Below are 57671 nucleotides of genomic sequence, written 5' to 3' on the forward strand. Positions count from 1 at the left end.
ATTCGGAGTTCGTCAGGACTCGATAGGCGGTGAAGCCCTCTTGTCCTATCGGTCGCTCTACCTCTCACGGTGACCATCCGACGCGGCACCTAAATGCCTTTCGGGGAGTACGAGCTATCTCCAAGTTTGATTGGCCTTTCACTCCTACACTCGGCTCATCCAGAAGCTTTTCAACGCTTATTGGTGCGGACCTCCATCCCGTGTTACCGGGACTTCATCCTGGCCAAGTGTAGATCACTTGGTTTCGCGTCTACCCCCACTGACTGTGCGCCCTATTCAGGCTCGCTTTCACTGCGGCTACGTGTCTCGTGACACTCAACCTCGCCAGTGACGGTAACTCGTAGGATCATTATGCAAAAGGCACGCCGTCACATCTTACGATGCTCCGACCGCTTGTAGGCGTATGGTTTCAGGAACTATTTCACTCCCCTGCTCGGGGTTCTTTTCACCTTTCCTTCACAGTACTCGTTCGCTATCGGTCTCACGGGAGTATTTAGCCTTACCGGATGGTCCCGGCAGATTCGCGCAGGATTCCTCGTGTCCCGCGTTACTCAGGATACCGCTATGCTGCATTTCGCTTCACATACTGGACTATCACCGTCTATGGTCACATTTTCCAAAGTGTTCTGTTCACGATTTGCATACAATGTCGCGGTCCTACAACCCCGCTGGCGCCTTGCGACGTCAACGGTTTGGGCTGTTCCCCGTTCGCTCGCCACTACTGGGGGAATCATTATTTATTTTCTCTTCCTGCAGGTACTAAGATGTTTCAGTTCCCTGCGTTAGCTCTCTTACATTGGTAAGAGTAACCGTCCTTCAGACGGCTAGGTTGTCCCATTCGGAAATCTCCGGATCAAGGGTTATTTGCACCTACCCGAAGCTTATCGCAGCTTATCACGTCCTTCATCGCCTCCGTGAGCCTAGGCATCCGCCATACGCCCTTTCTTACTTTCTTTACGACTGTATTTGTCATCTCGTTTATCATTGCTGATTACTCGACAACGAATAAGTAGCTCATACTTTCAGCTGTATTCTAACAAAGTGAAATCTCATCTTGCGATTTGATTTACTTTAGTCTGAACTAAAGTTCATTACTTACAGTTTTGCTTGTGTCAATATGTCAAAGATCTTCTTGCCTTAAAAGGCATGGTGGAGATTGTGGAGTTGAACCATTTTGCTTGAGCCATCCCTATATAATATATAAGGAATCCCAGTCTCCTATTTAATTAAACAGATGGTGCGTACAAGAAGAGAAGCGAACTTTAATCAGTCACTATCTCAACAAATATAGAAGTAAGCAGGAATGAAAACTTAACATTTAACATTCAACACTTAACATTCTCTCGATACTCGTCTCTCCAGAAAGGAGGTGTTCCAGCCGCACCTTCCGGTACGGCTACCTTGTTACGACTTAGCCCCAATTACCAGTTTCGCCCTAGGCCGCTCCTTACGGTCACGGACTTTAGGCGCCCCCGGCTTTCATGGCTTGACGGGCGGTGTGTACAAGGCCCGGGAACGTATTCACCGCGCCATGGCTGATGCGCGATTACTAGCGAATCCAGCTTCGTGGGGTCGGGTTGCAGACCCCAGTCCGAACTGAGACAGGCTTTAAGGATTTGATCCATTTTGCAAGGGACCGTCTCTCTGTACCTGCCATTGTAACACGTGTGTAGCCCCGGACGTAAGGGCCGTGCTGATTTGACGTCATCCCCACCTTCCTCACACCTTACGGTGGCAGTGTCCCCAGAGTGCCCAGCTTGACCTGATGGCAACTAAGGAGAGGGGTTGCGCTCGTTATGGCACTTAAGCCGACACCTCACGGCACGAGCTGACGACAACCATGCAGCACCTTCACAGAGGCCCCGAAGGGCGTCATTGTCTCCAAATCCTTCCTCTGCAATTCAAGCCCGGGTAAGGTTCCTCGCGTATCATCGAATTAAACCACATGTTCCTCCGCTTGTGCGGGCCCCCGTCAATTCCTTTGAGTTTCACCGTTGCCGGCGTACTCCCCAGGTGGGATGCTTAATGCTTTCGCTTGGCCGCTGACCTGTTCAGACCAACAGCGGGCATCCATCGTTTACCGTGCGGACTACCAGGGTATCTAATCCTGTTCGATACCCGCACTTTCGAGCTTCAGCGTCAGTTGCGCTCCAGTGAGCTGCCTTCGCAATCGGAGTTCTTCGTGATATCTAAGCATTTCACCGCTACACCACGAATTCCGCCCACTTTGTGCGTACTCAAGGAAACCAGTTCGCGCTGCAGTGCAGACGTTGAGCGTCTACATTTCACAACACGCTTAATCTCCGGCCTACGCTCCCTTTAAACCCAATAAATCCGGATAACGCCCGGACCTTCCGTATTACCGCGGCTGCTGGCACGGAATTAGCCGGTCCTTATTCATAAGGTACATGCAAAAAGTCTCACGAGACTAACTTTATTCCCTTATAAAAGCAGTTTACAACCCATAGGGCCGTCATCCTGCACGCTACTTGGCTGGTTCAGGCTCTCGCCCATTGACCAATATTCCTCACTGCTGCCTCCCGTAGGAGTTTGGACCGTGTCTCAGTTCCAATGTGGGGGACCTTCCTCTCAGAACCCCTACTGATCGTCGCCTTGGTGGGCCGTTACCCCGCCAACAAGCTAATCAGACGCATCCCCATCCATCACCGATAAATCTTTAATCTCTTTCAGATGTCTTCTAGAGATATCATTGGGTATTAGTCTTACTTTCGCAAGGTTATCCCCAAGTGATGGGCAGGTTGGATACGCGTTACTCACCCGTGCGCCGGTCGACGCCCATCAAAAGCAAGCTTTCGATGTCGTTTCCCCTCGACTTGCATGTGTTAAGCCTGTAGCTAGCGTTCATCCTGAGCCAGGATCAAACTCTCCATTGTAAAATATCATTTCTACCTAGCCTTGCGGCTTGGTTTGTTTGTTGTCTGTACTTAGGACGAATATCCTTTTCGTTTATTGAAGCTTAGTAAACCTGACTTGTCAATTGCTTGACGGTTCGTTTCTTTTACCCAGTCAACTTTCTTATTTCTAAGAAGTTAACCGCTTCTTGTACTACTTGTCTGTTTATGTAAAATCTTTCAAAGAACTCTTTCTTTCGTTGCTAAGAGAAAGCGTATTTCTCAAAAGCGAGTGCAAAAGTACTAACTATTTTCGAAACAGCCAAATCTTGTCGCAAAAAAGTTGAGATTTTAGTACATTTTTAACACTTATAAAGATTTTCTGGAGTGTTTCTTACCACTACACTTTATTTTATACATGCATACGCCTGCCTGCATGTGCGGGCGCACACCCGCAAGCGCATTAATAATATTGTACTCATATTCCAAGATCGAAAAGAAATCAGGATTCAACTAGAAAAGTATTATCCGGAAAATATATCTATCAAAGAAGAATATTACTATACGAAGAAGAATATTATCGAAGAAAAGGGAGAAACTCAGAAAAACATTTTGCCAATTAAAAAAAATATAGTACCTTTGCACACGTTTTAACGGATAACAAGATTAATTACATATATTTTAAAACTTTCAAATGAAGGCATTAGCAATTAAGTCGAGTTTGTTTTCCTGTTTAAAGACATACAACAAGAAAACATTCATGTCTGACCTCATGGCAGGTATCATCGTTGGTATCGTAGCCCTGCCTCTGGCCATCGCATTCGGTATCGCTTCTGGCGTGACCCCTGAAAAGGGTATCATCACCGCCATTGTAGCAGGTCTCATCATCTCCATCTTCGGTGGAAGCAAAGTGCAGATTGGTGGTCCTACGGGAGCATTCATCGTTATCATCTATGGCATTATCCAGAAATATGGCATGGAAGGTTTGACGATAGCGACACTGATGGCTGGTCTGTTCCTGGTTCTCTTCGGACTTCTCCGTCTTGGAACCATCATCAAGTACATCCCTTACCCTATCGTTGTGGGATTTACCAGTGGTATCGCCGTAACCATCTTCACGACCCAGATCAAGGATCTCTTTGGATTGACGTTGACTTCAAATCCTTCTGATTTTCTGGAGAAATGGGGCGTCTACTTCCAAAGCTTTGACACCATAGATCCTTGGTGTGCCCTTATCGGAGTAGTAAGCGTAGTGGTTATCGCCATCACCCCTAAGTTCAGCAAGAAGATTCCGGGCTCTCTTATTGCCATCATCCTGATGACCGTTGTAGCCTTACTGCTCAAGCAGTTTGCCGGCGTTGAGAGTATCGAGACCATTGGTGACCGCTTCTCTATCAGCAACGAACTGCCTGCAGCTCAGGTACCAGTCATGAATTGGGAGACCATCAAGAGTCTTGTATCACCAGCTATTACCATCGCCATCCTGGGAGCCATTGAGAGTTTGCTTTCAGCAACTGTTGCCGATGGTGTAATCAGCGATCATCACGACAGTAACACCGAGTTGGTAGCTCAGGGTTTGGCCAATATCGCCTCTCCCCTCTTTGGCGGTATTCCTGCAACAGGTGCCATTGCCCGCACAATGACCAATATCAATAATGGCGGTAAGACTCCTATCGCAGGCATCATCCACGCCATAGTTCTGCTGCTCATCTTCCTCTTTCTGATGCCTCTTGCCCAGTACATTCCTATGGCATGTCTTGCCGGTGTATTGGTAGTTGTATCTTACGGAATGAGCGGATGGAGAAGTTTCCTGGCATTGATGAAGAATCCGAAGAGCGATGTAACCGTACTTCTGATTACCTTCTTCCTCACCATCATCTTCGATTTGACAGTAGCCATTGAGGTGGGTCTGATTATCGCCTGTCTGCTCTTCATGAAGCGAATGAGCGAAACCACCGACGTGACAGCTATTACCGATGATGAGATTGACTTGAACAAGGAGTTTGACTTCCTTTCTACCAACCTGGAGCACTATACGATTCCGAAGGGCGTAGAGGTATACGAAATCAATGGTCCTTTCTTCTTCGGAGCCGGTAACAAGTTTGAGGAAGTGATGGCAGCTTTCGGTGACCGCCCACTGGTACGCGTCATCCGTATGCGCAAGGTTCCATTTGTTGATTCAACCGGTATCCACAACCTCACCAACCTCTGCGAGATGAGCCAGAAGGAGGACATTCAGGTTGTACTCTCCGGTGTTTGCGAGAAGGTAAACGCCCAGTTGGAAAAGGCTGGTTTCTACAATATTCTTGGCAAGGATAATATCACAGATCACATCAGCAAGGCTCTGAAACGTGCTGAAGAGATTATTGAGAAGAAAACTGTTAATAGTTAATAGTTTACAGTTAACATTTTACTGATTGTAGACCATCAAATAAAAAAGATGCATTGCTGAATATACCAGTAATGCATCTTTTTTTATTGTCATCAAGTAACTGTTAACTATCAACTGTTAACTATCAACTATTACAGAACTGTTAACTATAAACTGTTAACTATCAACTATTACAAAACTTTTCCCAGAAACTCCTGTAATCTTGGCGATTTTGGATGGTTGAATATTTGCTCAGGAGTTCCGTCTTCCGTGATATAGCCGTCACTGAAGAAGAGAACACGGTTGGCCACTTCTCTTGCAAATCCCATCTCGTGGGTCACCACCACCATCGTCATTCCCTCGGCAGCAACATCTTTCATCAGCTGCAGCACCTCGCCTACCATTTCCGGATCAAGAGCCGAAGTCGGCTCATCAAAGAGGATTACCTCAGGATTCATCGCTAAGGCACGGGCGATAGCTACGCGCTGTTTCTGTCCGCCCGACAGACTGTCGGGATAACTATCGGCCTTATCCAGCAATCCGATACGGGTCAGGAGTTCCGTTGCCTTCTCATCAGCCTCTTCCCTTGTCATCTTACCCAATTCTACCGGAGCCAGCATGATGTTGCGGCGTATGGTCATATTAGGGAAGAGATTGAACTGCTGGAATACCATACCCACCCTCTGGCGCATTCGGTTGATATCAACATCGCTTAATGTGATATCCATATCATCGATAAAGATTTTACCCTCGGTAGGTTCTTCCAGAAGGTTGATGGAACGCAGGAAGGTACTCTTGCCACAACCCGACGGACCGATGATGGCAACCACCTCACCTTTCCTCACCGAGGTGGTAATGCCTTTCAGCACCTCGTTGTCGCCGTAGCGTTTACGAAGTCCTTCTATCTTGATTATTTCGTTCATTTTATCCATTGTTTTAAAGCTTTTGCCCTTTCAGGATTCCTCATTTCCTTTCGCTCTTTCTCAGTCTCTTCTCCAGCCTTCTCACTCCTGCGTACAGTCCGAGAACAAGAACGAGATAGAGGCAGGCTACTACGCCCAACGGCATCATCGCTTCGTAAGTAATGCTTCGGATGATGTCGGAACCCTTGGTCAAGTCTACCAGTCCGATATAACCGCTGATAGAGGTTTCCTTGAGCAGAGTGATAAGCTCGTTACCCATAGCCGGAAGCACATTCTTGAAGGCTTGCGGAAGGATGATGAGACGCATCGTCTTGCCATACGAAAGACCGAGACTTCTGCCCGCCTCCATCTGACCATTATCCACCGACATGATGCCCGAGCGGATTACCTCGGCAATATAAGCTGCCGAGTTCAAGCCGAAGGCGATGACAGCCACCAGTATCTTATTGACATCTGCTGATGCAAACACCACATAATAGATGATGAGCAACTGCACCATGGTTGGCGTGCCGCGCATGATGGTAAGGTACAGCTGGCAGAGCATGTTCGGAATCTTCCAGTCGCCCTTACATTCATGACGTGCTCTGACAATAGCTATCAGCGTTCCGAGTATCACGGAAAGGATGATGGCGAAGAAGGTGATGATGAGCGTATTGCCCAAACCCTGCAACAGATACTGATAACGGTTGTCATCTATGAAGCAGGATTTAAACTTATCTATCACTCCCGGCTGGTTACCAGCTGCTTTCACTTCATTGGAATTCACCATGATAACCTGTCGCACATCGGCATAGGAATCTGTAAATCCGATATTCTTCTTCCGTTCAGGAGTAACCGTGATGCCGGCAATACCCGCATCCGCCTTACCAGCCTGTACAGAGGTGATGATGGCATCAAACTCCATATCAAGAATCTCGACATCCACGCCCATCACATCGCCAATGGCATTCGCCACATCCACGTCGATGCCCACAATCTTGCCATTCTGGTAATATTCGAAAGGCTCGAAGGTAGCATTGGTGGCAAAACGGAGACTCGTCTTCAAGCCGAGTTTCTGCAGCGCTTCCGGTCCCACCTTCTTCACGTCAGAAGTCTTTGGCGTATAAGCCACGGCTATGCCCCGTTCCAGATGGCGGTTGACGATGGAATCGATGACGCCATTCTCTTTCAAGATACGGATGGCATGATTGATGGACTTCTGCAACTCAGCATGATCCTTAGCCACGCAGATGGCGAAAGAGGACGCATCGAAGGTTTCGGGCAGGATACGGAGCGATGGGTTCACCCGTTGGAATGCCTTGGCTGGCGCCTCATCGGTCACCATGCAGTCTATCTTACCCTGCAGGAGTGCCTGGATGGCATCGGCTCCCTTGTTGTACCGTTCTACCTTGGTACCGCCACCTTCCTTTTCCAGCTCCGTAGCTAGTCCGTCGCTAGTAGTACCGAGCTGCACACCAATCACAGCCCCCTTCAAATCAGTCTTGCTCTTGATTTGCCTGTCAGCATCTGACGCCCCCGAGCCACACGCCACGAAGAGCACACTCAGGAGTAAAGTCAAGAAGCCCAGCTTAAACTTTCCCGTTTTTCTGTATTTCATCATTCCAGACATTCGTTTATTGTTGTTTCAAATACTCAGCACACATCTCTGCACATCTTTCTCCGTCTACACCTGCCGATACGATTCCGCCTGCATAACCAGCACCTTCGCCACATGGGAAGAGTCCCTGGATGCGAACATGCTGCAGGGTTTCGCGGTCACGGACGATGCGGACAGGCGATGATGTTCTCGTCTCCATCGCTATCAGCGTAGCCTCGTTGGTCAGGAAACCATGGGCATTCTTGCCGAAGGTCTTGAAGCCTTCCTGCAGTCGCTTGCTCACGAAAGACGGCATCCAGAAATGCAACGGACTCGAAATCAAGCCTGGAGCATAGCTGCTCTTTGGCAGATCATAACTCAATCGATTGTTCACGAAGTCAGCCATGCGCTGTGCCGGAGCAGTCTGCTTCATGTTGCCCTGCTGCCAGCATTGCTTTTCCACGATTTCCTGGAAGTACATCATCTGGAGTGAAGAGTGAGGAGTGAAGAGTGAAGCATTCTCCTGCGCCTTCATTTCCTGCTGTTCGATGACAGACTGATGTTCCTTCACAAACTGCGCCACATCCTCGGGATGAGTTTCCACCACCATGCCCGAGTTGCTCCAGGCAGTACCGCGGTTGCTCGGACTCATACCGTTCACCACGAGCTGTTCCGGTCCTGTAGCAGCCGGAATCACAAAACCGCCCGGACACATACAGAAGCTATAGACACCTCTGCCATCTACCTGAGTAACAAAGCTATATTCAGCAGCAGGCAGATATTTTCCTCTACCACTCTTATTGTGATACTGAATCTGGTCGATGAGTTGGGAAGGATGTTCCAGACGCACACCTACGGCGATGCCTTTTGCCTCGATATCTATCTTTGCCGAAGCGAGATAACGGTATACATCGCGGGCACTATGACCTGTTGCCAGGATAACCGGTCCGCGATAAGTTTCCTCAGCACCCGTAGCCAGATTCACGGCTTCTACGCCTATCACCCTATCGCCAGCTGCAGCATCAGGTGCCGTCAGCTTACCTTCACTCTCAAGGATCAGACGAATCATCTTGGTCTGGAAATGTACTTCGCCGCCACACTTGATGATGGTGTTGCGCATGTTTTCAATAACGCGTGGCAACTTGTCGGTACCGATATGCGGATGGGCATCTGCCAGGATATTGGTATTGGCACCATGCTGGCAGAATACGTTCAGAATCTTGTCTACACTTCCCCTTTTCTTGCTTCGGGTATAGAGTTTGCCGTCACTATAAGCACCGGCTCCACCTTCACCGAAACAGTAGTTGCTCTCCCCATCTACCTTCTGAGTCTTGGTAATGTTAGAGAGGTCCTTCTTGCGTTCGCGCACATCCTTGCCTCGCTCCAGCACGATAGGACGGTATCCCAGTTCTATCAGGCGCAGGGAAGCAAAGAGGCCGCCAGGTCCCTCACCCACAACGATAACACGAGGTCTGCTGCTCACATCCGGATATTCGGTATGGACATACTGGTCGTCTTGCGGAAATTCGTTGATATAAGCACGCACCTTCAGGTTGACGAAGATGGTGCGCTGACGGGCATCGATGCTTCTCTTCAAAACCCTCACCTGGTTGAGCGTTCTTACATCCAATCCCTTTTCTTTGGCGAGATAACGCTTGATGCCTTCCTCGCTGGCTGCCTGTTCGGGCAGAATTCTTATCTGGTATTCTTGAATCATTTACTTTGAACTTTGAGCTTTGAACTTTATGATTAGTTTAATGAAAGTGACGAGTGACAAGTGACCGATTCCATATTACGGATTTCGCATTACATTCACAATTCACTTTTCACTTTCACTTTTTCATGCTTCCATTGTAGCCAGCACTTCGAGCGTATCCAGCTGATACATGGTGAACTTACCATCTTCCAATGTTGCAAAGGTTGGCGGATTGCCACCCTTCGGGAAGGTGATGCTGCCGGTATTTACGATGGCCTGTCCCTTCTCGTTATGAGAGAGTTCCCAGAGATGGGAGTGGCCATAGATCATAGCCTCGTAAGGACCCTTCGGCATGTTTTCCTTATTGTATACATGTCCATGGGTCAGAAGATAGCGCTTGCCTCCGTCTACCAGCAAGGCATAGGTCTCCATGATAGGGAAATCGAGAAGCATCTGGTCTACTTCTGCATCGCAGTTGCCACGCACGGCGATAATCTTATCTGCCAGCGCATTCAGTCTTTCTACGATACCCTTAGGATCGATTCCTTCCGGAATGCGGTTGCGGGGACCATAATTGATGATATCCCCCATGATGCACATCATGTCACAATGTTCAGCCTCGAAGAAATCGAGGACCTTTTCCAGGGCTGGCAAACAGCCGTGGATATCTGAGAATAAAAGATATTTCATTACTTGATTCAAAAAGTATTAATACTCACCCTCAACCCATTTTTTACCTGATTCAGTATATTTCATCCAAATAACCAAACCGACACCAATGATTGCTGCTATTGCAAAAAGTATTGTCAACATTTCCATAATTATTTCTTTTTTAATTCTACTTTTAATAAATAATTGCCTGCATAAGCAAAACATGCAGCAGCGATTACTGCGCATCCCATGCAAACATAGTTAGTTACTCCCATTGCCTCACCTGTAAACAGTGGCGACAATGCACCAATTCCAATACCGCTGCATACCATCTTTGAAAGACCAAAGAAATACTCAGCCAGCATCTCATTTCGTTTGAAATTGCGTTCAACGAGTTGATTTTTACTATTTACTTCTGTAACCATATTGCTAATGCTTTGAATTACATCGGCAAAATTAAGCAAATAATCCGAAACACCCAAACATTTCAACGTTTTTTATATATATAATAAGGTATAAGGGAGAGGAAGAGCCTATAATTATCTACTGAAATAGCTTTTTTATCTACAATATGCTACTTTTTTGTTAAAATCCTTGGCAGTTTGACATATTATTCGTACTTTTGCCCTCAAGTTCTGCTTCGGCCCCGGTCGTTTCGGGGGAGGCATTACATTACCAACGTAAAATTCAAGAACATATGAAAGTATTAAAATTCGGCGGAACATCGGTTGGTTCCGTAAAAAGCATCCTCAGCTTGAAACGTATCGTTGAAAACGAGGCTAAGAAACAGAGTGTAGTGGTTGTCGTGAGCGCGCTTGGCGGTATCACGGACAAACTCTTGCAAACCTCTCAACTTGCCCTCCAGGGTGATGAACAGTGGAAAGTAGAATTCGAAGCCATGGTTGATCGCCACCACAAGATGATAGATACCATCATCACCGACACAACAGACAGAGAAAACTTATTCAAATCGGTTGATGCCCTCTTCGAGCAGTTGAAGAGCATCTATTTTGGTGTGTACCTCATCCACGACCTCAGCGAGAAAACGCAGGATGCCATCGTGAGTTATGGTGAAAGACTCAGTTCCAAGATTGTTGCCACATTGATTCGTGGAGCCAAATGGTTCGACTCCCGCAACTTCATCAAGACTGAGCGCAAGAACGGCAAAGGCAAGCATGTACTCGACAGCGAGCTGACCAACGTACTGGTTAAAGAAGCCTTTGCAGAAATTCCACGCATATCTCTCGTTCCGGGTTTTATCAGTCGTGACAAGAACACAGACCGCACCACCAACCTTGGCCGTGGCGGTAGCGACTACACAGCAGCCATCATAGCAGCTGCCCTCGATGCAGAAGTGCTCGAAATCTGGACTGATGTAGACGGTTTCATGACCGCCGACCCACGTGTCATCAGATCAGCTTATACCATCAACGAACTGAGTTACGTTGAGGCGATGGAGCTTTGCAACTTTGGTGCAAAGGTCATCTACCCTCCAACCATCTACCCGGTTTGTGTCAAGAATATTCCTATCAAGGTTAAGAACACCTTCAACCCAGATGCTCCGGGCACCATCATCAAGAACAAGATAGATGGCGACCAGAAGCCTATCAAGGGTATCTCTTCCATCAACGGTACAGCGCTCATCACCGTAACCGGTCTTTCCATGGTCGGTGTGATTGGTGTAAACCGCCGTATCTTCACCGCTCTTGCCAACGAGGGCATCTCTGTGTTCATGGTGTCACAGGCATCATCTGAGAACTCTACCTCTATCGGTGTGCGCGAGCAGGATGTAGAAGAGGCTGTAAAGGTATTGAACAATGAGTTCCACAACGAGATTGCCGATGGTGCCATGTTCCCAATGCACGCAGAGAAGGGCTTGGCTACTATCGCCATCGTGGGTGAAAACATGAAGCATGCTGCCGGTATCGCCGGTAAGCTCTTCGGAACCCTCGGCCGTAGCGGTATTTCCGTCATCGCCTGTGCACAGGGTGCTTCAGAGACCAACATCTCGTTCGTAGTGAAGAGCGATTATCTGAGAAAGTCACTCAACGTGCTCCACGACAGTTTCTTCCTTTCAGAATACAAGGTGCTGAACCTCTTCATCTGCGGTGTGGGTACCGTGGGCGGAAAGCTCATCGAGCAGATCAAGAACCAGTATGCCGACCTCATGGAGCGCAGCAAACTGAAGCTAAACGTGGTGGGTATCGCTTCTTCCAAGAACGCCATCTTCAACCGCGATGGTATTGATCTCGAGAACTACAGCGAGGAACTGAAGAAATCAGACCCAAGCACTCCAGAGGTTCTGCGCGATACCATCCTGGCGATGAACATCTTCAACAGCGTGTTTGTAGACTGTACAGCCAGCAAGGATGTGGCCGCTCTCTACCAGAGTCTGCTGGAGCACAACGTAAGCATTATCGCAGCCAACAAGATAGCTGCATCAAGCGAATATGAGAACTACGAGAAACTGAAGAAGACTGCCATCCAGCGTGGCGTAGTATTCCGTTTCGAGACCAACGTAGGTGCCGGTCTTCCTATCATCGGAACCATCAACGATCTCCGCAACTCCGGAGATAAAATCCTTAAGATTGAGGCAGTTCTCTCAGGTACGCTCAACTTTATCTTCAACGCCATCTCCAGCGTCGTTCCATTCTCTGAGACCGTGAGACTGGCTAAGGAGAAGGGCTACAGCGAGCCAGATCCACGTATCGACCTGAGCGGTATGGACGTGATTCGCAAGCTGGTGATTCTCTCCCGCGAGGCAGGTTACCGCGTAGAGCAGGAAGATGTAGAGAAAAACCTCTTCGTGCCAGACAAATACTTCAAGGGTTCGCTCGACAACTTCTGGAAGAAACTTCCTGAGCTTGATGCCGATTTCGAGGCTAAGCGCAAGGCGCTCGATGTAGAGCACAAACGCTGGCGCTTCGTTGCCACCCTGGATGGCGGCAAGACTAGCGTAGGTTTGCAGGCTGTCGGTCCTGAGCATCCGTTCTACAATCTGGAAGGTTCCAACAACATCGTGCTGCTCACCACCGAGCGCTATAAGGAATACCCTATGATGATTCAGGGCTATGGTGCCGGAGCCAGCGTAACTGCTGCCGGTGTATTCGCCAACATCATGAGTATCGCTAACATTTAACACTTAACATTAAAAGAAGAGATGAAACATATTATCATTCTTGGCGACGGAATGGCTGACCACCCGGTAGAAAGACTGGGTGGAAAGACTCTCCTGCAATACGCCAATAAACCCTATATGGATATGCTTGCCAAGAAGGGCAAGACAGGAAGACTCGTTACCGTGCCAGATGGATTCCATCCGGGTTCTGAGGTAGCCAACAGCTCTATCATGGGCTATGACCAGAACGAGGTTTACGAAGGACGCGGACCGCTGGAGGCTGCCAGCATCGGCTATGAACTGGAGCCTACCGACCTTGCCCTGCGCTGCAACATCATCAATGTGCAGGACGGCAAAATTATCACCCACAACGGTGGTAACCTGGAAACGGAAGATGCGGATGTGCTCATCAAGTATCTCAACGATACCCTCGGCAAGAAATATCCTGATGTCAAGTTTGTTACCGGCATCCAGTATCGCCATCTTCTGGTGGTGAAGCACGGAAACAAGCATATCGACTGTGCCCCACCTCATGACCATCCCAACGAGGAATGGCATAAGCTGATGGTGAAACCTATCTTGCCGGAGATTGGAGGCGATGAGGGTCACATCAGCCGTCGTGATACAGCCGACCTTCTGAACCAGCTGATTCTCGAGAGTCAGGAACTCCTGGAGAACCATCCTTTCAATGTGGCGCGCAAGGAGCGTGGCGAACGAATGGCCAATCTTATCTGGCCTTGGGGCGGCGGTTACCGTCCGCACATGCTCACCCTCTCCCAGATGTATCCACAGATCAAGAAGGGTTCCGTGATTTCTGCCGTAGACCTGATCCGAGGCATCGGCCATTACGCCGGTCTGCGCAACATCATCGTTGAGGGCGCTACCGGTCTTGCCAATACCAACTACGAGGGCAAGGCAGCCGCAGCTATCCAGGCATTGAAGGATGGCGACGACTTCGTTTATGTTCACGTAGAGGCGAGCGACGAGGCAGGTCATGATGGCGATCTGGAGCTGAAGCTGAAGACTATCGAGAACCTCGACCAGCGACTCATCAAGCCTATCTTCGATGAGGTAAGCACCTGGGACGAGCCGGTATGCATCGCAGTTCTCCCAGACCATCCTACTCCGGTTGAGATCCGTACCCACGTCAAGGAGCCTGTGCCTTTCATCATCTATTACCCTGGCATTGAGCCGGATAGCGTAGAGAAGTATGACGAGGTAAGTTGCGTGAGTGGCGGTTACGGCATGCTGCAGCTGCAGGAATTCATGAATGCCTTCATGGCGATCAATTAAAATCAACGGCTTCATGATAGCCCTCAAAGCTAATCATAAAGTTTAATGTTCAAATCTCAAAGTTAAAAGTAAAAAATGAAATATTATTCAACAAATAAGAAAGCACCCATCGCCGACCTTCACAAGGCGGTAGTTAAAGGTCTGGCAGAAGACCGTGGTCTCTATATGCCAGAAATCATCAAGAAGTTGCCACAGGATTTCTTCGACAACATCGAGAAACTGAGTTTCCAGGAGATTGCCTACAAGGTAGCTGATGCCTTCTTTGGCGAGGACGTTGATGCCGAGTCATTGAAGAAGATTGTATACGATACCCTGGCATTCGACTGCCCTGTAGTCGAGGTAGAGCCAAACATCTACTCTCTCGAGCTGTTCCATGGTCCTACTCTCGCCTTCAAGGATGTGGGTGCGCGCTTCATGGCCCGTCTCCTGCAGTACTTCGTACGTCAGGAGGGCAAGGAAGAGGTGAATGTGCTCGTTGCTACATCGGGCGATACCGGTTCGGCTGTTGCCAACGGTTTCCTCGGCGTTGACGGCATCCATGTTTACGTGCTCTATCCTAAGGGCAAGGTGAGCAAAATTCAGGAGAGCCAGTTCACTACCCTCGGCCAGAACATCACAGCCCTTGAGGTAGACGGCGTATTCGACGACTGCCAGGCACTGGTGAAATCTGCGTTCATGGACGAGGAGCTCAACAAGCACATGAAGCTCACTTCAGCCAACTCTATCAACGTAGCCCGCTTCCTGCCTCAGGCATTCTATTATTTCAATGCCTATGCCCGCATGAAGGAGAAGGGTCTCGCCGACAAGCTGGTTATCTGCGTACCTAGCGGCAACTTCGGCAACATCACAGCCGGACTCTTCGGTCATGAGATGGGATTGCCTATCCACCGCTTCATCGCAGCCAACAACGCCAACGATATCTTCTACGAGTATCTGCAGACAGGCAAGTATAATCCACAGCCTAGCAAGCAGACCATCGCCAATGCCATGGACGTAGGAGACCCATCAAACTTTGCCCGCATCTACGACCTCTACAAGGGCGATCACGATGCCATCGCTGCCTACATCGGTGGTGCTACATACAAGGACGAGCAGATTGCAGAAACCATGAAGCAGTGCTACAATGAAACCAAGTATGTACTTGACCCTCACGGAGCTTGCGGCTATCGCGCCCTGAAGGAGCAGTTGAAGCCAGGTGAGGTTGGCGTGTTCCTCGAGACCGCTCATCCAGCCAAGTTCAAGGAGAAGGTAGACAGCATCCTTGACAGCGACATTGAGATTCCTGCACGCCTTGCAGAATTCATGAAGGGTGAGAAGAAGAGCATCCAGATGACCAAGGATTTCGCATCATTCAAGAACTACTTGATGAACGAATAAACCATACATACGGAAAAGCCTTTCTCTTTCTCAGGGGGAAGGCTTTTCCTTTTATACTGAACTTTCGCATGTGGTTCAAGTACGGGCTGAAGGCCCAAAAGCTCCTAGCCCAGGGCGTATGGGACAAAACTTGCGAAACTTTTATTTTATATACAGAAAACGGGAAAAATTTATGAAGATTGTTATTCTAGACGGCTATGCCGCAAACCCGGGAGATTTGGATTATCATCTTCTGGAGAAACTGGGCGAGGTGGTAGTTTATCCTCGCACATCAGATGCTGAGAAAGTGGAACGTGCCAAGGATGCCGACATCATCCTTCTGAACAAGGTGCAGATAGATGCAGAGACGCTGGCGCAGCTTCCTAAACTGAAATATATCGGTATCCAGGCTACCGGTTTTAACGTGGTAGACATCGAGGCTGCCAGAAAACAGGGCATCATCGTAACCAATATTCCTGCCTACAGCACCGACAGCGTGGCGCAGATGACCTTTGCCCTCATCCTTGCTGTAACCAACCGCGTAGAGCATTATACTCAGGAGAACCGCAACGAGCGCTGGGCTTACAATAAGGATTTCTGTTATTGGGATACCCCACTGATGGAGCTTGCCGGCAAGACCCTGGGTATCATGGGACTGGGCAATATCGGCATGAAAGTTGCCAACATCGCCCGCCAGTTTGGCATGAAAATCTGTGCCTGCACCAGCAAGAATTCGAGCAATCTGCCTGAGTGGATCCAGAAGGTGAGCAAGGAGGGTTTGCTTGCCACGAGCGATATTCTCTCGCTCCATTGTCCGCTTTCTGATGACACCTATCATTTCATCAATAAGGAGAGTCTGGAGAAGATGAAGGATACCGCCATCCTGGTTAATACGGGTCGCGGTCCGCTGGTAGATGAGGAGGCCGTAGCTGCCGCCCTTCACGAAGGCAGTCTGGGTGCCTACTGTGCCGATGTAATGGCTCAGGAGCCGCCGTCAAAGGAGAATCCGCTCTTCGGCGAGCCTAATGCTTACCTCACCCCTCATATTGCCTGGGCCACCTACGAGGCTCGCGAGCGTCTGAACAAGCAGGTAGCCGCCAACGTAAAGGCATTTCTCGAGGGCAATCCGATTAATGTCGTGAATAAGTAAGAATGCTACTTTAAAAATCTGCATTTCTTAAATGAAGACAGCCAACCTTCAATATCCCAATTGAAAGTTGGCTGTTTACTTTTTCTTATAGTTTTCTTCTGAACTGCCTAATCAGGTACTTGGGATTTCGTCTTATATTCCATAAGTCAACAAGAATAATTCTATCGTATTCCGCATCATATCGATAGATGATTTTCCTATTTTTATTCAAACAATTGCATGATATCCATACAGAAGAATTCTTCAAATGGAATACCATCGGTGCCAACAACGATTGATTTCAGAGGATGGAATTTCTCTTGAAACATAGGAATACCACTATTCATGCCTCTCTTTCCACTCTTAACCTCTATGGCAACGAAATCTCCTTGTGACTCCAGGATATAATCCACCTCATTATTATGATCTCGCCAATAATAGAGATGACAGTCATTGTCCTCCACAAAATCGAGAAGACAAGTACCCACTGCCGATTCCACCCATCTGCCCCAAATCATTGGGTCAACATAATCTTTGTCAAACCCCTTACCGCGATATGCCGTGAACAAAGCATTGTTAAACACTGTAAACTTTGGGATAGACTGTCTCTTACGAGCCTCATCGCATGCAAACTTTTGAAGTCCGCAAAGCAAGTTGGCTTGCTTCAATATTTCGAGATAAGAAGACAAAGTCGTGACATTGCCTGCATCTTGCAATTGTCCAAGCATTTTGGTGAGTGACAACAACTCACCAGAATAAGAACAACCTACCTCAAAAAGCTGTGACATGAGTGAAGGCTTGTAAATATTCGAAGTCAAGAGAACATCCTTTTCAATGGCAGGTGCCACAAGAGAATCCTTGACATATTTCCTCCAACGCCTAAAATCCCCTATATAATCCACCGAGCCTGGATAACCTCCAAAATAAATCCATTGTTGGAGTGATAACCCGAAGGCAGCTTTCATTTCCGGAAAAGTCCAATGCCCCATACGAATCAACTCGAATCTACCAGCTAAAGACTCGGTTAGCCCTTTGCGCAAAAGCAAGCGAGACGAACCCAGCAATACGACTTTCAGGTTTACATGATTTAGGGTATCGGCATCCCACTCTCTCTTCACATATTCACTCCATCTGCGTATTTTCTGTATCTCGTCTATTACAAGAACAGCTTCTTGCAAATGCTGAATATCCATTCGGCTTCGAACAGACTCCCAAGAACGTCGAATCCAATCCGAATCTTCTTCATTTACAGAATCAGCATTAAATTGAAATACTACCTTATCAATAGTCTCTGCTATTTGCGCCATAACTGTTGATTTGCCAACCTGTCTTGGTCCTGCCAAAACAAATATACACTTACGTCTTTCGCTCAACCTACTCAACATCAAGTTGTAATGTGGTCTTCTATACTCACCCATATTCTTTAATTTGTAATATTAAACAACTCTATTCTTTATAACGAATTACTCAATTCTTCGTCACGAATTACTCAATTCTTCGTCACGAATTACTCAATTCTACTTTGCAAAGATACAAAGAATAGATGAGTAAACACATTACCCATGATTATTTTTTAGCATTCTTAACTCATCATACAGCTTTGCCCTCTCCTTCACGCGCTTAGGATGCACCTGGCCAGATTATACATTTTCTCATAATGCTGACGATACATTCGTTCTATATTCTTTTCCTGTTTCATACACCATCTATACAGTTGAGCCCAGCAAAAAACTAAGCAAAACTCTGGCTTTTTCCCTATCTCCTCTTCACCAAAACATAGATGATGACGGGGGCGCCGAACAGCGGGGTGACGGCATTCAGCGGGATGATGCCACCGTCCGACGGAAGGGTGCAGAAGAGATTGCAGAGAAGGGCTATGGCTGCACCCATCAGCATCGTGACGGGCAACAGACGGCGATGATTCTCCGTGCCGATGATGAGGCGGGCAATATGCGGCGTTGCCAGACCGATGAAGGCGATGGGACCGCAGAAGGCGGTAACCACAGCCGTAAGAAGACCGGTGATGATGAGCAGAACGATGCGCAGACGCCTGATATTGAAGCCCAGATTCTCGGCATACTGTTCGCCTAACAGCATGGCGTTCAGCGGTTTTACAAGGAGCAGAGATGCAGCCAGGGCAATGAGGGCCAACGGGATGAAGAACATCATCTGCTGGCTCGAAACATTGCCAAAACTGCCCATGCCCCAAACCATATACGATTTCACGCCCTCTGCCGTGCTGAAGAAATTGAGCAATGAGATGGCGCTGCTGGCAAGATAACCCACCATCAGTCCGATGATGAGCAGTACCGTATGGCTGCGCACAATGGCAGAAAAGAAGGTGATGATACCCATCACCACCATAGCCCCTATGAAGGCTGCGATGAGGATAGCCAGGAAACCGCCGATGGCATAGTTGCCGGCATCGCCCAGAAAACCTACCCCTAAATCATCCAGGGCAATATTGCCGCCAAAGGCAAGCATCACGATGGCTACCGCCAGTCCGGCTCCGCTGCTGATACCGAACACGTCAGGACCCGCCAGGGGGTTGCGGAAGGCTGTCTGCAGGAGCAAGCCGCTCGTGGCGAGGGCTGCGCCCGAAAGCAAAGCGGCAATCGCCGCCGGCAGTCGCGATTCCAACAGAATATAGCGGTAGGTTTCGTCAGTCTGAGAGCCCGAAATAATCGCCCCCACGTCCTGCCATGGGATGTTTACACTCCCCCATGCCAGGTTGGCGAAAAACAGTATGATAATGGCTATAGCGCCAAAAACGATGGTTTTCATTCACTAAAACTATTTCTTGTAAAATCTCTGATTAAAGCCCTATTTCTTATAGAATCTCAATTTGCCGAACCGCTCGCCATGAGCCAGGGTGATGAACTCTCTGAGCAGCAGTTCGGGATGGAAACTCGTAAGCTCGAAATAAGGTACCGTCGAGGTATCTACCTGATAGATATTACCCCGGCTGAAGGCAGCAAGAGCCTTGTAGCCGTCATATTCCTGAAGCAGTTGAGCCTGCGACAGAGGGGCACCACCGAAATACTTGAACGCCCATACATCCACCTGCTTTCCCTTCGCCAAGATTTGCTCCGGACTCATCGCCAGACTTCCGCTGTGTTCATCGTCCTCGAAGATATAACGGGCGTTGGCATCCTTCAGCAGAATACCGATAGTACTCTGACCACCAGGCACATACCATACATTGCCCGTCTTTCTTTCGGTCAGGATAGAGAGGCCCTTCGGATACCCGGCTGCCTCAGCTTTCAGCTTCAGATATTCCTTTTCTATCTTCGCAAAGAGCGAATCTGCCTTTGGTTCGCAAGAACCCGATATTCCGTTACTTTTTCCCTCTTCATTTCCAAAGAGCATGCCGTAGAATTTCATCCATTCCGCCCTGCCCAGTGGCGAAGACTCCATATAGTCGGCAGCCTCGATGATGGGAACGTGCAGCTTGTCGAGCTTGCCATATCCTCCGCTGTTTTCGAAAGGCGAAAGGAGGATGGCTTCGGGTGTCAGGGCGATGATGCGCTCGATGTCGGGCGCCATGCTCGAACCGCAATCCACGATGGAATTTCCTGCAGAAGTTTTTCCGGCAGCAGCATTTCCAGCAGAAGCTTTTCCGGCAGCAGTATTCCTAGAAAGAGCAGCCCTCTTCTTTACATCCGGAATATTGATGTAATCGAGGTCGCAGACACCACGGATGGCCTGCTGGCAGCCCATTTCGTACATCAGTTGGCAATGGGGAGCGATGAAAACGGCACTTCTCTCCACCGGTGTGCGCACGGTATCGGTAGTGCATCTCGCCCCCGTGCTGTGCCTTCTGGCAAGCATCGCCACCGTCTTATCCCCCTCCTCTCCCTTCGGAATCAGGATGTAGCGATGCAGCATCGTTCCCGCCTTCCAAGGGTTGGCTATGATAGCCTCAGCATACTGATAATCAATGCCTTCTGCAGCATCGGAAGCCTCTTCCCCATCACCATGTTTCACGATGGTGAGCAACTTGGCGTACTTCATCTCCAGGGTATCGCCAGCCTCCGCATCAGCAGCAGCCGTCTTTCCTCCCTGGCATGCCGCCATCAGCAGGGCCGCCGTTGCCCCACACAAAAGAATATACAGTTTTGTCATAATCTTACAAAATATGTGTGCAAAGATACGAAGAAATCTCCATTTTCCGTTTGTTTTCTCGAATATTCTTTGTACTTTTGCCCTCAAATTTAACTAACGCTACAATTTAATAAGTCAAAATGAAGAAGATTATCTGGGGCATAGCCCTTTTATTCAGTACATCGATGGTCGCCGGTGCGCATACCTGCTGTCATAATTCAGCACAGAAATGCGGCTGCAAGAGAGGTTATCCAGACCATCCGCGTTATCGTGATCAAGGTAGATTATAAGGATTAAAGATAATTAAAGAGCATATGAAAATTTATATAGCCAATCCATTATATGATGTTGTGTTCAAGCGCATCATGGAAGAAGAGCGCATCACCAAGACGTTCTTGTCTGCGATTTTGCAAAGAGAAGTCGTCAGCATCAAGATTTGCCAAGATGGATCCCGCAATATCAAAAGCAATAGCATTTCGATATTTAAGATGGGATTTGTTGCCAGCATAAAGAATAACGAGAACAGCAACGAGCTTACAAACATAAGGCTGTATAAAACTTGGGTTGACACGGACGTCTTGGAACCTCGCCAGCATCTGGCATGGCAGCGCTATATAGAAGAGAAAAACTCGGATGGTATGGGAGATGAATCTCTCCCAACGATTACGGTTTTTCTCCTAGCCCACCGTATAGGAGATTTCGAAACTCCTGTTGCATGCCCTGCCCCCGGCAATATTATTGTCCAACTGCCAATAATCAGCAAGACTCAAAACTCGAGTCAAAAGAAGGTATTAAGCATTTTTGACCAAGCAAGAACTTGCAGGGAAGACAAACACTTCTTGAAAGTAGATTATACACCCTATGATGGAGATACGGATATGGAGTATATGATTAAAATGCTTCTTTCAATGGCATCTGACCCAGATATGCAATACCAGATGAATCTCGAAGATGAGTATATCTCCTTACTTGAAAAGAAGGATACCGAAATCCTCCGACTGGATCATTTGATTGAGCAAAGTAAGCTGAAGGAGAAATAAAGATAAAAAGGTCAGGCTCTATCCTACAAGAACCTGACCTTTTATGATTTTATTTAGCTATACGTTTCTTACCTTTTTGGATAATAATACCCTTGTAACTTTCATCTACTCGTTGGCCATTCAAGTTATAAATAGGACAATTGCTCTTATGCTCATCAACTGTAATATTGCCTATACCGCTTGCTGTACTGACAGAAACTTTAAGCCCTGTAGGATAAATGCCATCAAAACTTGTTCCACTGATTTTCATACTTAAGTCATAATCACCCACTTCCTTCAAAGTCACCTCTTGGTTATCTTGATAGAATACTGGCGTGATTTCAAATGGCATATTATTAACACCATCGAAGAGCACATCACCATCAGAAGGTTGCTCGTAAGCGAGCTTGTTCACAGTATACATCTCTGTGGTCTCATCCTTAGGCAGTTGAGAACCTGGGAGCACAAAGACTTTACCACTTGCTGGTTTCCAACAATCACAAGAAGTGAGATCGTGTGAGAGGCAAATGGTTGTGGATGGGATAATACTATTATTTTTATTCCCTATAATTTTAAACTCACGTATATCCCTTAATATTAAAGAATCTACATATAGCTTTTGTTCGTTAACACTATAGTCATCGGTAAAGTCATAAGTAAAATCTCTGTTAACATCCAATTTTCGCAAGCTATTCGTTGCGCTAGAATAATATTCAAAACTTCTTTTTAATAATACGGGCTCATTCTTTTCTCCTCCATCTAAAAAAACTATTGGATTTTTTTCTTTCTTTACGTCGTATACTTGTCTAAAAATATCAAAACCTACACTAGTTACAGAAGATGGCATATGCAACTCTTCTATTTTCGTAGCAGAAAAAGCATCATGATCTATTGTCTTTAGAGTTTTAGGCAAATCAATATTCTCTAAAGATGTGCAATACCAAAATTCATTTTCAGTCAATGAGTTAAGTCCTTCAACAGGCAAAATTATTTTTTTTAAATATCTATTCTCATAAAACGAAGAATTCAAATTACATTTAATACGACTTGCATCAACATACTTAATGCCACTGAAAGAAAAACTTTCATGCAAATATTTGATAGTACTTGGAAGTACTATTGAATCAGTTTGAACATTACTAAAAGCATTATGCCCTATTACCTCTAACCCCTCAGGAAATACAACTTTTTTACATTTAATACCTAAAAATGCAGAAGCACCCATAGTTTTTACGGTCTTAGGTATATAAATATAAGGCAAAGTATTTTTATTGTTAAAAGCAAAAGAACTCGCTTCTATATTTTCCAATCCGTCATTAAGAGTTACCGATTCTAAATTTTCCAGCCCCCAAAAAGCAGAAACATCTACTTTTTTTACATTCGAGGAAAGTTTAAGCGTCCTTAAATTGACAGCACCAGCAAATGCACTCTTACCCACATATGTTATTTTTCCATCTATGTTAAGTGTCTCTAATTTTGTATTGTTATAAGCAAAATAATCACATATTGAATCAACCATCTCACCGATTGTCAATAAAGATAATTCTTTAAAACTACTAAATAATTCACCCTTTTTAGAGGATTTCAAATCACATATATTTCTTCCTAAATAAAGAGATTGTACATGATTGATAGGAAGTGTACCTAAAGATAGTTTTTTGTCAGAATCTAAAAGTTCTAAATTTACTAGATTTTCACTAGACTCGAAACTATTTCCCCATAAAGTTTTGACTTCTTTACCTATGATTAAACTTTCTAATTTTGGCATCCAATTACAACTTGAAGTCAAATTGCGTTTTAAGGTCAGTTTCTTTATAGGAGAACCACTAAATTCACCCAAAGAAAGTTGCCCATCGCCAGTTTGTACAGTAAAAGCTGTCAAACTTTTACAATTTGCACTTCCGCCTACATAATTAACAGAACCCGGGATACTTAAAGATACTAAATTTGTACAATTATCAAACGCTCTATCTCCGATGTACAGCAAGCCGTCATTCAATTTTATGGCTTGAAAATTAAAATTAGCGAAGACTCCATCACATAAACAAGTCACACCTGAAGGTACAGTATATTCCTTATCCTCTATAGTACCGTTATACCTATACATTGCAGAACCAACCATAACAGGACCTTTATCTGTTGCACCATCAAAAAGTTTTGTATCTTTAAAAGCATCAGCATAAACTATTTTTATATTGGAACAGTTCAATAATTCAGACAAAGCAGAACACCCATTGAATGCTCCATTTTCTATAGAATCTGTTGCCTCATTCAATATTACCTTTACCAATGATTGACAGCCATAAAAGCAATAATCCGGTATAACATGAACCATTGTCTTAGAAAAATCTATTTCCTTTAGTTTTGTCATATCGGAGAAAGACATCCTCGAAATTTTGTTTAAAGTTGTTGGAAATTCTATTTCTTCTAATTCAGAACAATCCTTAAAACACCCATTTTCTATTTCTTGTAGTTTTTGAGGTAAAAGAACTTGCTTTAAAGATTCACATCGGTAAAAACCATTAAGAGTCAAAATACTTGATGCAGTTAAATCAACTTTCTTTAAATTTAAACAGCCTTTAAAAGCACCAAAATCAATTTTCTTCAAAGAAACAGGCATGGTCAAATCTACAAACCCAGCATTCTCAAAAGCATGAGATTGAATTGTTTCAACATTGCCCCAAGAAACCTGACTTAAACTATTACATTCTTTAAATGCATCATAACAAATTTTTCTTAATGATAAAGGGAGATCTACTGATTCTAAATTAGAACAACCTATAAAGCAAGATTGTGGAATTTCATATAATTTGCTTTTTATAGTAACATGTTTTAAAGATTCACAATAAGCAAAACTTAAGAAATTCAAATCCTCCAAAGTTTCAGGTAATTCTATTATTTCTACTCCTACACCATAAAAGGCTTCACGATCTATTTCTACAACCTTTTCGATATTAACTTCCTTAAGCATAGCACAGCCCCCAAAAGCACTTTCTCCTATTCGCTTTACATTTTCCAAATTTATAGCAGACAACTTTTTACAACCTGAAAAAGCGTAAGAAGGAATTGTGGTTACATTTTTTGCCAATTTTACAGTAACTAAAGATTCTGAATTACAAAATATGCCTTCCTTCAAATTTCTACCTATCGAAACTTCCTCTATGCCACAATTCTTAAATGCATCACCTACAGCATCGAGACGTTCTTCACCTTCACTCAACACAAGCTGGGTCATATTCACACAATTCTCGAAGGCTCCTTCCCAGATATACTTGATGGTTGAAGGAACAACTAGTTTCTTGAGCTCGGTGCAAGAAAGAAAGGCAGAATTCTGCACCGTTGTGACACGATAGTCCTTTCCACCATAAGATACAGTGGAAGCCAAGGTCAACTCGCCATTTTCCGGGATTGCATCATAGCCTTTGATGATGGCGGTATCAGCATTGGCAACATAAGTGATGCCATCCAACGTGAAAGAGACACCCAAAGACTTTCCCACCAATAAGGAAAGCACCAATGTCAGTAGTAAACTTCTTACTCTCATACAACTTTTCTATTTTTGCCTTCCGTCGCCTCCAAAGGTCGTTCTATAGATGAAAGAAGCGTGGCGCTGACTATGCCACGTCTTAAGTTGGAGGTCCTGAGAAAACCCTTACATACAGATATGGAAATAGCAGCCCACGCTATAGCGTGAGAACCACTATGCCCTCCTTGTATGTAATTGCGAAATTTCTCAGGTTTCCAACTTACAAGATAAGCATAACGCCTCTTTATTTTCTAACATGTCTGGAAATGGCATACACCAATTCCGCTTCAAAAGTACAAAAAGTTTGGGAGAATCCTGCATGATTTCACAAAAAGTTTCTCGCCGAGATGCAATTTTCTTGTTTTTTCTTGCTTATTCGGAGTTTTTTGTGTAAGTTTGCATCATAAAACAAAATCTATATGGACATCAAGAAGTACATAGGTGAAACTACAGAATACGACAAGAAACAGGAAGTGGAACGTCGCAAGGTTAAGAGTTGGCTGAAGAGCGTAAGCGCTTTTGCCAATGGAACTGGTGGATGCCTCATCTTTGGCATTGCCGACAATGACACGGTTGTCGGATTGGAAGATGCGAAGGGGGACTCGGAATTCATCAGCCAGAAGATAAAAGAACGTATCGACCCTTTACCACAAACCTTGATAAAAATAGAAGATATCGACGGCAAGGAAGTCCTCTTGCTACATGTATTAGCTGGAGATGACACACCTTATTATTACATCGGCGATGGTATGCTCGAAACATACGTGAGAATCGGCAATGAATCGGTAGTGGCTGAAGCTACCGAGCACAAGTGATTGGTGCTGCGTGGACGCAACTCATCGTTTGATGCCCGACCTAGCGATGAGAACATAGACGACTATGCCTTCACCAAGCTGCGCAGCCGCTATTATTCCTGGAACGGAACAAGTTTCGACAACAAGTTGTATCGCTCCTTCGGTATGGTTGATGCCAAAGGAATACTCACCTATGCAGGCTTACTCATGGCCGATGAATGCCCATTACGTCAAAGCAGGGTTTTCTGCACCAGATGGAAGGGAAACACCAAAGCATCTGGCACAATGGATGCACTTGACAGCGCAGAGATTAGCGGCAGCCTGATGCTTTTGCTTGAAGATACGATGGCATTCATTCGCCGAAATATGCGTAAAATGTGGTATAAGGAACCGATGCAACGCATAGAAATTCCCGAATATTTGGAACGAAGTGTTTTGGAAGTCGTGACCAATGCCTTGGCGCATAGAGACTACCTCATACAGGGCAGTGAGATTCATGTAGATATGTATGACGACCGCATGGTGATATACTCCCCAGGTGCAATGCCTGAGGGACGTATCATTCAAGAGATGAATTTGGCAGACATTCCTTCTGTACGACGCAACCCTGTGATAGCCGACATCTTTGCACAATTGGGATACATGGAACGTAAGGGATCTGGTATGAGAAAGATTATCGACCCCATCAAGGCACTTCCTTACTACAGCGAGAAGATGCTGCCTAGCTTCTACTCCGACCGAGCTCAATTCACTGTTACATTCCCCAACATCATAATGAAATGGATGGAAGAACACCATGATATTGAAGTGAATTATATCGAAGGAGATGATGTTACTCAAGATGTTACTCAAGATGTTACTCAAGATGTTACTCAAGATGTTACTCAAGATGGTATTCAAGACTCAGATTTGGATAAATGGATTGAGTTTCAAATTGCCAAAAATCCCAATATAACAACTGAAATTTTAGCCCAAATGGCACAAATAACATCAATGACCATCAAGCGTCATATCGCTAAACTTCCTCATATACAATACGTTGGAAGTGGATATAGTGGACATTGGGAAATCAAGAAATAGAGAATACAAAGAAATGCAGCCTCTCGATTATATAAAAGAGAGGCTGCATTTTTCTTATGGTATTCAAGGTATCCCTTACCCCACTTCCACCACCACTTCTCCCTTACGGGCGATGACCTTCTTGATGCGGTCGAAGAGCTGGAGGAAGCGTTCCTGACTCTTGAGTACGAACCCGGGCGCATGGGCCTCGCCCACCAAGATGCCACCCTGACGCAGACGGAACGGACCATTGCCCGGCTGCATCATGGGACAAGGAAGGGCATAAAGTTCTTCCAGACACCCGAACTCATGACTCTTGCGCTCCATGCGGCAACGCTTGCAGGTTTCGGGGAGAGGAAGAGAGGAAGATGAAGAAGAATCATCCCTTATCGGTTCGAGGAAAAGCATCTGGCGGGCAAAACGACTGCATTTTCCTATCACCACCCGGTATTCGCCTGTAGGCAACTGCCCGTTCTTCCGCTCCATCGTATCGCAAATCTTCTCAATGCCCGACAAGCGGCCATACTCATTACGGTGTTCTACACTCAAGGTACCCGTCAGGGCACCATTCATCAACATTCTACGCTGCAAAATCAACTTCATAATATACAGATGTTTAAATTGTTATACTTACAGATTCAACTTCCTTGATGAAGCAAGCTCTAGCCTCCTCCAGCGTTTTCCCATGCTGCCGTACCTTCAGATAATGCTCGCTCAAATCCTTACATCCATCGGGCAACTGATGATACTTCAACTGCGGGAAAGACTTTTTCAACTCAAAATAAAGGTTGAATCCAGCCTCATCCTGATCAGGAAACATATGAAGATTTCGTCCCTCCAGAAGCGGCTGGCAATGACTGTCAAAAAGAGTAGCCGAAGGGATAGCGATGGCATGAAAGCCCAATGTGAGAGCCGTCCAACAGTCAGACGGTCCCTCTGTTATAAGAAGAGGTTCCTGCTTCGGATACTCCTTGAGCCGCTCCAATCCGTACACCATGCGATGGCTCCCTGGAGCAAACTTGAATCTTGACTTCTCCTTTTCCTCACCCAGATACCTGCTCTGCACAGAGACAAGTTTTCCTTCCTGGTTGAAATATGGAAAGATAAGCGAAGGTGCATCAAACGTACCCTGCCCCACCCGGCCCATGCAAACCTTAGTTTCCGTGCTCACAATATGACACCTCTCTACCACCTCTGGGCTGAGCATCCGTTTTTCCAGCAGAAACAGCTCTCCGCTCTCCGTAAGATGCATCTGGGCAAAAAGCCGTTCAAAATACTCCACATCCACCCTGGAACATGTTGCATCAACATGTCCATGTTCTACCATTCGCTGTGCGCAAATAGAGCGAATACTATCCAGTCGTCTTTGCGATGCAGTAACGAGCTGGTTATGAGACTTATACTGCTCTGTATCACCAATATAAACATCAAACTGATTAGCCAGCCATTTGCAGGCATCCAAAAAATTCATCTGAAAGCGCTCCATTACCAGCCCTATAGTATCGGCAGAAAATCCGCAGGAATAGCAATGACAGCTGTTCTTTCTCGGATTAAAAGCGAGGCTCGGATGATGATCATCATGATGAATGCAGAGGGCCCGCTTATTGCGGATGCCCATACCTAGCGCATCAGCCACCTTCATAATGTCGAGCTCGCGCAACTTCTGAATATACATTTTATCTATCATATCCTAATTATTTTTTTCTTATCATAGATTTTCCGTTACATATTATCCAACCTTTGTGTTTCCACCTATAAATAACCATGTTTATAGGAGTACGAAGCCCTTTCCTTTTTAAAAATTCTGCTAAAAAGTCACGAGAGAACTCATTTGGCAACTCGTCAAAATAGTTGGTAGTCTGATATGGCTGTATCTGGGTATCTGCATTGATTTCCTCGAACACAGTTCCCCATTTAGCCAGCATACCGTCTAATATTCTATCAGCACATCCTAAATAAATTTGTTTTACAAGCCGATGTATTGTTTTTTTATTCTTCTTCCCCTCTACCTCATATAAGTATTGCATAAGTGCCGCTATGCGGAATGCGCTCACACTACTTCGCTTATAGAATACATCAAGCGCCTTCGACATGGTTTTTATAACTTGCTGCCGCTGTGATTCACACCAGTTTTTCACCGTACTGTCAAGCCATTTCGTATCGAGAAGCGATTCCTTGGCAAGCGACTTTCCATCTTCGGAATAACAACGCGCCATCAGTTTCTCAAGCATATCATGAATACTTTCCACCTGATTTTCCTGAAGAGAATGAAACATCAGAGGATTCTCACCCAACTGATTATCAATATTACATAATATGGTTCTCGTAACATTTCCTCCCTCAATAGCCGCCTTGTCCATATAGCGATTCACGGCAGCAGGTGTACCGGTATATACATAACAAAGCATCAGATCAACAACGGCAGAATAACTCGCTTCGCTCAAATAATCCTGACCGAACTCAGACCCCAAATCATACCCGGTCTTGATAATCTGCTTGATATCAGAGAATTGGCGCTTACTTGCCTGAACAATAGCCCCTATCTCATCAGCAAACTGGAAGAGCGTCTTTGGGCAACCAAACAACTTCATTGGCGCATCAGCACGCTTAATCAGCATAGAGAGAGACAGATTTTCATGCAAAAGCGTGATATCCGTCTTTGGCTCAGGTGGCAATTTCCCATCTTTCTTGCCCTGCCTACGTTTCAGCTCCGCATACTTCTGCTCTTCAGCTCTCTGCTCGCTATCACGCTTGGTAAACGGCTCCATCAGATAGCGCATCAGATAGCGGGCGAATGATTTGCCCGAACTTTGCTCACCACATATTAATACATGTAGCAAAATAGCAGAAAGAGAATTGTCGTAAACATAATTCAAGCGCACACGAGTAGCATACACAGCAAGCATAGCACTAGCTACGGAAAGAGTAGGAAACTTGAGTTCCTCCGGTGCCGTCATCATCCACTCTCTCACTCCTGCCGGATAATCCTTGTCATTGATGAGAGGATGAAGGGGAACTGTCTCTTCTTCCTGTTCCTCATTATTTAATAATGCAACCTCTGATTGGTTTCCAGCCTGGGTTACATCGTCTGGCTGGGCAACAAAAGATGTCTGTGACTTCGATTGCTGCAGAGAATCATTTTTCTTTTTCATATTCATTTTAATTATTTTGATGATGCGAAGGTAGTAATAAATACGCAGAAAGAGAGGTGGATATCACATGATATCACACCTCTCTTTCTGTTATAACTTATTAATTATCAGTACTTTTTACATCACAAAATCATTATAAGAAAAAAGATTCTATCATACAGCTATCACAATATCACCCTCTCTTTCTCAAACAGATTTCACCAACAACCTGATATCTTGAGCTGCTTCAGGCCATGAAGAAGACTTTGTCGTTAAGTCTAGTTTACTTGCACTATTCCTGACTTGCCTAAAAGTAGAGTCTTCCAATCCCATAAATACCTTCTGAAATGCACTCCATGCTATTACGCCTTTTTTAGTAGGGTCGTAGATATTTAAATGATGAGCAACAATTTTCACCATGAATCCAAACGATTTATTCGTATTTTTCCAGACAAGCATGGAATCCTGTTTCGCACACCATTTTTTCTCTACCAGCTTTCTCCATATTTTCTGAGCTTGAGGTGTATACATTTTAGGGTCATATTCACCATTGGGAGGAAAGATAAAACAGCTCGTATCCTGTAATACCAGTTCCCCCTCTACAGTAGTAATTGGAGTAGCAGATGAGTCTACGTATTGGATGAGCCAATCTTTCAGTTCATCAACAGTTTCCATAAGATTCCATCCCTTGAATACTGTTTTATTGACATCCATCCAAACATAAGAATGGCTCATCATCTGCAAAACCAGTTTTTCTGCACACTTATGATACCACAAATTACCATGAACCTGCTCATCACATAGCAAGACCAGACATTTATGCAACCAGAGTAACATCATGCATGTAGTTTCTTCCAACTCCTGGTCTGAGCATTCGCATCTTGCTCTCTCACCAATATCACTCAAGGTTCTCCATTGTCTGTTCCACGACTGGTCTATCAGTCGTATCATTTTATCATTATCAGGCTCGGTACGGATGCTATCTATCCACCCCATTACAGCCTGAAATATATCTTCGGGATGCATTTTCAAGTGATAAGGTGGAAGTGAGTATTGATCCGCAAGCCGTTCTATCATCCTATATAGTGGGTTTTCGCCATACAAGCTCCTCACTTTATCTCTTTGCGATACTTCTAGTTTGTTCATTTTCTTTCTCCATTTCTATTTTATCAAGTTCTTGGGCGATATGATCAAACCACTCAGTAAGATTCTTCACTTGCCACTTGTAGATTTCCGCTTTCTTCTCATCATTATCATCAGGTTTGTATACCAGTTTCTTATCCAGTTTGAAAATAACTGGAGCCGATACTTCAGAACTTACCCAATTATGCTCATCAGCAAATTTCGCCTTCACAACAAATCCCTTTTTACAGGATAAGGCTACTATCATACCAAGATGATACTTGGCTCTTTGCAATTTCAACGCCTTGTCTGGTTTCGCATTGAATGAAAAAGTTCCGTCGTCCGCTCCCATATCCATAAGCATATCTAACAAAGCTGCAATAACCGTACTTTTTTCAGCATCCAGGCCCTGCAAGAGTTCACCTTCCTGCAATTCATTGATTTCCAGGCGGATTGTTTTCAAAGGTTTACCTTTATTCACCTTTTCTTCCAAACACTTCCAAAATTTCTCTGAAGATGATATTTGTCGCAATGTAACGTCTACAGCAAACAGCTGACCAATTACACTTTGAAAATGTTTTTCAAGCCCCTTACGTACCGTATCTATGTTCACAAAACACTTTCTCTGATATTCTATGGCTAAAACAACATCTCCTTTCTTAACGTTGCGCACATCTACCAGCAGATTAAAATCTGGGTATTCATCAACCAGGTCTTGCTCCTTACAGTCCTTTTTATCATGCTTGCGACTCACTTTTCTCTCTATAGTGACATAGCCCATTTTGCCAAATACGAAATCACCAAATGTAGTGGTATTTTCACCATTACCATCAACAAACGTAATATCCAGCAAATGCTTTAATATATAATCACCTATCTGCTCGAGAACAGATTCAGATACCTGACCCGACATTTCGCTCAAAAAAGACTTTAATGTAAGTCTATAGATATAATAGCTAGTTGTTTCTTCCATTTCTTAATATTTATAATTGAAATCATTAAAATTCACAATACAAAGGTACAAAAAAGAAATGAAATCAAAGAATAAATCTAGAAGATTATTACAAATTTCAGATATAAACCAAACCTCTGCATTCGCTGCTTCGTTTTTTTTAAAATAACAAAAATAACAAAAGTAACAAGTAACTTTTTACGTTTTCCTATTTTATAGTAATAATAATATTAAGAAGTAGTAGCTACGCGCGCGTACCTTATTATATATAGAGAAAATATACTATCAACATCTACTTTCCAGTGAAAGTTACCTGTTATTTTTGTTACTTTTGTTATTTTTGTTATCAGCCTACCTCCCCCAAACTGCGTCCCGACGCAGCCGAGATTACGTCCCGACGCAGCGGGCGATACGTGGCGACGTAGCCCTGGCTGCGTCGCCACGCAGTTTCTGCCCCCACGCTACATATCCGCCATCGAGAGGCCGAGGAGCTTCACATCCTTGTATCCACCGAAATGAGACTGGATAGATTGATACTTCTGCTCAAGCAGGCGGGAATCATATCGGGCTGCATTGCGCTTCACCTCTGCCACAAGAGCCGTCTTGTCTATCTCGTTCAACGCAATGATATCTATCTCGTTCAGACCCTTCCGGTCCCAATATCTGCCCACCCGGGTTACACGGTCTTCCTCACTTATCTTCTGACGGAAATACTGCTCCAGTACGGCTCCCGTATAATCGTTATAATCACGAAGAACGATTTCCAGAAGCAGGTCGTTGCGCTCCATCTCTACCAATGCCTGATTAGGCAGGACAAAGCGGAACCAGAAACGCAGGAAACTGTCCTCGATGCACCATTTCACGTTTCTGCCACCAGGCTTGCTGAACAGAGGATGCAGCTTGCTCACATAGCTGTAGTCTTCATCCAGGTTCTTCAGATACGTACCCGTATTCTTGCCGATAATCGTATCTATCTGGTTTTGGGTAGTCATTCCACCGGCTATCAGCTGCAGGATGCTGAGGTAATTGGCATAGACTTTTCCGAATTCCGACATGATCATCTCCCTCCCCTCCGAGAGGAATGCACGTGATTCGGGACAAGGATGCACGTGATTCGGGACAACTATTGCATTTTGGCGATTTTTTTTGTATCTTTGCACTGTCATTCATAAAGAACGGCAAATGGGAAATTAACCACTAGAAAACGGAGGGGAAAACGACAGGGGTGCACACCTGCCCAATCTCTTTCTAAATGTTGAACCATTAAAAAAAGAAAGGAAAAAAGAAAATGAAAAAGGAAGTTTGGAAAACTATCTTGCAGGTAATTATCGCCATACTTACTGCCGTAGGCACCACGCTCGGCGTTACCAGCTGCATGTAGACTGATTTGTTTAACCATTAAAAAAACGATTTGAATTATGGGTATTAAAGTAAAAGCTATTGAGCGCAACGTAGCGTTCGAAAAAGGTAAGCAAAAGTGGGCATTCGTGATGCAGGCTGAACTCTACAGCCAGCTCAACGCCACGAAAGTGATAGAAGAAGCTGCCGTTCGCAGCGGATTGCCTAAGGCGGTGATCAACGCCGGATGGTCGGCCATCGGCGAAGTGATTGCTGCATGGGCCACCGAGGGCCACAGCGTGGCTGTGCCAGGACTGGGCAGCCTCCGATTCGGTCTTAACTCTACCGCCGTAGAGGATGTGAACAAGGTGAGCGCCAACCTCATCACCCGCCGATACATCATCTTCGTGCCTAACCCCGACATCAAGAAGGAACTCGAAGAGACCTCTGTCAACATCACCTGCTACGACCGAAACGGCAAGGTGGTGAAGCAGGTTACCTCTACCGATACGCCTCCTACTACCCCATCCGACGGCGAGAATCCATCCGGAGGCGAGAATCCATCCGGAGGCGACACCCCATCGGGCGGCGATTCTACTGGCGGAACCGGCGGCGATGGACTTGAATAAAAGGTGCTGAGCCTGAAAAAGTAAAACCCTCCCCAGGTCTTAAAAAGTCCTAGGGAGGGTAAACTTTGTCTGGCAGTTAAATTATTTACGCAATGTACCATACCAGACGTCCAGAACACAACATGCTAACCCACATAACCCCTTACAAAATCAGCATGTCGCTAACAATCCTTTGTGCCTTAAAGAAATAATACTTTTTCTAAATCCAATCCTAGCCTCACGGCTAAAGCATATTTAAAGCTTTTATCTCATTTCAAAACATGATAGTAACATATTCTGCAGCAATATCAACCAGCTTCTTGCGGCGGGCTACACCTATTATATAATGAGCCTCCTTCGCCGAACAGTGGAAGTATTTCTTCACAGCTGTTACCAGTTCTTCCTTGCTTATCGAGCCTACACCCTTAGGATAAGCCTTGCGGATAGCCTTCTCGATGTCTGCCATCTTATATTCATGGTGACGCTTGTGGAAGTACTGCGATACGATGATAGAGAGAACTATCACGAGCAGGATGATAATAAATACTACAGACTTGTTCATTTCCTTATCTCCTTTTAATTGATTAGACATTATCAGGTTCGCTGAATCACCCTTCCGGGTGCTCCAAGTTTTCGGCATCACCGATAGCCGTTATCGGTAAATCCACTGCAAATATAGCATTTTTTCTTGAAACAACAACATTTTTCGGCATTTTTTTCACTATTTCTGCAAAAAAACTTGCTAAATACAAAAAAAACACGTATTTTTGCAAGAAAATAATCCTTAAGACAGAAAGATAATGCAAGAAACTGTAAAGAAAGTATTGAATGGCGATTTTAATCGCAAGAAAGCATTGCTGTTTCTCATAACGGCTCTGCTTACCGTTATCGTCTGGAACCTGCCCATCGACAGCTTCGGCATCGAGGGGCTAACCATCGTGCAGCAGCGCGTCATCGCCATCTTCGTCATGGCCGTGATGCTCTGGCTCACCGAGACCATACCGGCATGGGCAACCAGCGTAGTGATCATCTTCGTGCTGCTGTTCTTCGCCAGCGACTCCGCCTTTAAGATCATGCAAGGCTCGGAGGCTGAGATGGGCAAGCTGCTCGACTATCAGGGTGTGATGGCGTGCTTCGCCGACCCTACCATCATCCTCTTCCTGGGCGGTTTCGTACTCGCCATAGCCGCTACCAAGAGCGGACTCGACGTGATGATGGCGAAGACCCTGATTGCGCCATTCGGCAAGCGTTCTGAGAACGTGCTGCTGGGCTTCATGCTCATCACCGGCATCTTCTCGATGTTCATCTCAAATACAGCCACCGCCGCCATGATGCTCACCTTCCTCACACCGGTGTTCAAATCATTGCCACCTTCGGGCAAGGGCCGCGTGGCGCTCACCATGGCCATACCTATCGGAGCCAACCTGGGCGGTATGGGAACCCCTATCGGAACCCCGCCTAACGCCTTCGCCTTCAAGGTATTGAACGACCCTGCAGGACTCAACCTGGGTCTCAGCTTCGGCGACTGGATGCTGATCATGGCTCCTATGGTGCTCATCATGCTCCTGATAGCATGGGTCATCATACGCAAGATGTTCCCGTTCTCTGCCAAGACCATCGAGCTCAACATCGAGGGCAACATGCAGCACAACTGGCGCACCACGGTAGTGGCCGTCACCTTCCTCGCAACCATCGTGCTCTGGATATTCGGCAAGCAGCTGGGCATCAACGCCAACACCGTGGCCATGCTCCCTATCGCCATATTCGCCCTTACGGGAGTGGTTACAGCCAAGGACCTGAAGGAGATTGACTGGGCTGTCATCTGGATGGTGGCAGGCGGATTCGCCCTCGGATTGGCGATGAACGACACCGGTCTGGCCGAGGCAGCCGTAAAGAGCATTCCGTTTGCAGAATTCAATCCGCTGGTCATCATGACCGTATCCGGACTGGTATGCTTCATCCTGAGTAACTTCATCTCCAACACCGCCACCGCCGCCCTGCTCATCCCTATCCTCACGGTGGTATGTGCCGGCATGGGCGACAAGCTCAACACCATCGGCGGCACCTCTACCATCCTCATCGGAGTAGCGGTATCGGCCAGCTGCGCCATGTCGCTGCCTATCTCAACCCCTCCTAACGCCATCGCCTACTCTACCGGCCTCATCCAGCAGACCGACATGGTGAAGGCAGGACTCACGGTGGGCATCCTGAGCATGATAGTGGGCTACGCCGTGCTCATCACCTTCTGCAAGATGGGCGTGCTCTAGAGGGGCATCATCTGCGAAAATACACATTATTATATATATAAAGGAATGAAAAAGATTGTTATAGGAATCGACGTAGGCATCTCTACGACCAAGATTGTGGGCATCGATGATAGCGGCGTGGTGGTAAGCCCCATCCGCATCAAGGCCACCGACCCTATCACCTCGCTCTACGGAGCCTTCGGCAAGTATCTTCACGACAACAAGATTGCGCTGAGCGATGTAGAACAGGTGATGCTCACAGGCGTAGGTTCTGCCTATATCGACGAGCCCATCTACGGACTGCCTACCTCGAAGAGCGAGGAGTTCGTGGCCGACGGACTGGGCGCCCGATACGAGAGCAAGCTCGACCGCATGATCGTGGTGAGCATGGGAACCGGTACATCGCTCGTAAAATGCGATGACAACGAGATAAGGCACATCGGAGGCATCGGCATAGGCGGCGGAACCCTGGCAGGACTGAGCCGCATCATGCTCAAGACCGATGACATCAAGCAGATCATCAAACTCGCCAAAGACGGCGACGTGAGCAAGATAAACCTGCTGATAGGCGACATCAGCGCCAAGCCTCTGCCCGGACTCCCGATGAACGCCACCGCATCGCTCTTCAGCAACGCCAAGGCCAACGCTTCGCGCGAAGACATCGCCATGGGACTCATCTGGATGGTGCTGCAGTCGATAGGTTCGGCTACCATCCTCTCATCGCTCGAATCGGGCATCAAGGATTTCGTGCTCATCGGCAACCTCACCCTGCTGCCGCAATGCCGCGAGGTGTTCCCAGCCATGGAGAAGCTCTACGGAGTGAGGTTCAGAATACCGAAATACTCGGAATTCTGCACCGCCATCGGAGCTGCGCTCGACTATAAGCGACAAGCAAAATAATCACCCCCGAATCGCCGCAATGCCCTATACATGGGCGTTGCGGCGATTTGCTTTCTCCATTCTGTCACAAAGCACAGACAACAAGGGGAAAACGCACACAAGCGCACAAAATGCGCAACACGCTGATAGATAACAACTTAAACGTTTCGGAAAACAAAAATTTGTCAAAGTTTTCCAAAACTTTTTCGTTTTCGCCTGATTATCAGCGACTTAATATTTTTTAACTATAAAAAAGTTGTCCAAAAGCAATTACTTTCAGAAATATTTTATATCTTTGCAATGTCAAAAGGAGGTATCTATCCACCTCTTCAAGTCATAATGACTTAATACTAAGTAATTTAAACATCAATCGTAAAAGTAATACTAAAATGATCCAGACAGTAGTAAAGCGTGACGGACGCATCGTTGGATTCAACGAACAGAAAATAATGGCAGCCATTCGCAAGGCCATGTTGCATACCGACAAGGGTGAAGATACCACTCTTATCGAGCAGATAACCGACCACATCTCTTATCGCGGCAAGAGCCAGATGAGCGTTGAGGCCATTCAGGACGCCATCGAGCTGGAACTCATGAAGAGTGCCCGCAAAGATGTTGCCCAGAAGTATATCGCATACCGTAACCAGCGTAACATCGCCCGCAAGGCGAAGACACGCGACGTGTTCATGAGCATCGTCAATGCCAAGAACAACGACATCACCCGCGAAAACGCCAACATGAATGCCGACACACCAGCCGGCATGATGATGAAGTTCGCTTCAGAAACCACTAAACCATTCGTCGACGACTACCTCCTCTCTGAGGATGTACGCGACGCTGTCATGCACAACTATATGCATATTCACGATAAGGACTATTACCCAACCAAGAGTCTCACCTGCGTGCAGCATCCGCTCGACGTGATTCTGAACCACGGATTCACAGCCGGTCACGGTTCAAGCCGTCCTGCCAAGCGCATCGAGACCGCAGCCGTGCTGGCTTGTATCTCTCTCGAGACCTGCCAGAACGAGATGCACGGCGGTCAGGCCATCCCAGCCTTCGACTTCTATCTGGCACCATACGTACGCATGTCGTACCAGGAAGAGGTGAAGAACCTGGAGAAGCTGACAGGCGAAGACCTGAGCAACCTCTATGATGCGCCTATCGACGACTACATAGAGAAACCGCTCGACGGACTGCAGGGCCGCGAACGCCTGGAGCAGCACGCCATCAACAAGACCGTGAACCGCGTGCATCAGGCGATGGAGGCATTCATCCACAACATGAACACCATCCACAGCCGCGGCGGTAACCAGGTAGTATTCTCAAGCATCAACTACGGTACCGATACCAGCGCCGAGGGCCGCTGCATCATGCGCGAAATCCTGCAGAGCACCTATCAGGGCGTAGGCAATGGCGAAACAGCCATCTTCCCTATCCAGATATGGAAGAAGAAGAGAGGCGTAAACTATCTGCCTGAGGACAGAAACTACGACCTCTACAAGCTGGCGTGCAAGGTAACAGCCCGCCGTTTCTTCCCTAACTTCCTGAACCTCGACGCCACCTTCAACCAGAACGAGAAGTGGCGTGCTGATGATCCGGAGCGCTACAAGTGGGAGATTGCAACCATGGGCTGCCGTACCCGCGTGTTCGAAGACCGCTGGGGCGAGAAGACCAGCATCGCCCGCGGTAACCTGAGCTTCTCTACCATCAACATCGTGAAGCTCGCCATCGAGTGCATGGGCATCGAAAACGAAAAGCAGCGCATCGACATGTTCTTTGCCAAGCTCGACAATATCCTCGACATCACAGCCAAGCAGCTCGACGAGCGCTTCCAGTTCCAGAAGACGGCGATGGCCAAGCAGTTCCCTCTGCTCATGAAGTATCTCTGGGTAGGCGCAGAAAACCTGAAGCCGGAAGAGACCATCGAGAGCGTCATCAACCACGGAACCCTGGGTATCGGCTTCATCGGATTGGCAGAATGCCTGGTTGCCCTCATCGGCAAGCACCACGGCGAGAGCGAGAAGGCACAGGAGCTGGGACTGAAGATTGTTACCTACATGCGCGACCGTGCCAACGAGTTCAGCGAGCAGTATCATCACAACTACTCTATTCTGGCTACTCCAGCCGAGGGATTGAGCGGTAAGTTCACTAAGAAGGACAGAAAGCAGTTTGGCGTCATCCCTGGCGTTACAGACCGCGACTATTATACCAACTCTAACCACGTGCCTGTATACTATAAGTGTACAGCCCTGAAGAAGGCACAGATCGAGGCTCCATACCACGACCTGACCCGTGGCGGCCACATCTTCTATGTAGAGATTGACGGCGATGCTACCCACAACCCTTCTGTTATCGAGAGCGTGGTAGACATGATGGATAAGTACAACATGGGTTACGGCTCAGTAAACCACAACCGCAACCGCTGTCTCGACTGCGGCTACGAGAATGCTGACGCCCACCTCGAGGTTTGTCCTAAGTGCGGCAGCCACCACATAGACAAGCTGCAGCGCATCACCGGTTATCTGGTAGGTACTACAGACCGCTGGAACAGCGGCAAGCTTGCCGAGCTCCACGACCGAGTAACCCATATCGGAGGAAAAAAGTAGTGATTAGTGATTAGTGATTAATGATTAGCGTATTAAGCATCGTACATGATACGATGGTAGACGGTCCGGGCTTCCGCACATCCATTTATTGTGCGGGATGCCCCAACCATTGTCCGGGCTGCCATAATCCGCAGTCGTGGGACATCAGCCATGGCACGATGACCTCTACCGACGAGCTGATGAAGGAAATCATGAGCGACCCCTTCGCCAACGTCACCTTCTCGGGCGGCGACCCTATGTTTCAGGCAAAGGGCTTTGCCGAGCTGGCGCGCGCCATCAGGGAGCAGAGCAGCAAGAGCATCTGGTGCTTTACGGGCTATCTCTTCGAAAACCTCGTGAAGAATCCCGAGCAGCTGGAACTCCTCCGCCAAATCGATGTATTGGTAGACGGCCCCTTCGTACAGGAATTGCGCGATGAAGACCTCTTCTTCAGGGGCAGCAGCAACCAGCGCATCATCAACGTGCAGAAGTCGCTGAAAGAAGGAAGAGTGATAGAACTCAATCTTACAACAGAAAACCCGAATCCGGTATTGTAAATCTACATACCAGATTCGGGTTTCCCGTTTATTTTTTCATGCACGGATTACACGGATTTTCCTATCTTAAATATTTCCTATCCCTCTTAGCATCCTTCTCTTCGAGGTAGCTGATAGAACTCTGAATATAATCACGCTCCCACTCGCTCTCGTGCAATTTCTCATCGCCATAGAGCAGAAGGTCGAGATCCAGCGGAACATCTACCTTACGATAAGGACCACGGATTCTGCGTCCGCATCTCTGCTCCACACTCCGCAGCGCGGCAAGCACAGACTTCTTAGAGCAGATGGTCTCCCCCAACATCACCTGATTCAGGAACTTGTCTGAATTCTCCAGTCCGATAGGCTCAGTCCACATGCGCGGACCGAAAAGGCTGTTCCTGAACATACAACTCAGATGTTCATGCGCCTTCAACACATTCTCCTCCTGATTTCTGTTAGAGCCGATAGCTATAATTACTTTTGTACGAGTTTTCATTATTAAAATCATTATTTCTACAAAACAAGTCAGTTTCTCTCAGAAGAGACAGATAGCTCCCTGCATTTGTATGTCACTGAACTTTCGCAAGTTTTACCCCCACACGCCCTGAAAGGGCAGAAGCTCTTAGCCCAGGGCATCGCCCTGGGTTATTACGGACGCAAACCTGTCGCCCTGTAAGGGCAAAAGCTTTCAAGTACCAGGCAATTTACAAAGCTTTTGCCCTTACAGGGCGCCTTGCTGATTGCTATTATACCCAGGGCGATGCCCTGGGCTAGGAGCTTCTGCCCTTTCAGGGCGTGCTGCTTCTGGAGCTTTTGGGCCTTCAGCCCGTACTTAAGCCACATGCGAAAGTTCAATATGCAATATTTTGTGCAAAGATATTAAAAATTTTGTAATAAACCGCGATTTATCCGTTTTTTTTTATATTTTTGCAAAATGAATCATCTAAAAGCAAACATTTTAGGGCTCGCTCTGCTCTGCTGCCTCCCGATGGGCGCACAGCTGAAGTGGAACCAGGCCTATCAGACATATATCAACCAGTATAAGGATCTTGCCATCGAGCAGATGCTCCGTTACCGCATTCCAGCCAGCATCACCCTAGCACAGGGACTGTTTGAGAGTGCGGCAGGAAGGAGTGACCTCGTACGTCAGGGCAACAACCACTTCGGCATAAAATGTCACAACTGGACGGGACCAACCCAGTACCATGACGATGATGCCCGGGGCGAATGCTTCCGCGTATACCAGGACGCAAGAGACAGCTACGAAGACCACAGCAAGTTTCTGGCGCGCCAGCCACGCTACGCACGCCTCTTCGAACTCTCGCAGCACGACTACAAGGGATGGGCTCGCGGACTGAAAGCCTGCGGCTACGCCACCAACCCGCAGTATGCCAGCAAGCTGATACAGATTATAGAGCTCTACAAGCTCAACCAGTATGACAAGGCCAAGCGCTACGACCGCTTCATGGCTACCCACAGCGGTACCGACCAGCCTGTAAACGCCGAAGGATTGCTGCACCCTATCCATATCTTCAACAAGAATTACTATCTCCATGCCCGCGAAGGCGACACCTTCAAGAGCATAGGCAAGGAGGTGGGCATCAGCTGGCGCAAACTGGCTCGCTACAACGAGCGTGACAAGCACGCCGTGCTGCACAAGGGCGACATCATCTATCTGAAGAAGAAACGCTCCAAGGCACCTAAGCAGTATAAGAAGCGCCCTCACGTGATACAGCCGGGCGAAAGCATGTACGCCATCTCGCAGAAGTATGGCATCCGACTGGAGAAACTCTACAAGATGAACCATCTCGACCCTAACATCCCGGTAAGCGTAGGAACAAGGCTGAGGGTGAGATAACTGAACTTTCGTATGTGGGGAAGTTAAGGGAAGTTAGAGGGAAGTTAAGGGACAAATGTCCTACGTTTTACGAAAGAAGACTATTGTCTCTTCACTTCCCGAACGACCGTAGGGAGTGATAACTTCTTTAACTTCTATCAATTCCCTCACTTGCGAAACTTGAATGAGATAATTGAAATGTGAATGTGAATGTGAATTTTAAATGAAAATACAATGAAGAGAATGATATTATCCCTCGCCGCCATGGCGATGCTGATGGCGCCCGACACAATAAAGGCGCAAAACTTTGACGACTATTTCACAGACAAGACGCTGCGGATAGACTATACCTTTGCCGGCAACCAGAAGCAGCAGATGATAGCCGTAGACGAACTCAACGTAATGCCACGCTGGTACGGCAAACGGCAGCGACTGGCCGAACTCCCGGTAGAGGGCAACGGACAGATAACCGTACGCGACCACCGCTCGGGCAAAATCATCTACCGCAACTCCTTCTCCACCCTCTTCCAGGAATGGCTCTCCTATCCAGAGGCAGAGAAGAACACGCAGAGCTTCGAGAACGTATTCCTCGTTCCGATGCCGAAAGATACCGTAGACATCACCCTCGACCTGCGCAACAACCGCCGCGAGATAACCACCACGCTCACCCACCAGGTAGCACCGAAAGACATTCTGATTCATCAGAAAGGCAACAAGCCTACACCATACGTCACCCTGCAGCAGGCTGCCGACACCACCCGATGCATCCACATCGCATACGTGGCTGAAGGCTATACCGATGCAGAGATGCCTGTCTTCCTGAAAGATGCGCAGGAGGCTACAGAGGCCATCTTCGCCCACGAACCCTTCAAGAGCATGAGAGACCGCTTCAACATCGTGGCCGTAAAATCGCCATCCAAGCAGAGCGGACCTAGCATCCCAGCCCAGGGCATCTGGCACGAGACCGCCCTCAGCTCTCATTTCGACACCTTCTACAGCGACCGCTACCTTACCACCCTGCATCTCAAAGACCTGCACAACTGGCTGGCAGGTACCCCTTACGAGCACATCATCGTGCTGGTAAATTCGGATAAGTATGGCGGTGGCGGCATCCTCAATTCATACAATCTCACCACCTGCCACCAGAAATGGTTCAAGCCGGTAGTGGTACATGAGTTTGGCCATTCCTTTGCCGGACTTGCCGATGAATACGCCTACGAGCAGGAGCAGATACCGATGTATCCTCACGATGTAGAGCCTTGGGAGAAGAACATCACTACCCTTGCCGATTTCCACGGAAAATGGGAGAACATGATAGACAAGAAGACCAAGATTCCTACTCCGCTCTCAAAGAAAGAGAAGGAGGCGGTGAGCAAGGTGGGTGTCTTCGAAGGTGCCGGATACAGCTTGAAGGGCGTTTACCGCGGTGTGCAGGACTGCCGTATGCGCATCAACGAAACGCCGGAATTCTGTGCTGTATGCAAGAAGGCGCTGCAGGACATCATCGACTTCTACACGAAATAAAGAAATCATAAAAACATTATATCTATGAAAGAGCAAAACCTAAACATCAGATACATGGTGGTTCAGCTCTCAGAGTTGAGCCAGCAGGAGCAGGAGCTCGTAAACAGGGCGAAGGCTGCCACCAGCAATGCGTATGCTAACTACAGCCACTTCTATGTGGGAGCAGCCCTGCTCTTGGGCGACGGCAGAATAGTGATTGGAGCCAACCAGGAGAACGCCGCCTTCCCGTCGGGACTCTGTGCCGAGCGCAGCGCCATCTTCGGTGCCCAGAGCAACTATCCCGACCAGCCTATCCTGACGCTCGCCATAGCAGCGAGAAACGGGAATGGTTTCCTCAAGTCGCCTATCTCGCCATGCGGAGCCTGCCGCCAGGTGATACTGGAGATGGAAGACCGCTACCAGCGCCCCGTACGCATCCTGCTCTATGGCGAGAACGGCATCTACTGCTTCGACAGCATCAAAGACCTTCTCCCCTTCAGCTTCGTAGATTCGAACATGAAGGAATAAGATTCGTAGATTCAAACATGAAGGAATAAGAAAGGTAAAGAACCAAAGTTCAAGAAGCAGCACGCCCTGAAAGGGCAGAAGCTCCTAGCCCAGGGCAACGCCCTGGGTGTAATAGCAATCAGCAAGTCGCCCTGTAAGGGCAAAAGCTTTATTAATTCCGGTATTTTAAAGCTTTTGCCCTTACAGGGCGACAGGTTTGCGTCCGTAATTACCCAGGGCGATGCCCTGGGCTAGGAGCTTCTGCCCTTTCAGGGCGTGTGGCGAAAAAATTCGAAAGTTCAGTCATTATTTCGTCTTATAATCATTATTCCTCCCTATACTCAAAGCATCCTGCGGCAGGCTGCTCTTTCTTTCTCGGCAAACCATCACGGTCGGTTGCAGGCAGGGTTTCGGCATCTGCCTTACCTATTGCTGCCGACTCCTTGCGCAGATGGAAATCATACTTCAGATTGTCGGTGTCGAAAAGGCGGAAATGCTTCTCGGCAAACACCGTCGTATCCTTGATGTCCTCATAAACCACATGGGTGAACTTCAGACTGTCGTCCGTCTCCAGCTTCTCCGTGCGCAACACACAATGGTCGAAGAGGAAATTGAAGGCATCCTCCTCTTTCGGAGCCTCCCAGACCACCTCATCATCATGATAGCCCGTTACGAGCGAATTTCTCACCTCGAAACGAGGCAGCGGAGAGGCAAAACCGATGGCAGACTCGCGGCGCCCGTCAAACGGATAGAACTGGGCTATGGTGCAGCCGTTTACCTCAACATCGCCACCCTCAACATAGAGCGGATGGTTCAGACAGTTGGTTATCTGCGAGTTATAAATCTGCACCTTGGCAGAATCAATCCTCACACCGTAGCCCTGACTGTTATGAATCGTAGCGTTCTCGATGAGCAGCTTCTGCTTCGTAGCATCGCCCGGTTCTACCATCACGGCATCGTAGGCACTATGAATATCAGCAAACGAAATCCTGCAGTCATGAGCCGAAGACATCAGTCTGATTCCCTGCCATTGTCCCGGTGTGCGGTCATAAGGCAGATAATCGAACATGTGGTCAAGCCGGTCGCCCCGCATCACCACTTCCCTGTCCTTCTCGCCCTCAATCTTCAGCGACCCGAACACCTGCAAACCCGCATTCTCGTGGAAATAGAGTTGGGTGCCCGGAGCAATGGTCAGCGTAGCCGCCTCATCAACCCTGATGCCGCCATAAACCACTACCGGCAGCGTGCTCTCCAGCAGCTGGTCCTGCTTCACCTCAAGCGAATTGAGTTTCATCGCATCCCATGAAAACGCCCTCAGGTTCACCTTCTGCTCCACGCCGCTTTCCAGCGCAAACACCAGGTTATCGCTCACCAGCTGCGGTTCTTCGCTGTTCTGCATCGCCGAAGTCAGTTCTACGAACACACGTATGCTGTCACCCTTCCTGATCTCCACATTCTGCGTCTGGAATCCCGCTTCGGTGCCCAGATAAGAGCCGTCAACATTCACCCGGTAGCCCTTCTGGTTACCATTTTCCAGACGCACCGACTGGCAGCGCAGAGCCTTGCCCATATGGTTGTAAACCCAGAAGCTTCGGGTAGGCGTAGGCACATTCGAGAAGGTGGTGTCCATCTTCAGCGTATCTACCGAAAACGAGAGCACATCTCCCCTCGACGTTGAGAAACTCTCATCGTCGGCACAACTGGCAAGCAGGGCGCTCATCGCCATCCCTACACCCATTATATACAAAAATCCCTTTTTCCGTTTCATATCTATAAAAACGGAAAAAGGGAAATATTATTGTATCTGCCTCTACATAAACAGAGCAAAGATGGATGAGCCTACAACCGTCATCACACCGCAAACCACGATGCTCAGACTGCTCATGGCTCCCTCTATGGTACCCATTTCCATCGCCTTTGCCGTACCCAGCGCATGGGCAGAACAGCCGATGGCAATACCTTTGGCAATAGGCTCTTTGATGGAGAGAAGCTTCAGGAACTTCTCGGCAAAGATGTTGCCCAGCACACCCGTTACGATGATGACAACCACCGAAACCGAAACATGACCGCCCAACTCCTCAGAAACACCGATACCGATGGCGGTAGTGATGCTCTTAGGCAGGAAGGTAACGTAGGACGCATGGTCGAAATGGAAGATGAGGGCGAGAATGAGCACGGAGCAGAGACTCGCCAGCACGCCCGAAACAATGCCGATCAGCACAGCCCGATAATTCTTCTTCAGAAGCTCAACCTGCTGATAAAGTGGCACAGCCAGACAGATGGTGGCTGGTGTGAGCAGATAGCTGATGCTGTTGGCGCCCGCCGAATAGGTCTTGTAATCTACGCCCGTCAGCAGGAGCGTGATGATGACGAGGATGATGGAGATGAGCAGCGGGTTCATCAGCGACCATCCCGTCTTCAGCTTCAGCAGCATGCCTATGCCGTAGGCAGCCAGACTGATGAGAACGCCGAAGAAGACAGAATCCTGGAACAACTGGTTCATTTCTTCGCCTCCTTTCCTTTTCTGATTACCAACTGCGTAATCCAGCCCGAAGCACCCATCACGACGAAGGTGCTGACCACCGTAACTACGATATACTGGAACCATGCATTACCGATATCCTGCCAGGAATCAATCAGTCCTACAGCAGCCGGAATAAACATCACGGGCATGATGGCAATGAGGAAACTGCTGGTTTCGCGGATATGCTTCACCTTGATCAGTTTTGTTTCCAGCGCAAGGAAGAGCAGAATGATGCCATAGATGCTTGCCGGAATAGGCAATGGCAGCAAAAAATGGAGCAATTCCCCCGCAAAGGAGAACGCTATGATTATCAAAAATTGAATTAAAAACTTCATGTTGAATTACTTTGAATTTATATCAAGCTAACGTACTGCTCAATGAGACTTGCCGTCTCTTCTACGCCCAGTCGCACAGTATCCAGACAGATGTCGTAATCATCGGCATTTCCCCAGGTAAGGCCTGTATAATACTTATGATAAGCCACTCTGCAATCCTCGGTGTGCTCTACAAACTCCTCAGCCTCATCATACGAAAAGCCCTTCTCCTCCTGAATTTCCTTGATGCGAGCCTCCAGATTGCCGCTCAGGAAAACAGAAATCAGATCTTTGCGCTCGCGGAAGATATAGTTTCCGCAACGGCCGATGATGATACAGTCTTCATCGCTTATCATTTCGGCAAGTGTATGGAGCGGTTTTTCTGTCAGCGCCCTCTGCGTTTCGCCAAGCGACGACATCGAGAAGAGCAGTTCATCTACCGGCCGCTCATCGAAGAAAGCCTCCATCTCGTCGAGCACTCCTCTCTGTTCAGCCATTTCCATCAAATTCTTACGGGTATAAAAAGGAATACCATACTTTTCGGCGAGCAGCTTGCCCACGCGAACAGCGCCACATCCACACTGGCGCGCTATCGTAATAATCATGATTCTATAAAATTTAAATTTTTTATATATATAGCAAAAAAGCTAAGAAGATTTGACTCTTCTTAGCTTTCTTGTGTCGGGGCGACAGGATTCGAACCTGCGACCACCTGTTCCCAAAACAGGCGCGCTACCGGACTGCGCTACACCCCGCTTGTGCTTTGCTAAAGGTTTAAGTGAGAGAAAAAAGAGTCGGGGCGACAGGATTCGAACCTGCGACCACCTGTTCCCAAAACAGGCGCGCTACCGGACTGCGCTACACCCCGCTTACTCATCTCTACGATACCTATTAAGCATTGCTTTAAGCATCATTTCTGAATTGCGAGTGCAAAGGTACTACATTTTTTCGATTCCACCAAATTTTTACCTAACTTTTTTCAAAAAAATATGCATTTAAATGCAAAATCCTTGAAAACCGGGTACAAAATAAGGGCAACCCCTATCCGGAATTGCCCTTATACCTTATTATATATATAGAACTTTCGCAAGTTTTGCACCACACGCCCTGAAAGGGCAGAAGCTCCTAGCCCAGGGCATCGCCCTGGGTTATTACGGGCGCTAGCCTATCGCCCTGTAAGGGCAAAAGCTTTAAAACTCCAGGCAAAACATAAAGCTTTTGCCCTTACAGGGCGCCTTGCTGATTGCCATTATACCCAGGGCGATGCCCTGGGCTAGGAGCTTTTGGGCCTTCAGCCCGTACTTGAACCACATGCAAAAGTTCTGTTATATATAGTAGCGGCAAAGAACCGCAACCATACTTGCTGAACTGTTAAATCAGAAACCGGCTGCCCGAATCCGTAAAAACCGAGAAGACCGGCAAATCTGATTTTACTTGATGATTCCCTCTTCTACGAAAATCTTCTTCAAGATCTGGACAGCCTGCTCAACCTGCTCTCTTGTATGAGTAGCCATGAGTGCGAAACGTACCAATGTATCCTGAGGAGCACAAGCTGGAGGAATAACAGGGTTGATGAACACACCTGCATCGTAAGCCATCTTGGTAACAACGAATGTCTTCTCAGCATCGCGTACGTAGAGAGGAATGATAGGACTCTCTGTCTCGCCAATCTCGAAACCTTCCTCGCGGAAACGCTTCAAGGCATAGTTGGTTACATCCCAGAGATTCTCGAAACGCTCTGGCTCATTCTGAATGATGTGGAGTGCCTCGAGAGCTGCTGCTGTGGCAGCTGGAGTGTTAGAGGCGCTGAAGATGTAAGTACGGCAGTTGTGACGGAGGAAGTTGATGGTATCCTTGTCTGATGCGATGAAACCGCCGATAGAAGCCAGACTCTTAGAGAATGTACCCATGATGAGGTCTACCTCATCGGTCAGACCGAAGTGGTCGCATACACCACGACCCTGCTTGCCGAATACGCCAAGACCATGAGCCTCGTCTACCATGATAGAGCAGTTGTACTTATGCTTGAGCTTAACGATTTCAGGCAAGTTAGCCAGGTCGCCCTCCATAGAGAACACACCGTCAACAACGATGAGCTTGATAGCCTCCTCAGGGAGTTTAGAGAGCACGCGCTCCAAATCTTCCATATCGTTGTGCTTGTAGTGAAGCTGGGTAGCGAATGAGAGGCGGCGGCCATCTACGATACTTGCGTGGTCGCGGTCATCGCAGATAATATAGTCGTTACGACCTACTACGCAAGCCAAAACACCCTGGTTTACAGAGAATCCTGTAGAGAAACACAAAGTTTCATCCTTGCCCATAAACTCAGCAAGCTCCTTTTCGAGCTGCACGTGCAAATCGAGCGTACCATTGAGGAAACGGCTTCCTGCACAACCAGAACCATACTTGTCGAGCGCAGCCTTTGCTGCATCAATAACACGCTGGTCGTTAGTCAAACCCTGATAAGCATTAGAACCGAACATCAGGATTTTATGACCATCGATGTCGGTTACTTCTGTCATCTGCTTACTTGTGATCTCGCGGAAATATGGATACACACCGGCAGCCATATACTTCTGAGGTTCACGATAATTCTTGTATCTTTCTTGTAATTGTCCCATTATTAAAGAGGTGTACTTTATTTTCTTTTTTTATACTTTTCTAACTTTCAGGGTGCAAAGATACAAAAAAGAACTCAATAAACGGCTTTTTTTATAAGAAAGTTTACTTTTATAGTTTTTTTAATCGATATTTCTTGTTATTTTGGGTATTTTTATTACTTTTGCAGCCTAAATTTTACAAACTCTTGACTATATAATGAAGAAAAAGATACTTTTCATCATGAATCCGATTTCAGGAACAGCCAGCAAGGCGGCAGTTCCCAGTCTGATAGATTCTGTTTTGGACAAAGAGCTTTTTGAGTACGAGATAAGAATGACTGAAAGAGCTGGGCACGCTTCGGAAATTGCTACCGAAGCGAAGAACAACCATGTAGATGTGGTTGTGGCGGTTGGTGGCGACGGAACCGTCAACGAGGTGGCCCGCTCACTGGTTCACTCCGATACTGCCCTCGGCATTCTGCCTTGCGGTTCGGGCAACGGATTGGCAAGACATCTGCTGCTCCCGATGAACCTGAAGAAATGCATAGAGGTCATCAACCAATGCCAGATTAGAGATCTGGATTATGGTGTCATCAACGACCACCCGTTCTTCTGCACCTGCGGCATGGGCTTTGACGCTTTCGTCAGCATGAAGTTTGCCGAGAGCGGCAAGCGTGGTCCTATCACTTATGCGGAAAATATCCTGCGCGAGGGATTGAAGTATAAGCCTGAGACTTACACGCTGGAGGACGAGACGGGCACCAAGCAGTATAAGGCGTTCCTCATTTCCTGTGCCAACGCATCTCAGTATGGCAACAATGCCTATATTGCCCCTCAAGCATCCATGAGCGACGGTTTGATGGATGTCGTCATCATGGAACCATTCGATGTAATCGAGGCGCCTCAGGTAAGTTTCGACATGTTCAACAAGACGTTGGACAAGAATTCGAAGATCAAGTCGTTCCGCTGCAAGAAGCTCCATATCACCCGCAGTCAGCCAGGCGTAATCCATTATGATGGCGACCCTGTGATGACGGGGGCAGAGATTGATGTTCACCTGGAAGAAAAAGGCATCAAGATGCTGGTGAACCCGTTTGCCAACAAGAACGACCGCAAGCCGAACATGATTCAGTCTGCCTTTGCCGATTTCTTCAACGACTTCAATGCCGTGCGCGATGATATTCAGAAAGACATCCAGCGCCAGAGCAAAAGAGTAGAAGCTATCAGCAAACTGGTACAGAAGAAGCTGAACCTTTAATACAATGTTGAATGTTGAGTGTTGAATTTAGAGGGAGTGTTCATTCAACACTCAACACTCAACATTCAACACTCCTAGAAAAGATAGAATTCTTCCGTTATTTTCCTATACCATTCCGAGCGGTTTCCCTGCGAATCCATCATCGTTTCAACATGCTCTTCATAAGGCAAAATGCGATGCTTGGCAAAACTCAATATAAAGCGCTTGGGCTGCTTGCGCTCTACCGTCTTTACACCACACTTCCGTATAAGATAAAAACCTAATATGCAAGACTCTGCAACAAACTGCTCCACTACTTCTACGGGAACAATTGCAGAGAAAATACCGTCATCAGAAAGCAGCCGTTTTACACCCGCAAACAAATCGCGGAACGGAAGACTGTCCGTATGTCTCGCCATCGTCCTCTTACTGTCCGGATTTTTTAAGCTATCTACAAAGAACGGAGGATTGCTCACTATCGCATCAAAAACACCGGCAGCCTTCAAACCATCAGCAGTTTCCAAAGCCTCAGCAGCTTCCGAAGTTCCCCCGAAATCCTGCAGTCTGCAGCATTCTATTTCCACCCTGTCGCGAAACGGACTTGCCATCACATTTTCCCTCGCCTGTCCGCAGGCATCAGCATCCATATCAATCCCCACTACCTCAGCCTCAGGAAAACGCTGCGCCATCATGAGCGAAATCAGTCCCGTTCCGGAACCAATGTCCAGAATCCGCCTGCCACCTTGCGCCCATGCACCCAGCAAAACGCCGTCAGTTCCCACTTTCATGGCACAACGGTCTTGCTCTATCTCAAACTGTTTAAATCGAAAATTACCCATAAATTCTTCTGTCTCTTTACAGAAGAGAACGAATGCGCCGCCGATTTATTTTATCGCAAGCAGCAGAAATTGCCACTTCCACCTGCAAAAGCAGCTACTTACATCTATAAAAACGGGTACTAATATATAGAAAAAGCAATTTTATTATTAAATAATCTATCATCTTCCACGATATTTCATAAAAAATGAGTACCTTTGCACGGAAAATAGAAATCATAACAAAATGGATAATAGAAGAACAAGTACCCGAATACAAATGATTGCAGATTACGAGGGCGACCCGAAAACCCTGATTGAAGACCAGGAAGAAGGCTTGTACCCTACCCTCTGCATGCGAGATATTGTAGTTTTCCCAACCAACATGACCCCTATCGTTGTGGGCAGAAAGGAAAGTCTGAATCTCGTCCGGATGCTGGAAAAGAAACCAGACACCATATTCTGCGTATTCTGTCAGAAGAACAAAGATACAGAATCGCCCTACGAAGAAGACCTCTACCCTGTAGGTGTCTTCGCCAAACTCATCAAGGTTATCAAGATGCCTGGCACAGAGCAGATGAGCATCATCATCCAGGGTCTGGGCAGATGTCAGATGAAACATCTCGTTCAAAAAGAGCCTTACACAGTAATTGACGTAAAAAGTCTTCCGGAGAAATGGCCTGACGAGAACAACGATGAACTCTTCAGAATGCTCTACGAGAACTTCCATTACGAAGCGACAGACTATATCAAATCAAACGCCAACTATACTGATGAGGCCATCCAGGCCATCAACGAACTCTCGAGCATTCACATGCAGTGCAACTTCATGTGCTCCCTCCTCCCTTTCTCCATCGAGGATAAAATCAAGATGCTGAAAGAGGAAAATCTCAGCGAGCGCATCATGATTGCCATCAGATCCCTGAACAAGGTGCGCCATCTGCTACGCATCCAGACTGAGATTGAGAACAAAACCCACTACGACCTCGATGAACAGCAGAAGGAATACTTCCTCAAGCAGCAGATCAAGAACATCAGGGAAGAACTGGGAGAAGGCAACGCCAGTCCGGAGAAGAAGGAGATTCTGGAGAAGGCGAAAAAGAAGAACTGGAGCGAAGAGACAGCCAAAATCTTCAAGAAAGAAATTGCCAAGCTCGACACCCTGAACCCGCAGAGTCCTGACTATTCGATACAGATAGGATTCCTGCAGACCATGGTAGATTTGCCTTGGAACTCCTACACCCAGGACGACCTCAGTCTGACCCGTGCCAAGCGCATTCTGAACCACGACCACTACGGCATGGAGAATGTGAAGGAGCGCATCCTGGAATTCCTCGCCGTAAGAGCACTGAACGGCGGCGGCAAGAGTCCTATCCTCTGCCTCTACGGTCCTCCGGGCGTAGGAAAGACCAGTCTGGGCAAGAGCATCGCAGCAGCCATGAAGCGCAAGTATGTACGCATGTCGCTGGGCGGTCTGCACGATGAAGCCGAAATCCGCGGTCACCGCCGCACCTATGTGGGAGCCATGCCGGGCCGCATCATCAAGAACATGCTGAAGGCAGGCAGCAGCAATCCGGTCTTCATCCTCGACGAGATTGACAAGGTGGCGCAGAGCAATTTCAACGGCGACCCTGCATCAGCCCTGCTCGAAGTGCTGGACCCGGAACAGAACAATGCCTTCCACGACAATTATCTCGATATGGATTACGACCTCTCCAAGGTACTCTTCATCGCCACAGCCAATGACCTGAGCGTCATTCCGCGTCCGCTCCTCGACCGTATGGAGCTGATAGAAGTAGGCGGCTACATCACCGAAGAGAAGACAGAGATTGCCAAGCGCCACCTCGTACCGGAAGAGCTGGAAAGCACCGGACTCGACAAGGTTTCGCCGAAGGTAAGCTTCAACAAGAATGCCCTCGAGTTCATCATCGAGCACTATACCCGGGAGAGCGGCGTAAGACAGCTGAAGAAGCAGATTGACAAGAGTCTGCGCAAGATGGCTTACAAACTGGCCTGCGACCAGGAGCTGAAAAACTACACCATCACCCCTGCCGAAGTAAAAGACCTGCTGGGCAATCCGCCGTTCAACCGCGACATCTACCAGGGCAACGACTATGCAGGAGTAGTAACCGGACTTGCCTGGACCTCAGTGGGCGGCGAAATCCTCTACATCGAAACCTCGCTCAGCAAGGGCAAGGCAGGCAAACTCACCCTGACCGGAAACCTGGGCGACGTGATGAAGGAATCAGCCATCATCGCACTGGAATACGTCAAGTCGCACATCGACCTGCTGCAGGTAGACTACCGCATCTTCGAGCAGTGGAACATCCACATCCACGTGCCTGAGGGAGCCACCCCGAAAGACGGTCCTTCTGCCGGAATCACCATCGCCACCAGCATCGCCTCTGCCATCACCCAGCGCAAGGTGCGTGCCAACACAGCCATGACCGGCGAGATAACCCTCCGCGGCAAAGTGCTCCCGGTAGGCGGAATCAAGGAGAAGATTCTGGCAGCCAAGCGGGCAGGAATCAAGCACATCGTGATGTGCAGGGAGAACCAGAAGAACGTAGAGGAAATACCGGAGAAATATCTCAAGGGCGTAGACTTCCACTATGTAGAGAATGTGGCTGACGTCTGGCAGTTCGCGCTGACCGACGAGAAGGTGAAAAACCCTACAGACTTCAGCATTGAGGAAAATGATAAAAAAGAATAGAAATGAAATTTGAATTACAAGTAACAGATAAAGCGAGCGATGCGCGTACAGGCATCATCACCACCGACCACGGACAGATCAAGACCCCAATCTTCATGCCCGTAGGAACCGTAGGAAGCGTGAAGGGCGTCCACTTCGAGGAACTCAAGAAGCAGGTCATGGCACAGATTATCCTCGGAAATACCTATCACCTCTACCTGCGCCCAGGTCTTGACGTCATCAGGGCAGCAGGCGGATTGCACAAGTTCAACGGCTGGGACCGTCCTATCCTCACCGACAGCGGCGGCTTCCAGGTCTTCTCGCTCACCGGCATCCGCAAGCTCAAGGAAGAAGGCTGCGAGTTCCGCTCCCACATCGACGGCAGCAAGCACTTCTTTACACCGGAGAATGTAATGGACACCGAGCGCATCATCGGAGCCGACATCATGATGGCCTTCGATGAATGTCCACCGGGACAGAGCGATTACCAGTACGCCAAGAACAGCCTCATGCTCACCCAGCGCTGGCTAGACCGCTGCATCAAGCGGTTCAACGAAACCGAGCCCCTCTACGGCTATCAGCAGAGCCTCTTCCCTATCGTTCAGGGCTGCACCTTCCCGGACCTGCGCCGCGAAGCAGCCAAATACATTGCCGACAAGGGAGCCGACGGAAATGCCATCGGCGGACTTGCCGTAGGAGAGCCTACCGAGGTGATGTATGAGATGATAGAAGTAGTGAACGAAATCCTGCCGAAAGACAAGCCGAGATATCTGATGGGCGTAGGAACCCCGCAGAACATCCTCGAAGCCATCGAGCGCGGCGTAGACATGTTCGACTGCGTAATGCCGACCCGCAACGGCCGCAACGCCATGCTCTTCACCTATCAGGGCACGATGAACATGCGCAACAAGAAGTGGGAGAAAGACTTCAGTCCGGTAGATCCAGACGGCTGCGACATCGACCTCGTAACCACGAAGGCCTACCTCCACCACCTCTTCAAGGCCCAGGAGCTGCTGGCGATGCAGATAGCCAGCATCCACAACCTCTCTTTCTATCTGCGCCTCGTGACCGATGCCCGCCATCATATCGAGCAGGGCGATTTCGTGGCATGGAAGAATTCCATCATCGACCAGCTTGGCCGAAGAATTTAAGTAAGCAAGCATCATGAAAGATTTTAAGAAAATAAGAAAACACCGCCGGCTCTACCGCACCGGCCGATGGGCTTCCCGCAAGTTCGGGTGGCTCATCAGGGCTGTGCGCTGGCTGGCTCACAAGCTCCGGTTCCTGCGCATCTTCAGGTTTCTCTACCCGTTCAGGTACATCAAGAAGCTCGACTGGTACATTATCAAGAAGTTTCTGGGCTACTATTTCTTCTCCATCGCCCTGATCATCTCCATCGCCATCGTCTTCGACTTCAACGAGAACCTGTCAAAATTCACAGAGCACCATGCACCGGCGCGCGCAATCATCTTCGATTACTACGCCAACTTCGTGCCCTATTTTGCCAACCTCTTCAGTGCGCTGTTCGTGTTCGTGGCGGTCATTCTCTTCACCACCAAGCTGGCAAGCAATTCCGAAATCATCGCCATCCTGGCGTCGGGAGTATCCTTCAAGCGTCTCCTTCGCCCATACATGATTACCTGCGTGCTGCTCTCAGCCCTCTCCTTCGGGCTCTCAGCCTACGTCATTCCCCACGGAACCGTCATCAGGCAGAACTTCGAGACGATGTACAAGAACAAGAAGAAGAATACCAGTGCCGAGAATGTACAGCTGCAGGTAGACAAGGGAGTGATTGCCTATATGCAGCATTACGACAACAGCATGAAACGCGGCTACGGATTCTGTCTCGACAAGTTCCAGGACAAGAAACTCGTAAGCCACCTTACAGCGATGGACATCCAGTACGACACCATTTCCGACAGCAAGTATCACTGGAAACTGAGCAACTGGAAAATCCGCAAGCTCCAGGGCATGAAGGAGCATATTACGAGCGGAGCGCAGAAGGACACCATCATCATGATGGAACCTACCGACCTGGTCTATTCCAAGGGTCAGCAGGAAACCTTCACCAGTCCTGAGCTCCGCGATTACATCTCCAAGCAGATCAACCGCGGTTCGGGCAACGTAGTGCAGTACGAGGTAGAATACCACAAGCGCATCGCCTCTTCCTTCGCCTCGTTCATCCTCACCATCATCGGTGTCTCCCTCTCAGCCCGCAAGCGCAAGGGCGGCATGGGAGCAGCATTGGGCGTTGGACTTGCGCTGAGTTTCGGCTACATCATGCTGCAGACGGTTTCTGCCACCTTCGCCATCCAGGCCAATTTCCCGTCTGTTCTGGCAGCGTGGCTTCCAAACTTCCTCTTCGCCATCGTAGCCTACTTCTGCTACCGCAAGGCACCGAGGTAATTATCAATTAATAATTAAGAGTTTATAGTTTATAGCAGCCGTGCCCTCTATAAACTATAAACCGTAAACTATAAACTATAGAAAGAATGTATTTCGACGAATTAGATTTAAATGACAACGTGCTCGACGCATTATACGACATGCGCTTCGACACATGCACTCCTGTACAGGAAAAGTGCATTCCAGAGATATTAGAAGGTCACGATGTCTTGGGCGTAGCCCAGACCGGAACCGGCAAAACCGCAGCCTATCTGCTGCCAGTATTGAGCAAGCTCGATGACGGCGGTTATCCGAAAGACGCCATCAACTGCGTCATCATGTCACCAACCCGCGAGCTCGCCCAGCAGATAGACCAGGCGATGCAAG

General features: G+C 47.6%; 46 protein-coding genes, 2 tRNA genes and 2 rRNA genes (2 of these 50 cut by a window edge). 22 read left to right on the forward strand and 28 right to left on the reverse strand.

What is annotated here, in order from left to right; all coding sequences use genetic code 11:
* Nucleotides 1-955, reverse strand: a 23S ribosomal RNA gene (locus tag NQ544_RS06185) (it extends 1942 nt beyond the left edge of the window).
* A gap of 407 nt (nt 956-1362) precedes the next feature.
* Nucleotides 1363-2894, reverse strand: a 16S ribosomal RNA gene (locus NQ544_RS06190).
* The 16S and 23S rRNA genes sit together here, the layout of an rRNA operon.
* Before the next feature lie 652 nt (nt 2895-3546).
* Here NQ544_RS06190 and NQ544_RS06195 point away from each other — a divergent pair.
* Nucleotides 3547-5244: a SulP family inorganic anion transporter gene (locus NQ544_RS06195; protein WP_006848728.1), complete on the forward strand. Its 1698-nt coding sequence runs from the start codon at nt 3547-3549 to the stop codon at nt 5242-5244.
* Between the two features lie 170 nt (nt 5245-5414).
* Here NQ544_RS06195 and NQ544_RS06200 read toward each other — a convergent pair whose 3' ends face one another.
* From NQ544_RS06200 to NQ544_RS06220, 5 genes are all read right to left on the reverse strand, one after another.
* Nucleotides 5415-6155, reverse strand: a complete 741-nt coding sequence (locus NQ544_RS06200) for an amino acid ABC transporter ATP-binding protein (protein WP_006848729.1) — start codon at nt 6153-6155, stop codon at nt 5415-5417.
* Between the two features lie 31 nt (nt 6156-6186).
* Nucleotides 6187-7746: an ABC transporter substrate-binding protein/permease gene (locus NQ544_RS06205; RefSeq protein WP_228023573.1), complete on the reverse strand. Its 1560-nt coding sequence runs from the start codon at nt 7744-7746 to the stop codon at nt 6187-6189.
* Between the two features lie 13 nt (nt 7747-7759).
* Nucleotides 7760-9439 carry an NAD(P)/FAD-dependent oxidoreductase gene (locus NQ544_RS06210; protein WP_006848731.1) on the reverse strand — a complete coding sequence of 560 codons (1680 nt, stop codon included), beginning with the start codon at nt 9437-9439 and terminating at the stop codon, nt 7760-7762.
* A 123-nt stretch (nt 9440-9562) separates the two neighbouring features.
* Complete coding sequence (yfcE, locus tag NQ544_RS06215) at nt 9563-10108, reverse strand: phosphodiesterase (protein ID WP_006848732.1); 546 nt, start codon at nt 10106-10108, stop codon at nt 9563-9565.
* 131 nt (nt 10109-10239) lie between these two features.
* Nucleotides 10240-10494 (reverse strand): DUF6722 family protein, encoded by a 255-nt coding sequence (locus NQ544_RS06220; protein ID WP_006848733.1) that lies wholly within the window; start codon nt 10492-10494, stop codon nt 10240-10242.
* Nucleotides 10495-10766: 272 nt separating this feature from the next.
* Between NQ544_RS06220 and thrA the strand changes: the two genes are divergently transcribed.
* The 4 genes from thrA to NQ544_RS06240 all read left to right on the forward strand — a co-directional run bounded on the left by thrA (nt 10767) and on the right by NQ544_RS06240 (nt 16986).
* Complete coding sequence (thrA, locus tag NQ544_RS06225) at nt 10767-13208, forward strand: bifunctional aspartate kinase/homoserine dehydrogenase I (RefSeq protein ID WP_006848735.1); 2442 nt, start codon at nt 10767-10769, stop codon at nt 13206-13208.
* A gap of 21 nt (nt 13209-13229) precedes the next feature.
* Nucleotides 13230-14480: a cofactor-independent phosphoglycerate mutase gene (locus NQ544_RS06230; RefSeq protein ID WP_006848736.1), complete on the forward strand. Its 1251-nt coding sequence runs from the start codon at nt 13230-13232 to the stop codon at nt 14478-14480.
* Between the two features lie 75 nt (nt 14481-14555).
* On the forward strand, nt 14556-15857 hold the full coding sequence (gene thrC, locus NQ544_RS06235; protein ID WP_006848737.1) for a threonine synthase: 1302 nt from the start codon (nt 14556-14558) through the stop codon (nt 15855-15857).
* Between the two features lie 172 nt (nt 15858-16029).
* Nucleotides 16030-16986 carry a D-2-hydroxyacid dehydrogenase gene (locus NQ544_RS06240; protein ID WP_040553571.1) on the forward strand — a complete coding sequence of 319 codons (957 nt, stop codon included), beginning with the start codon at nt 16030-16032 and terminating at the stop codon, nt 16984-16986.
* Nucleotides 16987-17189: 203 nt separating this feature from the next.
* Here the strand turns inward: NQ544_RS06240 and NQ544_RS06245 are convergent, their stop codons facing one another.
* The 3 genes from NQ544_RS06245 to NQ544_RS06255 all read right to left on the reverse strand — a co-directional run bounded on the left by NQ544_RS06245 (nt 17190) and on the right by NQ544_RS06255 (nt 21090).
* On the reverse strand, nt 17190-18383 hold the full coding sequence (locus NQ544_RS06245) for an ATP-binding protein (protein ID WP_022120313.1): 1194 nt from the start codon (nt 18381-18383) through the stop codon (nt 17190-17192).
* A gap of 337 nt (nt 18384-18720) precedes the next feature.
* Complete coding sequence (locus tag NQ544_RS06250; RefSeq protein WP_006848740.1) at nt 18721-19749, reverse strand: iron chelate uptake ABC transporter family permease subunit; 1029 nt, start codon at nt 19747-19749, stop codon at nt 18721-18723.
* A 39-nt stretch (nt 19750-19788) separates the two neighbouring features.
* Nucleotides 19789-21090, reverse strand: coding sequence for an ABC transporter substrate-binding protein (locus NQ544_RS06255; protein WP_040553573.1), 1302 nt, complete (start codon nt 21088-21090; stop codon nt 19789-19791).
* Between the two features lie 293 nt (nt 21091-21383).
* Between NQ544_RS06255 and NQ544_RS06260 the strand changes: the two genes are divergently transcribed.
* Nucleotides 21384-22109: a hypothetical protein gene (locus NQ544_RS06260; RefSeq protein ID WP_006848742.1), complete on the forward strand. Its 726-nt coding sequence runs from the start codon at nt 21384-21386 to the stop codon at nt 22107-22109.
* Between the two features lie 49 nt (nt 22110-22158).
* Here NQ544_RS06260 and NQ544_RS06265 read toward each other — a convergent pair whose 3' ends face one another.
* On the reverse strand, nt 22159-25632 hold the full coding sequence (locus tag NQ544_RS06265; protein ID WP_006848743.1) for a leucine-rich repeat domain-containing protein: 3474 nt from the start codon (nt 25630-25632) through the stop codon (nt 22159-22161).
* A 401-nt stretch (nt 25633-26033) separates the two neighbouring features.
* On the opposite strand from NQ544_RS06265, the gene NQ544_RS06270 reads away from it, so the two are divergent.
* Both NQ544_RS06270 and NQ544_RS06275 read left to right on the forward strand, forming a co-directional pair.
* A complete protein-coding gene (locus tag NQ544_RS06270) occupies nt 26034-26429 on the forward strand; it encodes an AlbA family DNA-binding domain-containing protein (protein ID WP_006848744.1) in 396 nt (131 codons plus the stop codon).
* 3 nt (nt 26430-26432) lie between these two features.
* Nucleotides 26433-27488, forward strand: coding sequence for an ATP-binding protein (locus tag NQ544_RS06275; RefSeq protein ID WP_228023729.1), 1056 nt, complete (start codon nt 26433-26435; stop codon nt 27486-27488).
* Between the two features lie 75 nt (nt 27489-27563).
* Here NQ544_RS06275 and NQ544_RS06280 read toward each other — a convergent pair whose 3' ends face one another.
* The 6 genes from NQ544_RS06280 to NQ544_RS06305 form a co-directional block, all read right to left on the reverse strand.
* On the reverse strand, nt 27564-28070 hold the full coding sequence (locus NQ544_RS06280) for a hypothetical protein (protein ID WP_006848746.1): 507 nt from the start codon (nt 28068-28070) through the stop codon (nt 27564-27566).
* 13 nt (nt 28071-28083) lie between these two features.
* Nucleotides 28084-29154, reverse strand: a complete 1071-nt coding sequence (locus NQ544_RS06285; protein ID WP_006848747.1) for a CHC2 zinc finger domain-containing protein — start codon at nt 29152-29154, stop codon at nt 28084-28086.
* 7 nt (nt 29155-29161) lie between these two features.
* The gene (locus NQ544_RS06290; RefSeq protein ID WP_040553577.1) at nt 29162-30619 is read right to left on the reverse strand and encodes a DUF3987 domain-containing protein; all 1458 of its coding nucleotides are present in this window, start codon (nt 30617-30619) and stop codon (nt 29162-29164) included.
* A gap of 186 nt (nt 30620-30805) precedes the next feature.
* Complete coding sequence (locus tag NQ544_RS06295; protein ID WP_006848749.1) at nt 30806-31744, reverse strand: hypothetical protein; 939 nt, start codon at nt 31742-31744, stop codon at nt 30806-30808.
* Nucleotides 31713-32693, reverse strand: coding sequence for a hypothetical protein (locus NQ544_RS06300; RefSeq protein ID WP_006848750.1), 981 nt, complete (start codon nt 32691-32693; stop codon nt 31713-31715). Before NQ544_RS06300 ends, NQ544_RS06295 begins: the two co-directional genes overlap by 32 nt.
* Nucleotides 32694-33133: 440 nt before the next feature.
* A complete protein-coding gene (locus NQ544_RS06305; protein ID WP_167529945.1) occupies nt 33134-33727 on the reverse strand; it encodes a DUF234 domain-containing protein in 594 nt (197 codons plus the stop codon).
* 233 nt (nt 33728-33960) lie between these two features.
* Between NQ544_RS06305 and NQ544_RS06310 the strand changes: the two genes are divergently transcribed.
* Together NQ544_RS06310 and NQ544_RS06315 are read left to right on the forward strand one after the other, a co-directional pair.
* Nucleotides 33961-34053, forward strand: a complete 93-nt coding sequence (locus tag NQ544_RS06310; protein WP_153133991.1) for a smalltalk protein — start codon at nt 33961-33963, stop codon at nt 34051-34053.
* Between the two features lie 37 nt (nt 34054-34090).
* Nucleotides 34091-34639 carry an HU family DNA-binding protein gene (locus NQ544_RS06315; RefSeq protein ID WP_006848754.1) on the forward strand — a complete coding sequence of 183 codons (549 nt, stop codon included), beginning with the start codon at nt 34091-34093 and terminating at the stop codon, nt 34637-34639.
* A gap of 253 nt (nt 34640-34892) precedes the next feature.
* On the opposite strand, the gene NQ544_RS06320 is transcribed toward NQ544_RS06315, so the two are convergent.
* Nucleotides 34893-35180, reverse strand: coding sequence for a hypothetical protein (locus tag NQ544_RS06320; protein WP_022121334.1), 288 nt, complete (start codon nt 35178-35180; stop codon nt 34893-34895).
* Nucleotides 35181-35226: 46 nt separating this feature from the next.
* Entirely contained in the window at nt 35227-35370 is a 144-nt protein-coding gene (locus NQ544_RS06325) for a hypothetical protein (protein WP_153080757.1), read from the reverse strand.
* Nucleotides 35371-35418: 48 nt separating this feature from the next.
* Here NQ544_RS06325 and NQ544_RS06330 point away from each other — a divergent pair, with 48 nt between their 5' ends.
* The 4 genes from NQ544_RS06330 (at nt 35419) to nrdG (ending at nt 40888) form a co-directional block, all read left to right on the forward strand.
* On the forward strand, nt 35419-36885 hold the full coding sequence (locus tag NQ544_RS06330; RefSeq protein WP_006848757.1) for an SLC13 family permease: 1467 nt from the start codon (nt 35419-35421) through the stop codon (nt 36883-36885).
* Nucleotides 36886-36930: 45 nt separating this feature from the next.
* A complete protein-coding gene (gene coaW, locus NQ544_RS06335; RefSeq protein ID WP_006848758.1) occupies nt 36931-37764 on the forward strand; it encodes a type II pantothenate kinase in 834 nt (277 codons plus the stop codon).
* Nucleotides 37765-38132: 368 nt separating this feature from the next.
* Entirely contained in the window at nt 38133-40352 is a 2220-nt protein-coding gene (locus NQ544_RS06340; RefSeq protein ID WP_006848759.1) for an anaerobic ribonucleoside triphosphate reductase, read from the forward strand.
* A gap of 20 nt (nt 40353-40372) precedes the next feature.
* The gene (nrdG, locus tag NQ544_RS06345) at nt 40373-40888 is read left to right on the forward strand and encodes an anaerobic ribonucleoside-triphosphate reductase activating protein (protein WP_040553581.1); all 516 of its coding nucleotides are present in this window, start codon (nt 40373-40375) and stop codon (nt 40886-40888) included.
* Between the two features lie 61 nt (nt 40889-40949).
* On the opposite strand, the gene NQ544_RS06350 is transcribed toward nrdG, so the two are convergent.
* Nucleotides 40950-41366 (reverse strand): 2-amino-4-hydroxy-6-hydroxymethyldihydropteridine diphosphokinase, encoded by a 417-nt coding sequence (locus NQ544_RS06350; protein ID WP_050758648.1) that lies wholly within the window; start codon nt 41364-41366, stop codon nt 40950-40952.
* 438 nt (nt 41367-41804) lie between these two features.
* On the opposite strand from NQ544_RS06350, the gene NQ544_RS06355 reads away from it, so the two are divergent.
* The 3 genes from NQ544_RS06355 to NQ544_RS06365 all read left to right on the forward strand — a co-directional run bounded on the left by NQ544_RS06355 (nt 41805) and on the right by NQ544_RS06365 (nt 44738).
* Complete coding sequence (locus NQ544_RS06355; RefSeq protein ID WP_006849541.1) at nt 41805-42728, forward strand: glucosaminidase domain-containing protein; 924 nt, start codon at nt 41805-41807, stop codon at nt 42726-42728.
* 213 nt (nt 42729-42941) lie between these two features.
* Complete coding sequence (locus NQ544_RS06360; protein WP_006849540.1) at nt 42942-44231, forward strand: M64 family metallopeptidase; 1290 nt, start codon at nt 42942-42944, stop codon at nt 44229-44231.
* A gap of 24 nt (nt 44232-44255) precedes the next feature.
* Nucleotides 44256-44738, forward strand: coding sequence for a cytidine deaminase (locus tag NQ544_RS06365; RefSeq protein WP_006849539.1), 483 nt, complete (start codon nt 44256-44258; stop codon nt 44736-44738).
* Between the two features lie 304 nt (nt 44739-45042).
* Here NQ544_RS06365 and NQ544_RS06370 read toward each other — a convergent pair whose 3' ends face one another.
* The 7 genes from NQ544_RS06370 to spt form a co-directional block, all read right to left on the reverse strand.
* Nucleotides 45043-46485, reverse strand: coding sequence for a right-handed parallel beta-helix repeat-containing protein (locus tag NQ544_RS06370; protein ID WP_006849546.1), 1443 nt, complete (start codon nt 46483-46485; stop codon nt 45043-45045).
* Between the two features lie 42 nt (nt 46486-46527).
* Nucleotides 46528-47220 carry an LrgB family protein gene (locus NQ544_RS06375; protein WP_006849545.1) on the reverse strand — a complete coding sequence of 231 codons (693 nt, stop codon included), beginning with the start codon at nt 47218-47220 and terminating at the stop codon, nt 46528-46530.
* A complete protein-coding gene (locus tag NQ544_RS06380; protein ID WP_229775070.1) occupies nt 47217-47522 on the reverse strand; it encodes a CidA/LrgA family protein in 306 nt (101 codons plus the stop codon). Before NQ544_RS06380 ends, NQ544_RS06375 begins: the two co-directional genes overlap by 4 nt.
* Nucleotides 47523-47593: 71 nt before the next feature.
* Nucleotides 47594-48160, reverse strand: coding sequence for a cytidylate kinase-like family protein (locus NQ544_RS06385; RefSeq protein WP_006849543.1), 567 nt, complete (start codon nt 48158-48160; stop codon nt 47594-47596).
* A gap of 76 nt (nt 48161-48236) precedes the next feature.
* Nucleotides 48237-48310: transfer RNA gene (locus tag NQ544_RS06390), tRNA-Pro, on the reverse strand.
* Nucleotides 48311-48349: 39 nt separating this feature from the next.
* Nucleotides 48350-48423: transfer RNA gene (locus tag NQ544_RS06395), tRNA-Pro, on the reverse strand.
* A gap of 562 nt (nt 48424-48985) precedes the next feature.
* Nucleotides 48986-50176, reverse strand: coding sequence for a serine palmitoyltransferase (gene spt, locus NQ544_RS06400; protein ID WP_006849118.1), 1191 nt, complete (start codon nt 50174-50176; stop codon nt 48986-48988).
* A gap of 196 nt (nt 50177-50372) precedes the next feature.
* Here spt and NQ544_RS06405 point away from each other — a divergent pair, with 196 nt between their 5' ends.
* On the forward strand, nt 50373-51413 hold the full coding sequence (locus NQ544_RS06405) for a diacylglycerol/lipid kinase family protein (RefSeq protein ID WP_006849117.1): 1041 nt from the start codon (nt 50373-50375) through the stop codon (nt 51411-51413).
* 74 nt (nt 51414-51487) lie between these two features.
* Here NQ544_RS06405 and NQ544_RS06410 read toward each other — a convergent pair whose 3' ends face one another.
* Nucleotides 51488-52231 (reverse strand): tRNA1(Val) (adenine(37)-N6)-methyltransferase, encoded by a 744-nt coding sequence (locus tag NQ544_RS06410; RefSeq protein ID WP_006849116.1) that lies wholly within the window; start codon nt 52229-52231, stop codon nt 51488-51490.
* Nucleotides 52232-52454: 223 nt separating this feature from the next.
* On the opposite strand from NQ544_RS06410, the gene lon reads away from it, so the two are divergent.
* The 4 genes from lon to NQ544_RS06430 all read left to right on the forward strand — a co-directional run.
* Entirely contained in the window at nt 52455-54920 is a 2466-nt protein-coding gene (gene lon, locus NQ544_RS06415) for an endopeptidase La (protein WP_040553735.1), read from the forward strand.
* A 2-nt stretch (nt 54921-54922) separates the two neighbouring features.
* The gene (gene tgt / locus NQ544_RS06420) at nt 54923-56050 is read left to right on the forward strand and encodes a tRNA guanosine(34) transglycosylase Tgt (protein ID WP_006849113.1); all 1128 of its coding nucleotides are present in this window, start codon (nt 54923-54925) and stop codon (nt 56048-56050) included.
* A 13-nt stretch (nt 56051-56063) separates the two neighbouring features.
* Nucleotides 56064-57305 carry an LptF/LptG family permease gene (locus NQ544_RS06425; protein ID WP_006849112.1) on the forward strand — a complete coding sequence of 414 codons (1242 nt, stop codon included), beginning with the start codon at nt 56064-56066 and terminating at the stop codon, nt 57303-57305.
* An 86-nt stretch (nt 57306-57391) separates the two neighbouring features.
* Nucleotides 57392-57671 carry the start of a DEAD/DEAH box helicase gene (locus tag NQ544_RS06430; RefSeq protein ID WP_006849111.1) on the forward strand. 1427 nt of this gene lie beyond the right edge of the window, so the window shows 280 of its 1707 coding nt (coding positions 1-280); its start codon is at nt 57392-57394; its stop codon lies off the right edge, out of view.

Source organism: Segatella copri DSM 18205 (assembly GCF_025151535.1).
Classification (GTDB): domain Bacteria; phylum Bacteroidota; class Bacteroidia; order Bacteroidales; family Bacteroidaceae; genus Prevotella; species Prevotella copri.

Bases quoted from the DNA above. Each gene is read 5' to 3' on its own strand.
- NQ544_RS06365 (WP_006849539.1), top strand. From the start codon at position 44,256: ATGAAAGAGCAAAACCTAAACATCAGATACATGGTGGTTCAGCTCTCA.
- NQ544_RS06200 (WP_006848729.1), bottom strand. From the start codon at position 6,155: ATGGATAAAATGAACGAAATAATCAAGATAGAAGGACTTCGTAAACGC.
- NQ544_RS06320 (WP_022121334.1), bottom strand. From the start codon at position 35,180: ATGAACAAGTCTGTAGTATTTATTATCATCCTGCTCGTGATAGTTCTC.
- NQ544_RS06285 (WP_006848747.1), bottom strand. From the start codon at position 29,154: ATGATAGATAAAATGTATATTCAGAAGTTGCGCGAGCTCGACATTATG.
- yfcE (WP_006848732.1), bottom strand. From the start codon at position 10,108: ATGAAATATCTTTTATTCTCAGATATCCACGGCTGTTTGCCAGCCCTG.
- NQ544_RS06310 (WP_153133991.1), top strand. From the start codon at position 33,961: ATGAAAAAGGAAGTTTGGAAAACTATCTTGCAGGTAATTATCGCCATA.
- NQ544_RS06230 (WP_006848736.1), top strand. From the start codon at position 13,230: ATGAAACATATTATCATTCTTGGCGACGGAATGGCTGACCACCCGGTA.
- tgt (WP_006849113.1), top strand. From the start codon at position 54,923: ATGAAATTTGAATTACAAGTAACAGATAAAGCGAGCGATGCGCGTACA.
- NQ544_RS06255 (WP_040553573.1), bottom strand. From the start codon at position 21,090: ATGACAAAACTGTATATTCTTTTGTGTGGGGCAACGGCGGCCCTGCTG.
- NQ544_RS06340 (WP_006848759.1), top strand. From the start codon at position 38,133: ATGATCCAGACAGTAGTAAAGCGTGACGGACGCATCGTTGGATTCAAC.
- NQ544_RS06245 (WP_022120313.1), bottom strand. From the start codon at position 18,383: ATGGGTGAGTATAGAAGACCACATTACAACTTGATGTTGAGTAGGTTG.
- NQ544_RS06350 (WP_050758648.1), bottom strand. From the start codon at position 41,366: ATGAAAACTCGTACAAAAGTAATTATAGCTATCGGCTCTAACAGAAAT.
- NQ544_RS06295 (WP_006848749.1), bottom strand. From the start codon at position 31,744: ATGAACAAACTAGAAGTATCGCAAAGAGATAAAGTGAGGAGCTTGTAT.
- NQ544_RS06300 (WP_006848750.1), bottom strand. From the start codon at position 32,693: ATGGAAGAAACAACTAGCTATTATATCTATAGACTTACATTAAAGTCT.
- coaW (WP_006848758.1), top strand. From the start codon at position 36,931: ATGAAAAAGATTGTTATAGGAATCGACGTAGGCATCTCTACGACCAAG.
- NQ544_RS06355 (WP_006849541.1), top strand. From the start codon at position 41,805: ATGAATCATCTAAAAGCAAACATTTTAGGGCTCGCTCTGCTCTGCTGC.
- NQ544_RS06240 (WP_040553571.1), top strand. From the start codon at position 16,030: ATGAAGATTGTTATTCTAGACGGCTATGCCGCAAACCCGGGAGATTTG.
- NQ544_RS06360 (WP_006849540.1), top strand. From the start codon at position 42,942: ATGAAGAGAATGATATTATCCCTCGCCGCCATGGCGATGCTGATGGCG.
- NQ544_RS06290 (WP_040553577.1), bottom strand. From the start codon at position 30,619: ATGAAAAAGAAAAATGATTCTCTGCAGCAATCGAAGTCACAGACATCT.
- thrC (WP_006848737.1), top strand. From the start codon at position 14,556: ATGAAATATTATTCAACAAATAAGAAAGCACCCATCGCCGACCTTCAC.
- lon (WP_040553735.1), top strand. From the start codon at position 52,455: ATGGATAATAGAAGAACAAGTACCCGAATACAAATGATTGCAGATTAC.
- NQ544_RS06305 (WP_167529945.1), bottom strand. From the start codon at position 33,727: ATGTCGGAATTCGGAAAAGTCTATGCCAATTACCTCAGCATCCTGCAG.
- NQ544_RS06250 (WP_006848740.1), bottom strand. From the start codon at position 19,749: ATGAAAACCATCGTTTTTGGCGCTATAGCCATTATCATACTGTTTTTC.
- thrA (WP_006848735.1), top strand. From the start codon at position 10,767: ATGAAAGTATTAAAATTCGGCGGAACATCGGTTGGTTCCGTAAAAAGC.
- NQ544_RS06385 (WP_006849543.1), bottom strand. From the start codon at position 48,160: ATGATTATTACGATAGCGCGCCAGTGTGGATGTGGCGCTGTTCGCGTG.
- NQ544_RS06425 (WP_006849112.1), top strand. From the start codon at position 56,064: ATGAAAGATTTTAAGAAAATAAGAAAACACCGCCGGCTCTACCGCACC.
- NQ544_RS06205 (WP_228023573.1), bottom strand. From the start codon at position 7,746: ATGATGAAATACAGAAAAACGGGAAAGTTTAAGCTGGGCTTCTTGACT.
- NQ544_RS06220 (WP_006848733.1), bottom strand. From the start codon at position 10,494: ATGGTTACAGAAGTAAATAGTAAAAATCAACTCGTTGAACGCAATTTC.
- NQ544_RS06260 (WP_006848742.1), top strand. From the start codon at position 21,384: ATGAAAATTTATATAGCCAATCCATTATATGATGTTGTGTTCAAGCGC.
- NQ544_RS06375 (WP_006849545.1), bottom strand. From the start codon at position 47,220: ATGAACCAGTTGTTCCAGGATTCTGTCTTCTTCGGCGTTCTCATCAGT.
- NQ544_RS06210 (WP_006848731.1), bottom strand. From the start codon at position 9,439: ATGATTCAAGAATACCAGATAAGAATTCTGCCCGAACAGGCAGCCAGC.
- NQ544_RS06265 (WP_006848743.1), bottom strand. From the start codon at position 25,632: ATGAGAGTAAGAAGTTTACTACTGACATTGGTGCTTTCCTTATTGGTG.
- NQ544_RS06330 (WP_006848757.1), top strand. From the start codon at position 35,419: ATGCAAGAAACTGTAAAGAAAGTATTGAATGGCGATTTTAATCGCAAG.
- NQ544_RS06315 (WP_006848754.1), top strand. From the start codon at position 34,091: ATGGGTATTAAAGTAAAAGCTATTGAGCGCAACGTAGCGTTCGAAAAA.
- NQ544_RS06195 (WP_006848728.1), top strand. From the start codon at position 3,547: ATGAAGGCATTAGCAATTAAGTCGAGTTTGTTTTCCTGTTTAAAGACA.
- NQ544_RS06270 (WP_006848744.1), top strand. From the start codon at position 26,034: ATGGACATCAAGAAGTACATAGGTGAAACTACAGAATACGACAAGAAA.
- NQ544_RS06280 (WP_006848746.1), bottom strand. From the start codon at position 28,070: ATGAAGTTGATTTTGCAGCGTAGAATGTTGATGAATGGTGCCCTGACG.
- NQ544_RS06410 (WP_006849116.1), bottom strand. From the start codon at position 52,231: ATGGGTAATTTTCGATTTAAACAGTTTGAGATAGAGCAAGACCGTTGT.
- NQ544_RS06405 (WP_006849117.1), top strand. From the start codon at position 50,373: ATGAAGAAAAAGATACTTTTCATCATGAATCCGATTTCAGGAACAGCC.
- NQ544_RS06370 (WP_006849546.1), bottom strand. From the start codon at position 46,485: ATGAAACGGAAAAAGGGATTTTTGTATATAATGGGTGTAGGGATGGCG.
- nrdG (WP_040553581.1), top strand. From the start codon at position 40,373: ATGATTAGCGTATTAAGCATCGTACATGATACGATGGTAGACGGTCCG.
- spt (WP_006849118.1), bottom strand. From the start codon at position 50,176: ATGGGACAATTACAAGAAAGATACAAGAATTATCGTGAACCTCAGAAG.